Source organism: Knoellia flava TL1 (assembly GCF_000768675.1).
GTDB classification, from domain to species: domain Bacteria; phylum Actinomycetota; class Actinomycetes; order Actinomycetales; family Dermatophilaceae; genus Knoellia; species Knoellia flava.
Genome location: NZ_AVPI01000003.1, coordinates 1 through 46,423 on the forward strand (window position 1 = coordinate 1; position 46,423 = coordinate 46,423).

The window sequence follows — 46,423 nt, forward strand, 5'->3', positions numbered from 1 at the left end:
TACCCGCGGCCACACTTGGGCGTCAAACCCGGCCTTCCGACCGATTCGACCGCACTTGGATCTTCGCGGGGCGCCTACCGTAGCAGCCTCTCGGCCGCGTTCCAAACCCGCTTCTCAGCAGGTCCGTCACGGTGGGTCACTCCCAACTCTCGCACACCCGGGGGCATGCTCCGTCCGGCACTCTTGCGAGGACCGAAGTCGTTGGGGTCAGCACCAGGGACCGGCCTACGTCGTGCCGGCCGTGAGGCCTGCACCGTGGTGTCCGTTCCTCCCTCTCGGGCTGACGTCGAGAACAGTAGACGACGTTCTCGCGCATCTCCAAATCGGCCTCGGGCTGCGCCTCCAGACCTCGCCCGGAGCGCCGCGAACGGCACATCCGAGAGCCCGCGACCAGAAGCGCTCAGGGTCGCCGGCCGGCAGCCATCGACTTGCGCCCACGCCGCAGGATCGCCACGGAACCGTGGAGGAAGTGCTCCTCGGACAGCGTGAACTCGGGGTCGGTGACCTTCTCCCCGTTGACCGACGCTCCCCCGTCGCCGATGGCCCGGCGTGCCGCGTTGCGCGACTCGACGAGACCGACGGCCACGAGCGCGTCCGTCATCGACATCCCCGGGGACACCTCTCCCCCGGGCAGCTCCGCCGTCGCGTCCCCGAGAGTGCGCGCGTCGAGGGCCGCGAGGTCGCCCTTGCCGAAGAGCGCCTCGGACGCGGCCTGCACGGAGGCCGTGGCCTCGGCCCCGTGCACGAGGGTCGTGACGTCGGCGGCCAGGGTGCGCTGCGCGGCCCGCCGGAACGGCTCCTCGGCGACCTGCCGCTCGAGCTCGGCGACCTCGTCCTGCGTGCGGTCGGTGAAGATCCGCAGCAGCTTGACGACCGAGGCGTCCTCGACGTTGAGCCAGTACTGGTAGAAGGCGTAGGGGCTCGTCATGTCGGCCGAGAGCCAGACGGCGTTCCCCTCGCTCTTGCCGAACTTGTTGCCGGCGGCGTCGGTGACCAGCGGTGTCGTCAGCAGGTGCACCGACTCCGCCTCCACCTTGTGGATGAGGTCCGAGCCGGCCGTGAGGTTGCCCCACTGGTCCTGCCCACCGGTCTGGAGCGTGCACCCGTGCGTGCGGTAGAGCTCGAGGAAGTCGAGGCCCTGGAGGATCTGGTAGCTGAACTCCGTGTAGGAGATGCCCTCGTCGGAGTTGAGCCGCGCGGCGACCGCGTCCTTGCGGACCATCTGGTTGACGCGGAAGTGCTTGCCGATGTCGCGCAGGAAGTCGAGCGCCGACATCGGCGCCGTCCAGTCGAGGTTGTTGACCATCGTCGCGGCGTTGTCGCCCTCGAAGTCGAGGAAGGGCTGCACCTGCTGCTGGATGCGGGCGACCCACTCGGCCGTCTGCTCCTTGGTCTTGAGCACGCGCTCCGAGCTGGGCCGGGGGTCTCCGATGAGTCCCGTCGACCCGCCGACGAGGCAGATGACCCGGTGGCCGGCGCGCTGGAGGTGGCGCAGCACGATGAGCTGGACGAGGTTGCCGAAGTGGAGCGAGGGAGCCGTGGGGTCGAAGCCGCAGTAGGCGGTGATCGGGCCACTCGTGAGGGCCTCGCGCAGGGCCTGCTCGTCGGTCGTCTGCGCCACGAGGCCGCGCCACTGGAGTTCGGCAAGGATGTCGTTCACGGGCGAAAGCCTGCCACGGGGAACTCGGTGGACGGTGCAGCACGTCGCCCTGTGGGATATGGCGCATGCCTGCTCTCTTCGACGGCGAGACCCCGGTGACGGACGACCTCGTGCGCTCCCTCGTCGACGACCAGTGCCCCCGCTGGCGACACCTGCCGCTGCGTGCCATGACGACGTCGGGCACCGAGCACATCACCTACCGGCTCGGCGATGAGCTGCTCGTCCGGATCCCTCGCAACGCCGATGCCGAGACCGGGCTGCGCAAGGAGCTCGACTGGCTCCCGCGGCTGCACGGGCGCCTCCCCCTCGACATCCCCGTGGTCGAGCACGTCGGCGAGCCCCGCGAGGACAACCCGCACGCGTGGAGCGTCAACCGCTGGATCGAGGGCGAGGACGTGGCCGGACGGGTCCTCGCGGGCGACGTCCCCCTCGCCTGGGCGGACACGCTGGCCGAGACGATCGCGGCCCTGCGCGACGTCGACCTCGAGGCGCTCCCACCCGCGGAGTGGCCGGTCGGCTCTCGGGGCGGTCACCTCAGCGAGCGGGCTGAGGGTCTCGACGACTCCGACGACGCCGTCTCCGGACCTCTCGACTCCTCGCACATCCGCCACGTCGTCGACGACGCCCTCGCCGCCGGCGCCCCGGACGACCGGCGGGTCCTCCTGCACGCCGACCTCATCCCGGGCAACCTCGTCGCCCGGGGCAACCACCTCGTCGGGTTGCTCGACTTCGGGACTCTCACGACCGGCTACGCCGCCACCGACCTCACCCCGGCCTGGTGGGTGCTCGACACGACGGGACGCCAGCGCTTCCGCGACCTGCTCGACGTCGACGACGTCGCCTGGGCGTGGGGCCGCGCGTGCGCCGCCATCCAGGGCTGCTTCGCGCACTGGATCTACGCACCCCGGGGGCACGGTCTCGCCCCGCTCGGGGCCCGCGCCGTCGCCGAGGTCCTCGAGGACTGGGAGACTGCGGCGCATGGGTGAGCGGACGGCATACGAGGGATTCATCGCAGGGCTGCCGAAGGCAGAGCTGCACGTGCACCACGTGGGGTCCGCGCTCCCAGAGACCGTCGCGCGCCTGGCGCAGCGGCACCCGGACTCCGGTGTGCCACAGGACATCGAGGCGCTGCGCGACTTCTACACGTTCTCGGACTTCGACCACTTCATCGACGTCTACCTCGCCGTCGTCTCGCTGCTGCGCACGCCCGAGGACATCCACCTGCTCACCTACGAGGTCGCCGAAGGCCTTGCGGCACAGCGGGTTCGCTACGCCGAGCTGACGATGACACCCTTCACGAGCGTGCGCATGGGCATCCCGATCGAGGCCTACACCGAGGCGATCGAGGACGCGCGCCGCGCCGCCGAGCGCGACCACGGGATCGTCCTGCGCTGGATCTACGACATCCCCGGCGAGGCCGGCCTCGCCTCCGCCGACGCGACGCTCTCGTATGCCGTGGAGCACGGTCCCGAGACCCTGCTCGGCTTCGGCCTCGGCGGCCCGGAGGTGCCGCGGCCGCAGTTCCGCGAGCACTTCGAGCGCGCCCGCGCCGCCGGGCTCCGCCCGGTCCCCCACGCCGGTGAGTCGACCGACGCACAGTCGGTCTGGGACGCCCTCGACGCGCTCGGCGCCGAGCGCATCGGCCACGGCATCCGCTCCATCGACGACCCGCGGCTCGTCGAGCGCCTCGTCGCCGAGCGCATCCCGCTGGAGGTCTGCCCGACGTCCAACATCGCCACCCGGTGCGTCGAGGGCCTCGAGGACCACCCGCTGCGCGCGCTGCGCGACGCCGGCGTCGTCGTCACCGTCAACAGCGACGACCCGCCGATGTTCGGGACCACGCTCAACGACGAGTACGCCATCGCCGCCGACCTGCTCGACCTCGACGAGCCCGGCCTGGCCGAGCTCGCGGCGACCGCGGTCGACGTGAGCTTCGCCCCCGAGGACGTCAAGCGCCGCGTGAAGGACGAGATCAGCGCGTACGCCGGCGAGTGACCGCCGGGCGGTAGGCGCTCACGGTCGGCTCCCCGTCGATCCAGAAGCGGTAGGGGTATGCCGTCCCATCACCACCGGGACCGCTCACCCCCACCCGGGGACCCGTCCGCACCCGGGCCGGGTCGACGGACTCGGGTGGCGCGGCGAACGACACCGACCCACCGGCGCAGACGTCGATGCCGTCGTGGGCGCGGTCGATGCCGAGGGTCCGGGTGAGACGGGCCGGGCCGCGCGCCCAGTCGCGCTCACGCAGGCCCGGGCGCCGGGACGCCGCGAGCTCGTTCCCTGCGACGACCTCACCGGCCCGGAGCAGGACGGCCTGCGCCACGCCCTCGTCGCCGCAGACGGCGTTGGCGCACCAGTGCATGCCGTAGCTGAAGTAGACGTAGAGGTGGCCGGCCTCGCCGAACATCACCTCGGTGCGCGGCGTGCGCCCCCGGAAGGCGTGTGAGCCCGGGTCGGCGCCCTCGCCGGCATACGCCTCGACCTCGGTGAGCCGAACGGTGACGCCCTCGTGCGTGAGCAGGCAGCCGAGCAGCTCGGGCGCGACGACGAGCGCCGGCCGGGCGAAGAACGAGCGCGGCAGGCTCACCGCACCACGGGCAGCGAGGACGCCCACTCGCGCGCGGCGTCGCGCTGGGCCGAGGCCCGGGACAGCTGCTCCGCCACGCGGGCCGGTGCGGTGCCGCCCTTGGCGTCGCGCGAGGCGAGCGAGCCCTCGACCGAGAGGACGTCACGGACCGCCGGGGTGAGGTGCTCGGAGACCGCCGACAGGTCGTCGTCGGTGAGGTCCCACAGCTCGATGTCGCGCGACTCGCAGACGCGCACGCACTCCCCCGCGACCTCGTGGGCCACCCGGAACGCCACGCCCTCGCGCACGAGCCACTCGGCGATGTCGGTGGCGAGCGAGAAGCCCTGCGGGGCAAGGGACTCGAGCCGCTCGGTGTCGAAGACGAGCGTGTCGACCATGCCGCTGAACGCCGGGAGCAGGACCTCGAGGGTGTCGATGGAGTCGAAGACCGGCTCCTTGTCCTCCTGGAGGTCGCGGTTGTAGGCGAGCGGCAGACCCTTGAGCGTCGTGAGGAGTCCACCGAGGTTGCCCACGAGGCGACCCGCCTTGCCGCGGGCGAGCTCGGCGACGTCGGGGTTCTTCTTCTGCGGCATGATGCTCGACCCGGTCGAGTAGGAGTCGTCGAGCGTGACGAAGCCGAACTCCTTGGTCGCCCAGAGGATGACCTCCTCGGCGATGCGTGACAGGTCCACCGCGACCATCGCCGTGACGAACGCGAACTCGGCGACGACGTCGCGGGCGGCGGTGCCGTCGATCGAGTTCTCGACCGAGCCGTCGAAGCCGAGGTCGGCGGCGACCGCCTCGGGGTCGAGGCCGAGCGAGCTGCCGGCGAGGGCGCCGGAGCCGTAGGGGCTCAGCGCGGCCCGGGCGTCCCAGTCGCGCAGGCGCTCGACGTCGCGCAGCAACGGCCACGCGTGGGCGAGGAGGTGGTGGGCGAGGAGGACCGGCTGGGCGTGCTGGAGGTGGGTGCGGCCGGGCATGGCGACGGTGGGGTGCCGCTGGGCCTGCGCGACGAGCGCGTCGACGACGTCGAGGACGAGGCCGGCGAGGGTGCGGGCGTGCTCGCGGAGGTACATCCGGACGAGGGTCGCGACCTGGTCGTTGCGCGAGCGCCCGGCCCGGAGCCGTCCGCCGACGTCGGCGCCGGCCCGCTCGATGAGGCCGCGCTCGAGGGCGGTGTGGACGTCCTCGTCGTCGGGCGCGGGGACGAACGCACCGGACTCGACGTCGGCGGCGAGCCGGTCGAGGGCGTCGAGCATCGCTGCGAGGTCGGCGTCGTCGAGCAGCCCCGCAGCGTGGAGGACGCGGGCGTGCGCGCGCGAGCCGGCGACGTCGTGCAGCGCGAGCCGCCAGTCGAAGTGGGTCGAGCGCGACAGCTCCGCGAGGGCGTCGGCGGGTCCGCCGGTGAAGCGGCCTCCCCAGAGGCTGAGGCGGTCCGGACCGGTGTCGCTCACACGTTCTCCTTGCGGGTGTAGGCCAGCAGGCGGGCGGTGACCTTGCGGGAGGCCGCCGCGCCCGTCGTGATGACCATGATGGTGTCGTCGCCCGCGATCGTGCCGACCACCCCGGGGACGCTCGTGTGGTCGATGGCCGACGCGAGGAAGTTCGCCGCCCCGGGCGGGGTGCGCAGGACGACGAGGTTGCCCGAGGCCTCGGCGGTGACGAGGAGCTCGTGGCACCGCTGGGCCAGCCGGTTGGAGGTCTCGACCTCGTCGGGAGCGACGCGGACGGTGCGGTCACCGCCTTCTCCGGGGACGGCATACACGAGGTTCTTGCCGACGCGGACCTTCTCGGCTCCGACGTCGACGAGGTCGCGCGACAGGGTGGCCTGGGTGACGTCGATGCCGTCCTCGCCGAGGATGCCGAGCAGCTCGGTCTGCGATCGCACGGGGCGGCTCGAGAGGATCTCGACGATCCGCCGCTGCCGTCCGGTGCGGCTGGACGACACGGTCACCGTCGCTCCCCTCCGCTCTTCTCCAGGAGCCACGAGAGTACGGCCTTCTGTGCGTGGAGCCGGTTCTCGGACTCGTCCCAGACGACCGACTGGGGGCCGTCGATGACGGCGGCGTCGACCTCGAACCCGCGGTAGGCCGGCAGGCAGTGGAGGAAGACCGCGTCGGGCTTGGCCTGCGCCATGAGCTCGGCGCTCACGGCGTAGCGGGCGAACGGGCTCGCCGAGCCCTGGCGCGACTTCTTCTCCTTCTCGAAGCCCATCGAGACCCACGTGTCGGTGGCCACGACGTCGGCCCCCGTCACGGCCTCGACGGGGTCCTCGACGATCGTCACCGACCCGCCGGTCGTGGCCGCGATCTCCTGTGCGCGGGCCAGGAGCGGCGGCGACGGCTGGTAGCCCGCGGGCGTGCCGATGCGGACGTGCAGCCCGGCGGTGGCGCCGCCGAGGAGGTAGCTGTGGCTCATGTTGTTGGCGCCGTCGCCGACGTAGGCGAAGGTGAGCCCGGCCAGCGTGCCCTTGTGCTCCTTGATCGTGAGGAGGTCGGCGAGGACCTGGCACGGGTGGAACTCGTCGGTGAGGGCGTTGACGACGGGCACGCTCGAGTGGGCGGCCATCTCCTCGATCCGCTCCTGGCCGTAGGTCCGCCACACGATCACCTTGGCCTCGCGCGTGAGGACGCGGGCGACGTCGGCGATCGACTCGCGCACGCCGACCTGGGCGAGCTTGCCGTCGATGACGAGCGGGAACCCGCCGAGGTGCGCGATCGCCGCGGCGAAGGACACCTGGGTGCGCAGCGTCTGCTTGTCGAAGAGCACCGCGACGACCTCGGGCCCTTCGAGGCACCGGTCGCTGAACGGGCGTGCCTTGATCGACGCTGCACGCTCGAGGATCTCGGCCTGCTCGGCGGGGGTGACGTCGTCGTCGCGGAGGAAGTGCCTCGGGGTGGCGGTCATGGCGTGTGCTCCTTGGCGGCGGTGGCGCTGGTGGTGGCGGTGGCGATAAGAGCGGGCAGGGCCGCGACGAAGAGGTCGAGCTCGTCGCGGGTGACGACGAGCGGTGGCACGAGACGGATCGCGTCCGGCGCGACGGCGTTGACGAGGAAGCCCGCGTCGCGTGCGGCTGCGGCGACGCCCGCCGAGAGGTCGGAGCGCAGGACGATCGCGCGCAGCAGCCCCCGGCCGCGGACGCCGGCGACGTCCGGGTGGTCGAGGGCGGCGACCGCCGCGACGAGGTGCTCCCCCATCGCCTGGACGTGGTCGAGCAGCCCCTCGGCCTCGATCGTCGACAGGACGCTGAGCCCGGCTGCGGCGACGAGCGGGTTGCCGCTGAAGGTCGAGCCGTGCTGCCCGGCGGTGAGCAGCCCGGTGACCCCGGGTCCGAAGGTCACGAGCGCGCCGATCGGCAGACCGCCGCCGAGACCCTTGGCGAGGGTGATCGCGTCGGGCACGATCCCGCTCTCCTGGAAGCCGAACCAGTCGCCCGTGCGGCCGATGCCGGTCTGCACCTCGTCGATGACGAGCAGCGCACCCACCGCCGTGGTCACCTCGCGCGCGGCCCGCAGGTATGCCGGGTCCGCGACGACAGCTCCCGCCTCACCCTGGACGGGTTCGAGGACGACGGCGGCGGTCTCGGTCGTGACGGCCGCTCGCAGGGCCTCGATGTCGTTGTAGGGGACGTGCGTGACGTCGGGAATGAGCGGCGCGAAGGGCTCGCGGTAGGCGGCCTTGTGCGTGAGCGCCAGAGCGCCCGTGGTGCGTCCGTGGAAGGCGCCCTCGGCGGCGACGAGCCCCGTGCGGCCGGTGCGGCGGGAGAGCTTGATCGCGCCCTCGACCGCCTCGGCGCCGGAGTTCGCGAAGAAGACGCCCGAGCCCTCGGGCGCGCCGGCGATCCGCAGCACCTGCTCGGCGAGCTCGACCTGAACGCGCGAGGTGTAGAAGTTCGAGATGTGCGCCATCTCGGCGACCTGCTTCGACACCGCCGCGACGAGGGCAGGGTGGTTGTGGCCCAGGGCGTTGACGGCGATCCCGCCGACGAGGTCGAGGTAGCGCTTGCCGTCGGTGTCCCAGACCCAGGCTCCGTCGCCGCGCTCGAGGACGAGCTGCGGGCGGCCGAAGACGGGGATGAGCGAGTGCGAGTAGCGGTCGAGCAGCTCGTCCTGGCTGTTCGGCGGGACGTCGTGGGTTGCGCTCATGGTGCGTCCTCCTCGATGAGGGTGCCGATGCCCTCGGAGGTGAAGACCTCGAGGAGCAGCGAGTGGGGTTCGCGGCCGTCGATGACGTGCGCCTGCGGCACGCCGTCCTCGACCGCGCGGATGCAGGCCTCGAGCTTGGGGATCATCCCGGCGTCGACCTCGCCGAGCAGCTCGCGTGCACGGCTCAGGGGCAGGGTGGAGAGGAGCGAGGACCGGTCGGGCCACGCGGCATACACGCCTTCGACGTCGGTGAGGACGACGAGCTTGCGTGCGCCGAGGGCGGCGGCGAGCGCCGCGGCGGCGGTGTCGGCGTTGACGTTGAGCACCTGGCCCTCGTGGTCGAGGTCCGGAGCGACCGTCGACACCACAGGGATGCGGCCCGCGTCGAGCAGGTCGACGACCGCCTGCGTGTTGACCGACACGACGTCGCCGACGAGCCCGAGGTCCTCCTCGACGCCGTCGACGACGACCCCCTTGCGACGTGCGCCGAAGAGGGCCCCGTCCTCGCCGGAGAGCCCCACCGCGAGCGGGCCGTGCTGGTTGAGCAGGCCGACGAGCTCGCGCCCGACCTGGCCGGTGAGCACCATCCGCACGACGTCCATGACCTCGGGCGTCGTCACCCGCAGGCCCGCCTTGAACTCGCTCTCGAGCCCGAGCCGGTCGAGCATCGCCTTGATCTGCGGACCGCCGCCGTGGACGACGACCGGTCGCAGGCCGGCATACCGGAGGAAGGCGACGTCCTGCGCGAAGGCGAGCTTGAGGTCGTCGTCGACCATCGCGTTGCCGCCGTACTTGACGACGACGAGGGCGCCGCGGAAGCGCTCGAGCCACGGAAGCGCCTCGACGAGGGTGCTCGCCTTGAGCCGGGTCAGGTCGTCGGTCACGTCGGTCCTCACGTGCTGTAGGCGGAGTTCTCGTGGACGTAGTCGTGGGTGAGGTCGTTGGTCCACACGGTCGCGGTGGCGTCGCCGGCGTGGAGGTCGACCACGACCCTGACCTCGCGCGGGCCGAGGTCGACGAGGTCGCGGTCGTCGCCGACCCCCGCCGACCGGCACACCTGGACGCCGTTGATGGCGACGTCGAGCGTCGTGGGGTCGAAGGCCGCCTGCGTCGTGCCGACCGCGGCGAGCACCCGGCCCCAGTTGGGGTCTCCGCCGAAGACCGCGGCCTTGAAGAGGTTGCTTCGGGTCACCGAGCGGGCGACCTCGACGGCGTCCGCCTCGGTGGCGGCCGAGCGCACCTCGACCGCGATGTCGTGGCTCGCACCCTCGGCGTCGGCGACGAGCTGGCGGGCGAGCGAGGCGCAGACCTCGGTCACCGCGGCGGTGAGGGCGTCGGCGTCGACCGGCACCCCCGAAGCGCCGGAGGCCATGAGGACGACGGTGTCGTTGGTCGACATGCAGCCGTCGGAGTCGACCCGGTCGAAGGTCGTCGACGTGGCCGCCCGCAGCGCGGCGTCGAGCGTCGCCGCGTCCGTGACCGCGTCGGTCGTGACGACGCAGAGCATCGTCGCGAGCCCCGGCGCGAGCATCCCGGCGCCCTTGGCCATGCCGCCGACGGACCACCCGTCGCGCGTGACCGACGCCTGCTTGGGCACGGAGTCGGTCGTCATGATCGCGCGCGCCGCGGCCTCGCCGCCCTCACGCCCGAGCCCCTCCGCCGTGAGCCCGATGCCGGCCTCGATGCGGTCCATCGGGAGGTACTCGCCGATGAGCCCGGTCGAGCAGACGACGACGTCGAGGGCGCTGCACCCGAGGGTGTCGGCGACGAGCTCGGCAGTGCGGTGGGTGTCCTGGAAGCCACGGGCGCCGGTGCACGCGTTGGCGCCTCCCGAGTTGAGGAAGACCGCGTCGGCGCGCCCGTCCTGCACGGCCTGCCGCGACCACGTCACCGGCGCCGCCTCGACGCGGTTGGACGTGAAGACGGCGGCGACGTGGTGGTCGGGTCCGTCGTTGACGACGAGGGCGACGTCGGATGACCCGGACGCCTTGAGCCCGGCGGTCGCCCCCGATGCCCGGAAGCCCTGTGCCACAGTGACGCTCACGCGTCGGTCCGTCCGGTGAGGACCGTCGGGGTGACGATGAGCCCGGCCTTGCGCCACGCCTCGGACGCCGTCGCGATGTGCTGCTCCGGCACGAGCACCCAGTCGGTGTCGAAGGTCGACATCGCGAGCACGCTGATGCCCGCCGACACGAGCGGCGCGAGGATCTCGGCCATGACGCCGACGGCGTCGAACGCGAGTGGACCGGCGACCTCGACCCCGCGGAACGGGCCCTCGGTGAGGACGCCGTCGGGCACGAGCTCGGCGAGCCCGACGACCGACGTCTCCTGGGGCGTGCGGCTCAGGGACGCGAACGGCCCTTGGGTCCAGTCCCACGACACGTCGGCCCCGGCGTCGAGGCGGGCCACGGCGAGCGGCTCGGGATGGGTCATGAGGTGCAGTGGCATGGCGCTCACGGCGCCACCCCCGATCCGAGAAGGCCGGTCGCCTCGGGCAGGCCGGCGGACAGGTTGAGGCACTGGACGGCGGCGCCGGCCGTGCCCTTGGCGAGGTTGTCGACCGCCGCGACGGCGACGACGCGACCGGCACGCTCGTCGAGCGCGACCTGGACGGTGACGTGGTTGCTCCCGACGACCGCCGCCGTGGTCGGCCACGCGCCGGGCTCGAGGAGGTGGACGAAGGACTCCCCCTCGTATGCCGTCTGCCACGCCTCCCGGACCGCCTCCGGGGTCGTGCCGGGGGCCACGCGTGCCGTGCACGTGGCGAGGATGCCCCGCGGCATGGGTGCGAGCGTGGGGGTGAACGAGACGGTGACGGGGGCGCCCGCCGCGGACGTGAGGTTCTGCTCGATCTCGGGGGTGTGCCGGTGCACCCCGCCGACGCCGTAGGGCGACATCGAGCCCATGACTTCGGACCCGAGCAGGTGCGGCTTGAGCGCCTTGCCGGCGCCCGAGGTCCCCGAGGCGGCGACGACGACGACGTCGTCGGGCTCGACGACACCGGCGGCGAGACCGGGAGCGAGGGCGAGCGAGACGGCCGTCGGGTAGCACCCGGGCACGGCGACCCGGTCCGCTCCGGCGAGCGCCGCGCGGGCCTTGGAGCCGCCGGCGAGCGGGAGCTCCGGGAGACCGTAGGCCCACGAGCCGGCATACGGGGTGTCGTAGAAGGTGGTCCACGCCTCGGCGTCGCGGAGGCGGAAGTCCGCGGCGCAGTCGATGACCGTCGTGCCCTCCCCGAGCGCGGCGGCGACGGCCGCCGAGTGGCCGTGCGGCAGCGCGAGGACGACGGCGTCGTGGCCGCCGAGGACCTCGGGCGTCGTGTCGCCGAGGACGCGGTCGGCGAGCGCGAAGAGGTGGGGGTGGATCGTGCCGAGACGGGCGCCGGCGTTGCCACCGGCCGTGACGGCACCGACCTCGACCTCGGGGTGCTGCAGCAGCCACCGGAGGACCTCTCCCCCGGCGTACCCGCTCGCACCGGCGACCGCGACTCTCAGCATGTGCATAGTCTTGCATGACGTCACAACTGTATGCAATTTCGTTCAGCGCGTATCAGCCTCTCCTCTCCCCTCTCCTCCCCCGTGACGGCGCCGCACCGGGTGGCGCCGACGACCTGAGGGGGAACCACCATGGCTGGTGTCAACGACGCCATCGGCGCGGCCACGCGCCTGGGCGAGATCGGCTTCGTCGAGTTCACGACGAAGCTCGTGAGCGACGTCTTCGACACGCTCGTCGCCTCGAACCTGCGGCAGCAGCAGGCGTTCATCGAGCTGCTCCAGGCGACGAGCAAGTCGCTCACGGCCTACGTCAACGAGACCAAGGACGACATCGGTCCCGGCGAGATCATGCAGCTCCTCACGGCGGTCGCGCCGCGCAACAAGGACACGGTAGCGACGAGCAACAGCCCGACGGCGATCATCGAGGGGGGCAAGCTGAGCCCGACCGAGGTGGAGACCGTCAACAAGGCGGTGGCGATCACGGACCCGTCGACCGGTGCCGTCGTGTCCGACCCCAAGCCGGCCAAGGCGACGCTCGACAAGGACGCGGTCGACGCCATCACCGCGGCGGTGGCTCAACGGATCGCCGCGAACAAGTACACGCTGCTCAAGGAGATGGTCAAGCTCGGCATGCTCCGCCTCGTCGTCACCGACGGCACCATCGAGAGTGGGCTCAACTTCCACTCCTACGGCTCGGACTTCCTGCGCAACAACTCCAGCCGCTACTCGAGCCAGCAGTTCCAGCTCAAGGCGAACGCGCAGACCGGCAGCATCCTGTCGGCGTGGGTCAAGGCGTCGGCGAGCACCGCCTACACGTCGGTCAACGTCAGCACGAGCAACACCGCGAGCGGCTCGAGCTCGGGCGTCGACGTCACCATCACCGGCGGCGTGAAGATCAACTTCAAGACCGACTACCTGCCGCTCGACACCCCCTGACGCCCGATCCCGAACGGAGCCAGAGCCATGCCTGACAGCGATGTCTCGGACGTCGGCTTCGCGGAGTTCGTGGCGGTCCTCCTCGTGGAGACCCTCGACTCGATCGTGGCCTCCCACGCGAGCCAGGAGGACCGCCTGCGGGCCCTCGACGCGGCCGCCGACGTCACGCCCGAGGAGGTCGCCGCGACGTCGATCACCGCGGGCATGGTCGACCTCACGCTCGTCGAGCTGTTCCCCGACGGCAAGGGCGGCACCACCGTCGTCGTCGGAGGCCCCGTCCCGTCGCCGGAGACGCTCGCCGAGCTGGGTGCCAAGGTCCCGGACCGCGACGGCGGCCTCACGAGCGGCGACGTCGGGGCCGTCCGCAACGCCGTCGCCCTCTTCCTCGCCCGCCGTCACCTCGAGTCGGTGCAGGAGGTGCGCCGCAAGGGCGTGCCCCGCGTCGTCGTCGACGGGGGCACGCTGCGGGCCAAGCTCGCCTTCAGCACGACCCGCAGCAAGGCCACCCCACCGACGCCGGCCCGCGCCGCGTCCCCCGGCCTCTCTCCCTCGCTGACGCGCTCCGTCCTCGGCGGCCTGCCCGCCAGCCGCATCGGGGACCTCATAGGGCCACGCGCCACGGTGCTCCGGCCCGAGGTGCTCGACGGCATCCGGGACCTGCGGCTGCGTGTCCGACCGCCCGTCACCTCACCCGAACCCGGTGAGCCGGCGGAGAAGGCCGACGTCTTCGGCGAGATCGAGATCCGCTTCCGGACGGAGGCCTGAGGTGGGGCCGGCCGAGCTCGCCGCCCTCGTCGCCCGCGAGGCCGACGCAGGGGTCGCGGGCGCCCTGCGGGCGGTTGACGCAGCCGGTATCCTCACCGTCGAACGCGTCGTCGGCCGGATCGGCTCGCGTCCCGCCTCGGCGACGGTCGCCTGGGAGGACGTCGTCTGGCAGGCCGAGGTCGTCATGCTCCCGAGCGGCACCGTGCGCGACGAAGGCTCGCTGCCCGGGGAACCCGCCGGGAGGGACGCCGCGGACGTCGTCGCCTCGCTGTCGGTGCGGGCGCTGCGCGGCGTCGGGGCGCGCTGGGCGGACCTCCTCGCCGAGCGTGGCGTGCGCACCGTCGGGGACCTCACGGCCACCACACCCGCGACGGTCTCGTCGTGGTCGCGGCTGCGTGACGGAGGGTATGCCGTGCAGCTCGTCGCGCGCGCCCGCACCTGCGCGGGCCCGTGGCCCTCGGTGGACCCTCACGACACGCGGACGCTGCTGGAGGTGTCCGAGTCCGACCCCGGGGACGTCACCGGCTGGCCGCCGGGCAGCCGCGCCGACGCCCCCCTGCTCTGGGGGACGTGCCTGCGGCTACGAGCCGCCCTCGACGACGAGGTGCTCGCGCGCCTGCGCGTCAACGGCAGCTGAGGGCCTCAGCCCAGCGGGTCGTCCGGCCCCCACGGGACGAGGCCGAGCGTGCGGTCGCGCTCGCCCAGCCCGGCCTCGGCGCGGGCGAGGAGCGAGGCGACCGTGTCGACGCCGGCCCGCACCATCCGGCCGCTCCATGCGTCGAGGTCGCCGCGTGCCATGGCGAGCACGAGGTCGCTCACCTCGTCGGGCGAGGTCCACTCCGTGCGCCCCTCGTGCATCCGCATCGAGAGCGTCATGTCGGTGCGCACGACCCCGGGCGCGAGGTCGAAGACGAGCGCGGTGCGTTGCGGCCCGAGCCCGAGCTGCGCGGTGATCCGCGACAACGCCGCCTTGCTGAGGTTGTATGCCGTCGCGCTGTCGGCGTTGCGGTAGGCCGCGCCCGACGTGAGGTTGACGATGCGGCCGGTGCCCGGGGTGAGGTGGGGCAGGACCGTGCGCGTCACCAGGTAGGGGCCGCGCACGTTGGTCTCGACCGTGCTCCACCACTCGTCGGGGTCGCTCTCACCCAGCGGCACCTCGGCGTCGATGACGCCGGCGTTGTTGACGAGCAGGTCCACCCGGCCGTGGCGGGCCACGACGTCACCGACCCAGGCCTCGACCGCGGCCCGGTCGGTGACCTCGGCCGTGGAGCGCGAGCCGCGCTCCACGGCATACCCGTCGTTCTCGAGTGCCGTCGCGAGGTGCGCGCCGATGCCCCGGGAGGCACCGGTGACGACCGCGACGGGGGCGATCACCGCTGGACCGCTCCCGTGCGGGTGGCCGCGGCAGCGACCGCCGAGTCGCGCAGGCCCGACACCTCGTCGGTCGTGAGGGTGCGGTCCGGGGCGCGGAAGGTGAGGCGGTAGGCGAGGGACTTGCGGCCCGCCTCGAGCTGGTCACCGTGGTAGACGTCGAAGAGGCCCAGCGACTCGAGCGTCGGGCCGGCGCCGGCGCGCAGCGCCCCTTCGACCGCGACGGCCTCGACCGCCTCGTCGACGACGAGGGCCACGTCGCTCTGCGCCATGGGGAACGTTGTCAGCGTCCGCGCCTGGACCGTCGCCTCGGCCGCCCGGGTGAGGACGTCGAGGTCGAGCTCGCCCGCCACGGTGCGGGCCGGGAGCCCGAGCGCGGCGACGACCTTGGGGTGCAGCTCACCGACGTGACCGACGACGGTGCCGTCGGCAAGCTCGACGCGGGCGCAGCGTCCGGGGTGGAACGGCGCGACGGTGTCGCGGGCCGTGCGCACCGCGACGCCGAGGGCCTCACCGAGGACCCGGGCGAGGTCGATGACGTCGGTGACGTCGGCGGCACGGCCGGCTCCCCACCAGCCGGCGCGGTCGCGGTCACCGGCGAGGAGCAGGCCGATGTGACGCGGCTGGCTGGGGACGGCGGCACGGATCGCGTCGAGCACCTCGTCGGACGGCCGGACGCCGACCTCCTCCGTCGGCGCCGGGCGCCGCTCGCCGTCGGAGTCGACGACGAGGCCGATCTCGAAGAGCGCGACATCACGGGTGCCGCGGGCAACGTTGCGCCGCAGTGCGTCGACCATCGTGGCGAGCAGGCGGGTGCGCATGAGCGGCTGCTCGTCCGAGAGCGGGTTGGCGAGCCGCACGGAGCGAGCCACCTCTGCGTCGACGTCGAGGCCCAGGGCGGCGTAGCGGTCGGCACCGACGAAGGGCGCGCTCCACACCTCCGAGAGGCCCTGACCGGCGAGGACGTCCGCGACCGTCCGCCGGACGCGCTGGCCGTGCGTGAGGCCCGACCCTCCCGGCGGGGTGGGCAGGACGGACGGGATCTCGTCGTAGCCATGGATGCGCGCGACCTCCTCGACGAGGTCGGGCGCGGTCGTGAGGTCGGGTCGCCACGTCGGCGGGAGGACGGAGAGGACGTCCGCCTCGCGGGTCACGGCGCAGCCGATCTCCTCGAGGATCCGCACGACGTCCGCCTCGGGGTAGTCGACCCCGGCGATGACCGACGGGAAGCCGACGGGCATCGACACCGCAGCAGGCGCGGCGGGCGTGCCCACGTCGGTGACGTCCTCGTCCGCGACACCACCACCGTGCTCGACGAGGAGGTCGACGGCGAGCTGGGCGGCCGCTGCCGCGAGCGCCGTGTCGACGCCGCGCTCGAAGCGACGGGAGGCCTCCGACGGGAGCTTGTGGCGGCGGGCGGAGCGAGCGATGCTCACCGGCTCGAAGTGCGCGGCCTCGATGAGGACGTCGCGAGTCTCCGCGCCGACCTCGGTGGCGGCGCCGCCCATGACCCCGGCGATGGCCACGGGCCGCTCGCCACCGCGGTCGGTGATGAGCAGGTCCCCGGTGTCGAGGGCCCGGTCGGCGTCGTCGAGGGTCGTGAGCCGCTCGCCGGCGCGGGCGCGGCGGACGACGATGGGCGCCTCGAGGGTGGCGAGGTCGAACGCGTGGAGCGGCTGGCCGAGGCCGAGCATGACGTAGTTCGTCACGTCGACGGGCAGCGAGATCGGGCGCATGCCCGCCTCGGTGAGCCGGGTCGCCATCCAGGGCGGCGTCGGGGCCGCGACGTCGATGCCGCGCACGACGCGGGCGACGTAGCGGTCGCACCCGTCGAGGCCGCGGATCGGGGCGTCGTCGCGCAGCTCCACGGGGAAGCCGCCCTCGGTCGGCTGGGGCGCCCTGGCGTCGAGGTCGACCACCGGGTCGGTGAAGTTCGCCCCGGTGGCGTGTCCGTACTCGCGGGCCACACCACGGACCGAGAAGCAGTAGCCCCGGTCCGGCGTGACGTTAACCTCGACGGTCTCGCGATCGAGCCCGAGGAGCGGGATGGCGTCGGTGCCCGGCGTGAGGCGGGCGAGGAGGTCCGGCTCGCCGGCGAACCGGCGGTCGAGGACGAGGATGCCGTCGTGGTCGTCGCCGATGCCGAGCTCGCGCTCGGAGCAGATCATGCCGGCGGACACGTGGCCGTAGGTCTTGCGCGCGCTCACCTCGAGCGGCCCCTGCGGAGTGGTGAGGACACCGCCCGGGAGGATGACGACGACGAGGTCGCCGGGCTCGAAGTTGTGGGCACCGCAGACGATGCCCTGCGGCTCGCCGGTGCCGTTGGCGTCGCCGACGTCGACGGAGCACCAGTTGATCGTCTTGCCGTTCTTCTGCGGCTCCGGCTCGCGCGAGAGCACCCGGCCCACGACGAGCGGGCCGGTGACACCACCGGTGTGCAGGCCCTCTTCCTCGAGGCCGACGCTCACGAGGTCGGCGGCGATGTCGACGCCCGTGGCGTCCTGCGGGACCGCGACGTACTCACGCATCCACTCGACGGGTACGCGCATGTCAGATCTCCCTTCCGACGGAGAACGTGGCACCGGCGTGGGGTGCCCGGGTCGACTGGCCCAGCATCAGATCTCCCAACCGAACTGCGCGTCGAAGCGGACGTCGCCCTCGATCATGTCCCGCATGTCGCTCACGCCGGTGCGGAACATGAGCGCGCGGTCGATGCCCATGCCGAACGCGAAGCCGGTGTAGCGGTCGGGGTCGACACCGCAGGCGGTGAGCACGTTGCGGTTGACCATCCCGCAGCCACCCCACTCGATCCACCCGGTGCCCTTGCAGGTGCGGCAGTCGGGGTCCTCGCCACGGCAGACGAAGCAGCGCAGGTCCATCTCGGCGCTGGGCTCGGTGAAGGGGAAGTAGGACGGGCGGAGCCGGGTCGTGATGCCGTCGCCGAAGAGCTCGCTCGCGAGCCGGTCGAGGGTGCCCTTGAGGTGGGCCATGGTGATGCCCTCGTCGACGGCGAGCCCCTCGACCTGATGGAAGGCCGGCATGTGGGTCGCGTCGAGCTCGTCGGTCCGGAACACCCGGCCGATCGCGGCGACGTAGACGGGCACACCACGGTCGAGCAGCGTGCGTGCCTGCACCGGTGACGTGTGCGTGCGCAGGACGAGCCCGGCCTCGGGCGGGTCGACGTAGAACGTGTCCTGCATCTGGCGCGCCGGGTGGTCGGCGTCGAAGTTGAGCGCGTCGAAGTTGAACCACTCCGCCTCGATCTCCGGCCCCTCGGCGATCTCCCAGCCCATGCCGACGAAGAGGTCGGCGATCCGCTCGGACATGAGCTCGATGGGGTGGCGGCGACCGAGCGGTCGGCGGCCCGTCGGCAGCGTGACGTCGACGGCCTCCTCGGTGAGGATGCGCTCGTCGCGCTCGGCCTCGAGCTCGAGCTGGCGCGCGGCGAACGCCTGGTTGACGCGTCCGCGCGCCTGGCCGACGCGCTTGCCGGCCTCGGCCTTGGCGCTGGGCGGGAGCGCACCGATCTCGCGGTTGGCGAGGGCGAGCGCGGACTTGTCCCCCTGGTGGGTCGCCCGGAGCGCCTTGAGCTCGTCGAGCGACGTGGCGCCGGCGACCGCGTCGAGCGCGCTCGCCACGGCGGCGTCGACGGCCTCGGGGTCGAGCACGGCGACCTCCACCGGGTCGTAGTTCGTGTTGGGTCCTGACATGGGTTCCACTCTCGTCACGGGCGCGACGAGATCGCGCCGGAGGGTCTGGGACGGCTGGGGTCGCGGCCCTCGGGCAGTGGTGGACGCCGTGCGCCCGGGTTGCCGGGGCTCAGGCAGGCGTCACCGCACCCGAGGGCACGGTAAATCGGCGCACGGCACGGGGGGTGCGGGAGCCTGCGGTGGGCGACATGGGCCCAGCCTATCGCGCGGGCGCCGAGCGTCGCCGCCGGGTTTGGGCGGCCCCGGCCCCGAGCACCGCGACGACGAGACCGACCGCGGCGGGCGCGACGAAGCCGCCCGCCCCGCCGAAGCGGTCGATGGCCACCCCGGCGAACGGGGCACCGAGCGCGCCACCGAGGGTGAGTGCGGACCCGTGCCACCCCATCGCCTCTCCGCGGGCCGATGCCGGCACCATCCGGCTCGCCTGGTCGACGCTCGCGGTGATGGTGGGCGCGCAGAGCAGGCCGGCCACGAACCCGAGGCCGCCGAGGGCGAGGGCGCCGGCCGCGAGCGCCATCGGGAAGGTGACGAGGGCGAGTGCCCCGAGCAGCCAGAAGGTGGAGATCGACCGGCTGAGGCCGCCGTAGACGAGGGCACCGACGAGCGAGCCCAGTCCCCAGAGGGCGAGGACGAGGCCGATCGCCGTCGGCTGGTCGAGCTCGCGCATGCGGGCCACGATCCCGAGGTCGGTCCCGGACAGCACGAAGGTCGCGCACGAGGCGGCGAGGCACACGGCGACGAAGGGCAGCCCGAACCAGTCCGCGCGCCTGGGCCGCACCGCCTCCTCGGCGTCGTCGGCCTCGCTCCGCAGCACCGGGTTGACGACCCACAGGATGGCGCCGCCCACCACGCCGAGCATCTGGATGACGAAGAGCACCCAGCGGGTGTCCCAGTGAGCGGCCGCCCAGATCGAGACCGCCGGGCCGACGATGAACGAGATCTCGACGGCGACCGAGTCGAGCGAGATCGCGGTCCGGCGCTCCGTCGGCGGGACGGCGGCGATGACGGCCTGCCGGATGATCGAGAACGTCGGGATGACGAAGAGTCCGGCGAGCCCGGCGAGGACGAGCAGCGGCAGGTAGCCCACCCACGGCGCGACCGACCAGCAGACGAGGGCGACCAGCGTGGACGGCAGGACGACCCGGCGCAGCCCGATGCGGTCGAGGAGCCGCCCGCGCCACGGGCCGCTCACCGCGATGGCCACGGTGGCGACGGCGGCGAGGAGGCCCGCCGCGGCATACGTCTCCCCGAGGGTCGTCACGACGTGCACGGTGAGCAGGACGCCGGCCGAGAAGACCGGGATCCGCACGAACGCCCCGAGGACGAGGGCCGACCGCAGGCCGGGGCTGGCGAGCGCGGCGCGGTAGGGCGCCACCGACACGACCGACACGATGCTCCTCCCGGCCGCGCACCCCTGGCACGGCCCGAGGGACAGGGTAGGTCGTCCCCCGCCTCTCCCGCGGACGCGTCCCGGCGGCGCGCTCGACACGCCTCGGCGCCGGGTGCGAGCGACTAGACCATCTCCCCCGGGAAGAACGCGCGGACGACCGCACCGCCACCGGGTGCATCGTCGATCTCGGCCCACCCGCCGTGGGCCTCGACGACACCGCGCACGATGTAGAGGCCGAGCCCCGTGCCACCACCGCTGGGCCCGTGCCAGAAGCGGCTGAAGACGGCGCGCCGCTGCTCCGACGGGATGCCGGTGCCGTCGTCGCTCACACTGAGCATGACGCCCGGGCCGGTCGGCCCCTCCCACGGTGCTGCCTCGAGCGTGACGCACGCGGCCTTGTGTCGCACGGCGTTCTCGAGGAGGTTGGAGAGGACCTGGTCGAGCCGGTCGGGGTCGGCATAGATCTCCTCGGCCCCCGCGGCGACGGTGACCGTGAAGTCCTGGGCGTCCTGCCCCGCGTTGACGTGCCGCTCGACGTGGCGGGTGAGGATGTCGCGCGTCGTGAGCGGCACCTCGTGGATGCGCAGCCTGCCGGCGTCGATCCGCGAGACGTCGAGCAGGTCGGTGATGAGCCGGGTGAGGCGGTCGGCGTCGGCGTCGATCGCCTCGAGCATCGTCAGCCGCTGCTCCTCGGTGAACTGCGACCAGCGGCGGCGCAGCGTCGAGGTGAAGCCCTTGACGCCGGTGAGCGGCGAGCGCAGCTCGTGGGCGATCGTCGAGATGAGCGCCGCGTGGTCGAGCTCGGCCCGGCGACGGCCCTCGGCATCGCGCAGCGAGACGAGGACGGCGCTCAGCGGTCCGGCGCGACCGCTGCGCAGGTAGCGGGCGGTGACGAGCAGCTCGAGACCGCTCGGCAGCTGGAGGAGCTTCTCGCGGTGGCCGGTGCGGGTGCGCAGGCCGTTCCACGGGTCGGTCATCGCCCACCAGGACTCGCCGTTGCGGGTCTCGAGGGGCAGCGCCTCACGGATGTCGAGCCCGACGAAGGCGTCCGCCGGCTGGCGCAGCATCTGCGCGGCCCGAGGGTTGACCGACGTGACGATGCCGTCGGCGCCGGCGGCGACGAGCCCGTCGGGCAGCATCGCGGCAGCCGCCGCGGCGACGGGATCGGGCACGGTGAGGACGTCATCGACCGGTGGCGTCTTCGGGTCCATGACCACATCCCACCACGTCAGCCGCGGTGAGTCGCCCCGGACGACGCAGCGAGGCACACCGTGGCGGCCATCGCGAGGTTGAGCGACTCGACCCGCTCGGAGATCGGGACCCGGACGACGTCGGTGCAGCGGTCGCGGATCTCGGCCGGCAGCCCCCACGCCTCGTTGCCCATGACCCACGCGTGCGGGGTCCTCGTGTCTACGTCGGGGAGCAGCGTCTCCCCCGTGCCGTCCGCCGCGAGGGTGCGTATGCCGGCGGCGGCCAGCGCGTCGAGCGTCGCCGCGACGTCGAGGCCGGCGACGACCGGCAGGTGGAAGATCGAGCCGACCGTCGAGCGGACGACCTTGGGCGCGAGGACGTCGACCGAGCCGTCGGTGACGAGCACCGCGTCGGCGCCGAACGCGTCGGCGCCACGGATGACGGTGCCCGCGTTGCCGGGGTCGCGCACGTTGCTGAGCAGCACGAGCAGGCGCGGCGCGGACGCGAGGACGGCGGCGAGGGTGACGGGCGCGGAGGCGACGACGGCGAGCAGCCCCTGCGGGGACTCGGTGTCGGACATCGCCGCGAGGACGGCGTCGTCGGTCTCGTGCACCCGGATGCCCACCTGCCGGGCCGCGTCGACGAGGTCGGCGTGGCGCTCGAGGGCCGCGGTGGTGACGTAGAGGTCGTCGACCCGTTCAACGGCATACCGGATCGCCTCGCGCACGCCCTGCGGACCGTCGACGACGAAGCGACCCGTCCGCTCACGCACCGAGCGCCGGGAGAGCGATCGCACTGACCTGACCCGATCGGATCGGACGTTCGTCAGCACGGCTCTCCCGGCGCTCGTGATGTGCGAGGGGTCTCGCAGGCTCAGGCGGAGGCCTTCTCGGCGACCGGCTGCGCGGGGACGTTGGCCTTGGCGACCTCGACGAGGGCGGCGAAGGCGGCCTCGTCGTTGACCGCGAGCTCGGCGAGCATGCGGCGGTCGACCTCGATCTCGGCGGCCTTGAGGCCCTGGATGAGGCGGTTGTAGGTCATGCCGTTGGCGCGGGCCGCAGCGTTGATGCGCTGGATCCACAGGCGACGGAAGTCACCCTTGCGGGCGCGACGGTCGCGGTAGGCGTAGCCGAGGGAGTGGGTGACCTGCTCCTTGGCCTTGCGGTAGAGACGGGACCGCTGACCGCGGTAGCCGCTCGCGCGCTCGAGGACGACCCGGCGCTTCTTCTGGGCGTTGACCGCCCGCTTCACGCGTGCCACGTGAGTACTCCTTGTTCAGTCTTGGACGTTCGGGGGTTCGGCTCAGATGCCGAGAAGCTTCTTGACCTTCTTGACGTCGGCCTTGGAAACGAGGACGTCCTTGGAGAGGGCGCGGGCCTTCTGCGGGGTCTTCTCGTGGAACTTGTGGACGTGACCGGCCTGCTCGCGCATGACCTTGCCGGAACCGGTGACGCGGAAGCGCTTCTTGGTGCCGCTGTGGGTCTTGTTCTTCGGCATGGCTGCCGATCTCCTTCGCTGTCGGTGCTGCTGTGGTGCTGCTCTGGGGAAAACGTGGGGGTGCCGCCTACTCGGCGGCGACCGTCTCCTCGGCCGGGGCCGCAGCCTCGGTGGACGCGTCGGCCGGTGCCTCGGCGGAAGCGGCGGCGCTGTCCTTCTTGCGGCGCTGCTCGGCGCGGGCCTCGGACTTCTTCTTCGTCGGCGCGAGGACCATGATCATGTTGCGGCCGTCCTGCTTGGGCGCGGACTCGACCGTGCCCAGCTCGACGACGTCCTCGGCCAGCTTCTGGAGGAGGCGGTAGCCGAGCTCCGGGCGCGACTGCTCGCGACCGCGGAACATGATCGTCACCTTGACCTTGTCGCCGCCACCCAGGAACCGGACGACGTGCCCCTTCTTGGTGGCGTAGTCGTGCGGGTCGATCTTCGGGCGGAGCTTGATCTCTTTGATGACCGTGTTGACCTGGTTCTTGCGTGCTTCCCGGGCCTTCATGGCGGCTTCGTACTTGTACTTGCCGAAGTCCATGAGCTTGGCGACGGGCGGCTTGGCCATGGGGGCCACCTCGACCAGGTCGAGGTCAGCCTCGGCCGCGAGGCGCAGGGCATCCTCGACGCGGACGATGCCGACCTGCTCCCCGTTGGGGCCGACCAACCGCACCTCCGGAACCCGGATGCGGTCGTTGATGCGAGGCTCGCTGATGTCATGCTCCTTGTGTCTGGGAACGACGGTCTCGTGCTGGCCCGGACATGAGAAGAGGCTCCTCGCGCCGCGCACGAGAAGCCCTCACCCGTCCACCGGTGCCCACGGCATACACGTATGCCGTGACCGTGGTGGAGAAGAACCCGGCGACCCTGGGGTCGTCGCGGGTGGAAGCGAGCTTCACTTGCGCACCGTGTCCCGGGGGACACAGCCGGTCAGCGCACAAGGTTAGCAGCCGGCCGCCGACGGGCGAAATCGCCGTATGCCGGCTGCTCACCCGTGCGGACCGCGCACCTCGGTGGCCCGGGTGGAGGATCGCGGGGGTCATGGTCCCGGGGATCCTCCACCCGGACCGCGTGATGCCGTCAGCGGATGCGGAAGGCGAGGCCGTCGATGCGGGCGCGGAGCTCGCCGTCGGTGGCGAGCCGCTCCCCCACCCGGGTCGCGACGGCCTGGACCTCGTCGCCCGCGAGGCCCTCGCGCAGCTCGAGGACGACGCCGAGGACACCCTGACCGGCCGGAGCCCCCTCCTCGACGTGGTGCGAGACGACGTCGGGCTCCTCGGCGACCGCCCGCGCGACGCCGGTGGCCACGAACTCGTCGAGGTGCGGCGGCAACCAGGCGCGCTCCTGCGCGAGCGCCCAGACCATGGAGGGGCGCAGGACCCGGGTCACCGGACCCGCGACGTCGACGACGACGACGTCGCAGCGCTCGCTCACCGCCGCCTGCCCGGCCCGGGCTGCGGTCACGGGGACGGGACGGGCCGCAGGGTCCCAGGCGGCGAGGGCGTCGAGGCTGCTGAAGACCGGCAGGGCGCGCTCGCCGTCGGGGGCGACGAGGGTCACCGCGGCCATGTCGGTCTGCTTGTCGACGGTGAGCCCGCCCTCGACCGCCGTCTCGACGGGCTCGGCGACGATCGGGACGAGGAGCCGCGCGGTGGCGAGCTCGGCCATGAGGCCGGCGGGGTCACCGTCGGCCAGCGCGCCGGTGAGTCCGGGCTGCGCGGACCCGTCGTCGCCCTCGAACCCGGTGAAGACGAGGTCGCGCGTCACGGGCGGCCCGCGACGTCGAGTGCCTCGGGCAGCGTGAACGCACCGCGGTAGAGCGCAGAGCCGGTGATGGCACCCTCGACGCCCTCGGGAACCATCGTGCGGAGGACGGCGATGTCGTCGAGCGTCGACACACCGCCCGACGCGATGACCGGGCGGTCGGTGCGGGCGCAGACGTCGCGGAGCAGCTCGACGTTGGGTCCGGCGAGCATGCCGTCCTTGTTGACGTCGGTCACGACGTAGCGGGCGCAGCCCTCGCGGTCGAGGCGCTCGAGGGTCTCCCAGAGGTCGCCGCCCTCCTGGGTCCAGCCGCGGGCGGCGAGAGTCGTGCCGCGCACGTCGAGCCCGACGGCGATGCGGTCACCGTGCTCGGCGATCGCCGAGGCCGTCCACTCCGGGTCCTCGAGCGCGGCGGTGCCGAGGTTGACACGGCGGCAGCCGGTGGCGAGGGCGCGCTCGAGCGTCTCGGCGTCGCGGATGCCACCGCTCATCTCGACCTGGATGTCGAGCGTCCCCACGATCGCCTCGAGCAGCTCGGCGTTGTCGCCGCGACCGAAGGCCGCGTCGAGGTCGACGAGGTGGAGCCACTCGGCGCCCTGCTCCTGCCAGCGCATCGCGGCCTCGAGCGGCTCGCCGAACTCGCCGCCGCTGCCGGCGACCCCCTGGACGAGCTGGACGGCGCGCCCCCCGGCGACGTCGACGGCGGGCAGGAGCTGGAGGCGGGGGGAGGTCATGGCACCTTCACGTTCTCGGGGGTGGGGCTTGCGGGTGTTGCTGGTGGTCGACACGGTCAGAGCGAGCGGACCCAGTTCTCGAGGAGCTGCAGCCCGGCCTCGCCCGACTTCTCGGGGTGGAACTGGGTGGCCGAGAGCGGGCCGTTCTCGACCGCGGCGACGAAACGCTCACCGTGGGTCGCGGTCGTCACCTTCGGGGCGACCGCCGCGAAGTGCCCGCTGGGCTCGGCGAGCGTCCAGGACCGGACGGCATACGAGTGGACGAAGTAGAAGCGCTCGGCCTCGACGCCGGCGAAGAGGGTCGAGCCGCTCGAGACCTCGACCTCGGTCCAGCCCATGTGCGGGACGACGGGTGCCTGCAGCCGCTCGACCGTCCCGGGCCACTCGGCGAGACCGTCCTCGGTCGTGCCACTCGGCTCGGTCGACGACTCGAAGAGCGCCTGCATGCCGACGCAGATGCCGAGGACCGGGCGACCGCCGGAAAGCCGGACGTCGACGATGCGGGGCGCGTCGGCCGCGCGCATGCCGCGGACGCACGCGTGGAAGTTGCCGACGCCGGGCAGCAGCAGGCCGTGCGCGTCGAGGGCGCGCTGGCGGTCGGCGGTGAGCTCGACCGTGGCGCCGACCCGCTCGAGGGCGCGGACGGCGCTGTGCACGTTGCCGCTGCCGTGGTCGAGGACGATGACCCTGCGCCCGCTCACAGGTCCTGCTCCGCTCGGTGGGCCGACTCCTCGGCGACGAGCGCGTCGAAGGCAGCGATGGATCGTGGGCTGGGGTCGACGCGCAGGTGGCTCTCGTCGGCGCCGTCACGCAGCAGCTCCTCGCCGGGCAGGCCGAGGAGGCGCATGAGCCCGACGAGGACGTCGAGCGGCTCGCCCCCGGGGTCGGCGAAGTGCTCGGTTACCTCCGCCGGCGTCGTCCGCGAGCGGGCGCCGGCGACGTCGACGACCAGGGCGGCCGGGAGTGCCGGCAGGTCGGGGGTGCGACGCACGCCACGACCGGGCTCCCACACGAGCCAGCGCTGCTCCAGACGCCACCCGCGCGCCTGCACGGTGACGACCGCGCAGCCGTCGATGACGAAGAGCCCGATGGCCGGGCGGTGCCGCGTCGGCACGTGACGGGCGGCGAGGATCTCGAGGCCGACGTCGTAGGGCGCGACGGCACGCGCTCGGTCCTCCGCGAGGCACACGCCGGTCCAGCCCTGGAGCGGGCACACCCGCACGGCCGCGAGGCCGCGCCTCACCCACCGCGCGGACGCGGCGGCGCTGCCGCGCACGAGGACGAGCCCGTGCCCGGTCAGCGGGGTCTGGTCGTCGCCCATCGGCTCAGAGCGCACCCTTGGCGCTGGGGATGCCGACGACGCGGGGGTCGCGCTCGACCGCCGCACGCAGCGCCCGCGCGACCGCCTTGAACTGGGCCTCGACGACGTGGTGGGGGTCGCGGCCGCCGAGGACGCGCACGTGCAGGGCGATGCCGGCGTGGTGGGCGAAGGACTCGAGGACGTGACGGGTGAGCGAGCCGATGTAGTTGCCGCCAATCACGGCATACTCCTGGCCCGCGGGCTCGCCGGTGTGGACGACGTAGGGGCGCCCGGCGACGTCGACGACCGCGTGGACGAGCGCCTCGTCGAGCGGCACCGTGGCGTCGCCGAAGCGCGAGATGCCGCTCTTGTCGCCGAGGGCCTCCCGCAGCGCGTCGCCGAGGACGATCGCGACGTCCTCGACCGTGTGGTGCGCGTCGACGTCGACGTCACCGGTCGCCTTGACCCGCAGGTCGATGAGCGAGTGCTTGGCGAAGGACAGGAGCATGTGGTCGTAGAAGCGGACCCCGGTGCTCACCTCGCCGACGCCGGTGCCGTCGAGGTCGAGGGTGAGCTCGACGCTGGACTCGGAGGTGGAACGCGTCACCGTCGCGGTGCGGTTGCTGGTCACGGCTGTCCTTCCAGGTGGTCGGGCCCGAGGCCGGCGACGGCGTCGAGGAACGCGGTCGTCTCCTCCGGGGTCCCGGCGGTCACTCGAAGATAGTGGTCGATCCCCACGTCCCGAACGAGAACCCCCCGGTCGAGCAGCGCCTGCCACGTCGTGGCGCTGTCGCGCAGGCCCCCGAAGAGGACGAAGTTCGCGTCGCTGGGGACCGGGTCGAGCCCGAGTCCGGGCAGCGACTCGACGATCCGGTCGCGCTGCTCCTTGATGGCGTCGACCGTGCCGAGCATCGTGTCGGCGTGGCGCAGCGCCGCGCGGGCGATCGCCTGCGCGGGTGAGGACAGGTGGTAGGGCATCCGGACGAGGCGGAGGGCGTCGACGAGCTCGGGGTCGGCGGCGAGGTAGCCGAGCCGCCCGCCGGCGAAGGCGAACGCCTTGCTCATCGTGCGCGTGACGACGAGCCGCGGCCGTCCCTCGAGCAGCGTGAGCGCGCTCGGGGTCCCGGCCCGGGCGAACTCGGCGTAGGCCTCGTCGACGACGACGACGGCACGCGGTGCGGCGTCGTGGACGGCGGTGACGACGTCGAGCGTGAGGGCGGTGCCCGTCGGGTTGTTGGGCGAGCAGAGGAAGACGACGTGCGGGTCGTGCCGCTCGACCTGCTCGACGGCGGACTCGACGGAGAGGTCGAACGGCGCCCCACCACGCCGGTCCGAGGCGCCGACGCCGCGCATCCCGTCGACCCACGTCGTGCCGGTGGTCGCCGTGATGATCGGGTGCATCGAGTAGGCCGGCGTGAAGCCGAGCGCGGTGCGCCCCTGCCCGCCGAACGCCTGGAGCAGGTGCAGGAGGACCTCGTTGGACCCGTTGCCGGCCCAGACCTGCTCGGCGCGCACGGTCGTGCCGCTGCGCGAGAGGTAGTCGGCGAGGTCGGTCCGCAGGTCGGTGAACTCCCGGTCCGGGTAGCGGTTGAGCCCCGGAGCGACCGCCGCGACGGCGGCGACGATCTCGTCGACGACCTCCGGTGGCACGGCATACGAGCTCTCGTTCGTGTTGAGGGCCACGGGCACGTCGAGCTGGGGGGCGCCGTATGCCGTCCTGCCCCGGAGGTCCTCCCGGAGCAGCTCCTCGATGGCGCTCATCGAAGCTCGGGGAGGCGGGCGATGACGGCGTCACCGTGCGCGGGGAGGTCCTCGGCTCGCGCCAGGGTGACGACGTGGGCGCCGACGTCGCGCAGCGCCGCCTCGGAGTACTCGACGACGTGGATGCCGCGGAGGAACGACTGCACCGACAGGCCGCTCGAGTGGGTCGCGCAGCCGCCGGTGGGCAGCACGTGGTTGGAGCCGGCGCAGTAGTCGCCCAGGCTCACCGGCGACCACGTGCCGACGAAGACGGCGCCCGCGTTGCGCACGCGCGCTGCGACGGTCGGGGCGTCGACGGTGTGGATCTCGAGGTGCTCGGCGGCATAGGCGTTGACCACGTCGAGTCCGACCTCGACGTCGTCGACGAGGACGACCGCGGACTGGCGCCCGGTGAGCGACTCGGCGACGCGCTCGGCGTGCTTGGTCTCCCCCGCCCGGCGGACGACGGCTGCCTGCACGGCGTCGGCGAGGTCGGGGCTGTCGGTGACGAGGACGGCGGCGGCGAGCGGGTCGTGCTCGGCCTGGCTGATGAGGTCGGCCGCGACGTGCTCGGGGTCGGCGGACGCGTCCGCGAGGATCGCGATCTCGGTGGGCCCGGCCTCGGAGTCGATGCCGATGAGCCCCTTGAGCAGGCGCTTGGCGGCGGCGACCCAGATGTTGCCCGGGCCGGTGACGAGGTTGACCGGCTCGAGCGGCTCGTCGCCGTCGAGGCCGTGCGCGAACGCGGCGACGGCCTGGGCGCCGCCCATCGCCCAGACCTCGTCGACGCCGAGGAGCGCGCAGGCGGCGAGGATCGTCGGGTGCGGCCAGCCGCCGTGGTCCTTCTGCGGCGGGCTGGCGACCGCGAGCGAGCCCACCTCGGCGAGCAGGGCCGGGACGACGTTCATGACGACGCTGCTCGGGTAGACGGCGCGGCCACCGGGGACGTAGAGACCGACGCGGTCGACGGGCACCCACCGCTCGGTGACGGTGCCGCCGGGCACGACGGTCGTCGTCGTCTCGGTCCGGCGCTGGTCGGCGTGGACGATGCGGGCGCGGCGGATGGACTCCTCGAGCGCGGCCCGGACCTCGGGGTCCAGTCCCTGGAGGGCGGCGGCGACGACGTCGGCGGGCACGCGCAGCGACGAGGGCCGGACGCCGTCGAAGCGCTCGGCGGCGTCGAGGACGGCCTCGGCACCGCGAGCGGCGACGTCGTCGCAGATCGGGCGGACCGTGGCGACGGCGGCCTCGACGTCGAGCTCGGCACGAGGGAGGGTGGCGCGGAGCTCACGGACTCCGGGCGCGCGGCCTCGCAGGTCGAGAACGGGGATCATGGTCGCCAGTCTATTTCGTGGCAGGGAGTGCCCCGGCGCCCGTCCGCCTCCCGAGCCCGGTCCCGCCGGGACCCGCTAGGCCTCGTAGAAGACCTTCTCGGCCGCGTGCCGGGCACGGCGCGCGACGCGTCGGTAGCGGTTGGCGAGCTCCTGGCCCGACTTCGGGGGCAGCCCCATGATCCGGGCCATGCCGTCGGCGTCCTTGAGGTCCGACGGCACCGAGTCCACGGCTCGGCCACGCGAGAGCATGCCGGCGTTGCGCATCTGCGACGCGAGGCGCCATGCCTCGGCGAGCGCGACCGCGTCCTCGGCGTCGACGAACCCGGCTGACCGGGCCGCCTCGAGCGCCCCCATCGTCGACGTCGTGCGCAGCGACTCGTGCTCGTGGGCGTGCTCGAGCTGGATGAGCTGGACCGTCCACTCGACGTCGCTGAGGCCGCCGTGCCCGAGCTTGAAGTGGGTCTTGCGGTCGGCGCCGCGCGGCAGCCGCTCCGACTCCATCCGGGCCTTGAGGGTGCGGATCTCGCGCACCTGCTTTGCGTCGAGCCCGCCCTCGGGCCAGCGCAGCGGGTCGATGAGCTCGACGAACGCGGCGCCGAGGTCGGCGTCGCCGGCGACGGGCGCGGCGCGCAGCAGGGCCTGCGCCTCCCAGACGAGAGACCAGCGCTCGTAGTAGGCGCGGTAGGACTCGAGCGAGCGGGTGAGCGGCCCGTTCTTGCCCTCGGGCCGCAGGCCGGCGTCGACCTCGAGCCGCGGGTCGGGCGCGGCAACACCGAGAAGCCTGATGAGCTCCTTGACGACCTCGAGCGCCTGCTCCTGGGCCGCCCGCGTCTCCGCTCCCTCGACGGGGTCGTGGACGAAGAGCACGTCGGCGTCGCTGCCGAAGGACGACTCCCCTCCCCCCAGCCGGCCCATGCCGACGACGAGGTGGCGGCTCAGCGGCGGCTGCCCGGTCTGCTCCTCGACGCCTCTGAGGACGACCTCAAGGGTCACGTCGACGAGGGCGCCGTTGAGGTCGGCGAGCGCGCGGCCCAGCTCGTCGAGCCCGACCTGGCCGAGCAGCGAGGCCACGGCGAGGCGGAAGAGCTCGGAGCGGCGAACGGCCCGGGCCGCGAGGACCGCCGGCTGCGGCTCGTCCTTGCGCTTCGCCGCCGCGCGCATCCGGCCCTGCACCTCGTCGCGGGTCCGGGGACGCAGGCCGCCGGAGTCGCCGAGGAACTGCACCGACTCGGGCCCCTGCTCGAGCAGCTCGGCGGCGTAGCGGCTGCGGCCGAGAGTGTGGGCCAGCCGCTCGGCGGCGCTGCCCTCGTCGCGGAGCAGCCGGAGGAACCACGGTGTCGTGCCGAGCTCGTCGCTGATCCGGCGGAACGCGAGCAGGCCCGCGTCGGGGTCGGCCTCGTCGGCGAACCAGCCGAGCATGACCGGCAGGAGCTGGCGCTGGATCGCGGCGCGGCGGCTCACCCCGTCGGTGAGCGCCTCGAGATGGCGCAGGGCGCCCTTGGGGTCGCGGAAGCCGAGGGCCGCGAGCCGCTCACGGGCCGCCTCGGGCGTGAGCCGGACCTCGTCGGGCCCGAGCCGGGCGACGGCGGAGAGCAGCGGGCGGTAGAAGATCCGCTGGTGCAGCCGGCGCACCTCGCGCGCGGCCGTGCGCCACTGCGTGACGACCGCCTCCTCGGGGTCGCGCTGGTGCCCGAGAGCGCGCCCGAGGCAGCGCAGGTCGGACGCGGACGTCGGCATGAGGTGGGTGCGGCGCAGCCGGTGCAGCTGGATCCGGTGCTCGAGCGTCCGCAGGAGCCGGTATGCCGTGGCGAGCGTCTGAGCGTCCTCTCGCCCCACGTAGCCACCCTGGGACAGGGCCGCGAGCGCGGTGAGGGTGGTCCCCGAGCGCAGGGAGCGGTCGGCCCGGCCGTGGACGAGCTGGAGCAGCTGGACGCTGAACTCGATGTCGCGCAGACCGCCCGGGCCGAGCTTGAGCTGGCGGTCGGCCTCACCGGAGGGCACGTTGTCCTCGACCCGGCGTCGCATCGCCTGCACGTCCTCGACGAAGTTCTCGCGGCTGGCCGCCTGCCAGACGAACGGCGCGACGGCCTCGACGTAGGCACGCCCGAGCGCACGGTCGCCGGCCACCGGGCGGGCCTTGAGCAGGGCCTGGAACTCCCAGGTCTTGGCCCACCGCTCGTAGTAGGAGACGTGCGACTCGAGGGTGCGCACGAGCGGGCCGTTCTTGCCCTCGGGCCGCAGCGCGGGGTCGACCTGCCACAGCGATCCGGCCGTCGTCGCGCTCGAGCAGATCCGGATGAGCCGGGTCGCGAGGTCGGTGCCGACCGCCAGCGCTGCGTCCTCGTCGGCTCCGTCGGCCGGCTCGGCGACGAAGATGACGTCGACGTCGCTGATGTAGTTGAGCTCGCGCCCGCCGGTCTTGCCCATCCCGATGACGGCGAAGCGGCAGCGGTCCGCGGCGTCGCCGACCTGGGCACGGGCGACGACGAGCGCGGCCTCGAGCGCCGCCTCGGCGAGGTCGGCGAGCGACGACGCGACCTCGGACAGGCGGGCCTGGGGGTCGGGGCGGGAGACGTCGAGCGCAGCGATCCCGAGGAGCTGCCTGCGGTACTCGAGCCGCAGGGCGTCCTCGGGGGTGACGGCGGCGGGCTCGCGGACGGCAGTGGTGAGCAGCTCGATCCGCTCCTCGACCTCGAGCGGGAAGGCGTCGGCGACGGCGGTCCAGTGCTCGGGCCTCGCGACGAGGTGGTCGCCCAGGGCGGTGGAGGACCCCAGCACCGCGAGCAGCCGGTCGCGGGCCCGGCCCGGCTCGCGCAGGGCCTCGACGAGGTCGTCCCGGAACGCGTCGTTCGCGGGTGTCGCCACCGCGTCGAGCAGCCGCACGAGGGCCAGCAGCGCCTGGTCGGGGTCGGCCACCCGCGACAGCGACACGGCGAGACCGTCGGACTCGACGCGCTCCCGGTCCTTGATGAGCGGCGCCAGCGAGCGGTCCCGGAGCAGCGTGTCCGCGCGACGGGGGTCGGAGAAGCCGAGCCGGGTGAGGTCGCCCGGGAGGGACGGCATACGGGCGGTCATGACGCGCGCCTCACAGGCGCGGGAGGTACCGATCGAGCTCGAACGCGGTCACCTGGCCGCGGTAGTCGGCCCACTCGGCACGCTTGTTGCGCAGGAAGAAGTCGAAGGTGTGCTCGCCGAGCGTCTCGGCGACGAGCTCGCTCTCCTCCATGACCTCGATGGCCTCGCTGAGCGACGCGGGCAGCGGCTTGATGCCCATCGCCTTGCGCTCGGAGTCGGTGAGGCCCCAGACGTCGTCCTCGGTCTCGGGTGCGAGCTCGTAGCCCTCCTCGATGCCCTTGAGTCCGGCGGCGAGGAGGACGGCGAAGGCGAGGTAGGGGTTGCACGCGGAGTCGACCGAGCGCACCTCGACGCGGCTGCTCTGGCCCTTGTTGGGCTTGTACATCGGGACGCGCACCATGGCGGAGCGGTTGTTGTGGCCCCACGTGAGGTGGGCCGGCGCCTCTCCCCCGCCCCAGAGACGCTTGTAGCTGTTGACCCACTGGTTGGTGACGGCGGTGATCTCGGCGCCGTGGTGGAGCAGGCCGGCGATGAACTGGCGCCCGGTCTTCGAGAGCTGGTAGGGCGCGCCCGCCTCGTAGAAGGCGTTGCTGTCGCCGTCGAAGAGCGACATGTGCGTGTGCATGCCCGAGCCCGGGTGGTCGGCGAGCGGCTTGGGCATGAAGGACGCGTAGATGCCCTGCTCGAGCGCGACCTCCTTGATGACCGTCCGGAAGGTCATGATGTTGTCGGCCGTCGAGAGCGCGTCGGCGTAGCGCAGGTCGATCTCGTTCTGGCCGGGGGCGCCCTCGTGGTGGCTGAACTCGACGCTGATGCCCATCGACTCGAGCATCGTGATCGCGGCCCGGCGGAAGTCCTGGGCGGTGCCGTGCGGCACGTGGTCGAAGTAGCCGGCCTGGTCGATCGGCGTCGGGGTCTCGCCCGGCCGCCAGCCCTTCTCGAAGAGGAAGAACTCGATCTCGGGGTGGGTGTAGAAGGTGAACCCCTGGTCGGCGGCGCGGGCGAGGGTGCGCTGCAGGACGTGGCGTGGGTCGGCCATGCTCGGCGACCCGTCGGGGAGCGTGATGTCGCAGAACATCCGGGCGGTGCCGGGGCTCTCACCACGCCACGGGAGGACCTGGAACGTCGAGGGGTCGGGCTTGGCGAGCATGTCGGCCTCGTAGACCCGCGCGAAGCCCTCGATGACCGAGCCGTCGAAGCCGATGCCCTCGGCGAACGCCCCCTCGAGCTCGGCCGGCGCGACGGCGACGGACTTGAGCGCACCGAGCACGTCGGTGAACCAGAGGCGGACGAAGCGGATGTCCCGCTCCTCGATGGTGCGGAGCACGAACTCCTGCTGACGGTCCATGCTCGGCATCCTATGGGTCGGGACGGCAAGGGCCCCGGAGCATCTCGCTCCGGGGCCCTTGTCTCGCACTGTGGGTCAGCTCAGGGAGGCTGCACCCACCGTTGTCCGGTCAGGTCACTTGAAGGAGACCTGCACCTGCAGCTGGTTGCCGTCGGCGCTGGACTTGTTGACCTTCATCACGGTGCCGGAGCCCGCGACCTTGACCGAGCTCCACGGGTTCTTCGCGTCCCAGTAGCGGTTCGGGTCCGAGTCGTCGAAGGTCGGGATGCCGGCCGAGGACTTCACGGTCGAGGGGACGCCGTTGCGGTGGAAGGTGACCTCGTCGGTGCGCTCGAGGCCGAAAGTGGCGTCGAACGGCTGGCGACGGTTCCCGAGCAGGTAGCCACCGGGGAAGGTGACCGGCGCCGGGCGGGCGTCGACCGGCAGGGCCTGGCCGCCACCCGGGTGGGCGGAGGTGTTGTTGTCGCCGTACTCACCGTCGACGTACCAGACGAGCATGCCGTTCTGGTAGGGGAAGCGCTCCACCCAGTCGGGCTTCGTGTTCGAGAACCCGAAGTTGTACGGGCCCGTCCTGAGCGTCGAGTCGTAGCCGGTGTAGGTGCGGTTCTCCGCGAGGTAGTAGTGACTGACGACCTCGGAGGTCGAGCCACCCATGCGGGTGAAGCCGCTGGCGGTCCAGCCGTTGTCGCCGGACTCGACGTCGTCGGACAGGAGCGTCGCACCATCGGCGGTGACGGTGATGTCGTCGAGGAACGCGCCCTCGTAGTGCAGACCACCGTCGGTCGCGTAACGGAAGCGGAACTGGACGTTCTTGCCGGCGTAGGCGCTGAGGTCGAACGACTTCTGCGTCCAGTCGGACAGGCCCTCGTTGCCTTCAGGACCGTCGATCGGCGTGCCGACCTGGTTCCACGTCGAGCCACCGTCGGTGCTGACCTCGCCGTAGAGGTAGTCGTAGTCGACCTCGATGTTGTACTGCATCCAGGCCGCGACGGAGGCGGACGTCTTGCCGGTGAGGTCGATCGAGCGGGTCAGGGTGTTCTGGAGGCCGTCGGCCGCACCGCTCCACCACTCGGTCGCGCCGGAGCGCGGCTTGTTGTAGTCCTCGGTGACCGTCTTGCCGGGCAGCGGGACCGCGATGGCCTGGTAGTCGGACCGGCTCGCGGGCTTGTCGGCCGGGCCGAGGTTGACGGTCATGTCCTGGCCGTAGGGGACGACCTTGTAGTCGAGCCAGCCGAGCTGCAGCTTCTCGAGCGGGCCCATGTAGCCCGGCTTCGAGCCGATGTCGACGGTGCCGTCGTTGAGCCAGGAGCCGCCGGACATGAGGGTCCAGAAGCCGGTGCCGTTGTCGCCACCCTGGGTGTCGTAGTAGTCCGGCAGACCGAGGTCGTGGCCGAACTCGTGGGTGAAGACGCCGAGGCCGCCGTTCTCGGGCTCGGTGGTGTAGTCACCGATCCAGATGCCGGACGTGCCGAGCTGGACACCGCCGGCCTTGTTCTGCTCCGGGCCGGTCTTGCCGATGTTGGTGGAGTAGGCGTACCAGCGGTGGCTCCAGATGGCGTCCTCGCCCTGGGCACCGCCACCGGCCTCCTCGCCCTCACCGGCGTGGATCGCCTGGAAGTGGTCGATGTAGCCGTCCGGCTCGTTGAAGTTGCCGTCGCCGTCGAAGTCGTAGCGGTCGACGCGGTCGAACTGCTGGAGGTAGGTCTTGATCTGCGCGTCGGTCTTGCCGGCGGCCTTCTCGGCGTTGTACCAGGCGGTCGCCGAGTCCTGGATGAACGGCCAGGCGCCCGCGGCGTCGCTGATCTTGTTGCTGCCGTAGCGGGCCTCGTTGAAGGGCACCTTCACCCAGTCGGAGACGTCACCCTTGGCGAGGAACTTGCCGTTGGACTGCTTGAGGTAGAAGTCCTTGAACGACTCGCCGTCACCGAACATGAGGTCCTGGTAGTGCTGGCGGTCGAAGTCCTCGGTCCACTCGGTCGAGTTGTTGTCGGTCGCGCCACCGTCCCAGTTGCGGTCCGGCTCTGGGATCTGGTTGCGGACCGGGCCCGCGGTGCCACCGGTGGTCGCGTTGGTCTGCGTGCCGAACTCGGCGAGGATCGTGAAGATGTCCTCCTCGCGCTCGACCGGGTAGGACACGTAGCGGTCCTGCGCGGCCTTCGAGCCCTTCGCGGCCTTCTTGTTGCCGGCGAGCTTGATGACGCGCTGGCCACCGCGGGTCTCGGTCGTCGCCTCGCCCTTGACGAGCTTGTCGACGGCCTCCTTGCGCAGGGCGCGCGCGGCGTCGCCGAGCGGGTTGGGCAGGTCGTCCTGCTTGTGGGCCTTCGACGGGCCGTCGGCAGGTGGGGCGGATTCTGTCGCCTGGGCGCCCATGGGCGCGAGGCTCACTACCAACGCCGCGCCAGCAAGGGCGGCGAGGGCACGACTGTGTCGTGTGGTCACTGTTCCTCCGGGTGTGATCGCCAGCCAGGGGTCAGGCGTGGCCTTTGCAGAGAAACATGTGCAATCCAATTGCACAATGGTTTGTGGGGTTGTTTTTACCTGCCTTTTACCTTCCACGCACGAGCGGTGTCGGCCACCGCACACCTCCGGACCGGCATCCGGGGCACTCTGACAGGATCGCCCCATGAGCGATCAGCCGACCCCAGCCGCGGAGACGACGAACCCCTACGGCACGGGCGCCCAGGCGGCCCCGCAGAAGCGCATCCGCGTCCCCCACCTCCAGAAGATGAAGGAGACCGGGGAGAAGTGGGCGATGCTCACGGCCTACGACATGTATGCCGCCGAGATCTTCGACGAGGCCGGCATCCCGGTCCTCCTCGTCGGCGACTCCGCCGGCAACAACGTCTACGGCTTCGAGACGACCGTGCCCGTCACCGTCGACCACCTCGTCCCGCTCTGCCGCGCCGTGACGTCGGCCGCGCGGCACGCCATGGTCGTCGCCGACCTGCCCTTCGGCTCCTACCAGGCGAGCCCGCAGCAGGCGCTCGCCACCGCGACCCGCTTCATGAAGGAGGGCATGGCCCACGCGGTGAAGCTCGAGGGCGGCAAGCCGATGGTCCCCGAGGTCGAGCTGCTCGTCCGCGCGGGCATCCCGGTCATGGGCCACATCGGCTTCACCCCACAGAGCGAGCACGTCCTCGGCGGCTACCGCGTCCAGGGCCGCGGTGACGGCGCCGACCGGCTCCTCGAGGACGCGCTCGCCCTCGAGGAGGCCGGCTGCTTCTCGGTCGTCATGGAGATGGTCCCTGCGCCCGTCGCCGCCAAGGTCACCGAGGCGCTGCGCATCCCGACGATCGGCATCGGCGCGGGCCCGCACTGCGACGCCCAGGTCCTCGTCTGGCAGGACATGGCCGGACTCCGTGGCGGCCGCGCCCCGCGCTTCGTCAAGAAGTACCTCGACATGCGCACCGACCTCGGCAACGCCGCCCGCAGCTATGCCGCGGAGGTCGCCTCAGGCGCCTTCCCGGCCTCGGAGCACTCCTTCGAGCAGTAGGCCGTTTCGCTCTCTCGCAACTGATTGCCCGTTCCAGCGAGGTGCACGTCGCGCGCCGGAACGGGCAATCAGATGCGGTGGGTATGCCGGGTGCGCACCCGGCATACCGCCTTTCGTGCTCGTCGCTGCGCCGGAGCGTCAGTCCTCGAGGTCGTCCTCACCCTCCCAGGCGCGGTCCTCGGCGTCCCACTTCTCGGTGTTCTGCTGGGCGGAGGCGATGGCGTTGCTCGCCTCGGCCTCGGTCTCGTAGGGACCCATGACGTCGTCGTTGCGACTGCGGTTCTCGTCGGTCTCGACCTGCTTGGTCTGGATGTTGTACCAGTACGCCATGTCGTCCTCCTCGGTGTCGCGGTCGGCGCTCTGCCTAGACTCCACCGTATGCCGCTGACGTACGGAAGTGTCGCTCCGGGAGAGGTCTCCGCGCGGCGGCCCGTCCCCGCCTCGATCGAGCGCCCCGAGTACGTCGACAAGGCGACGCCGGACAAGAACCTCTCCCCGGAGGTCAAGGACGACGAGACGATCGAGCTCATGAGGGTCGCGGGCCGGCTGGCCGCGCAGGCGATGGAGGCCGCTGCCGCGGTCATCGCCCCCGGCGTGACGACCGACGAGATCGACCGCGTCGGCCACGAGTTCCTCCTCGACCACGGCGCCTACCCCTCGACGCTGGGCTACCGCGGCTTCCCGAAGTCGCTGTGCACGTCGGTCAACGAGGTCGTCTGCCACGGCATCCCGGACTCGCGCCCGCTCGAGGACGGCGACATCGTCAACATCGACATCACCGCCTACATCGGCGGGGTCCACGGGGACACCGACGCGACCTACCTCTGCGGCGACGTCGACGAGGAGTCGCGGCTGCTCGTCGAGCGGACCCGCGAGGCGATGATGCGCGGCATCAAGGCCGCCGTGCCGGGCCGCCAGGTCAACGTCATCGGTCGGGTCATCGAGAGCTATGCCAAGCGGTTCGGCTACGGCGTCGTGCGCGACTTCACCGGCCACGGCATCGGGCGCTCGTTCCACTCCGGTCTCATCATCCCGCACTACGACGCGGCGCCGTCCTACGACACCGTCATCGAACCGGGCATGACCTTCACCATCGAGCCGATGCTCAACCTCGGCACGGAGGCGTGGGACATGTGGGACGACGAGTGGACCGTCGTCACCCGCGACCGCCGCCGCTCGGCCCAGTTCGAGCACACGATCCTCATCACCGACCACGGCAACGAGATCCTCACCCTCCCATGACCGCCCCACCTCGGACGAAGGAGTCCCCATGAGCACAAAGACCGGTCTGCCGCTGGGCATCGACGTGGGCGGGAGCGGCATCAAGGGCGCCCCGGTCGACCTGTCCAAGGGCGCGTTCGCGGCCAAGCGCAAGCGCATCGACACCCCCGAGCGGTCCACCCCGGAGGCCGTCGCCGACGTCATCGACCAGATCGTCGACCACTTCGACGACGTCCGGGGCGACTCCCCCATCGGGATCACCGTCCCGGGCGTCGTCACCCACGGCGTCGTCCGGTCCGCGGCCAACATCGACAAGTCGTGGCTCGACTTCGACGCCGAGCCGATGCTCGAGAAGAAGCTCGGACACGACATCGTCCTCGTCAACGACGCGGACGCGGCCGGCGTCGCCGAGCTCCACTACGGCGCCGCCAAGGGCCAGAAGGGCCTCGTCATCCTCACGACCCTCGGCACCGGGATCGGGACCGCGCTCATCCACAACGGGACGCTCATCCCGAACTCCGAGCTCGGCCACCTCGAGCTCGACGGGTTCGACGCCGAGAAGCGCGCCGCCTCGTCGATCAAGGACGTCGAGGGGCTCAGCTACCCCGAGTGGGCCAAGCGGCTCCAGCGCTACTACAGCCACCTCGAGAACCTGCTCTGGCCGGACCTCATCGTCGTCGGCGGCGGCGTCTCGAAGGACCACGAGGAGTTCCTGCCGTTGCTCGACCTGCGCACGAAGATCGTGCCCGCGGTGCTCGAGAACAAGGCCGGAATCATCGGCGCCGCCCACCTCGCGCAGGAGTACCACGACTCGCACTGACGGGTGGATCGGTCCTGACCGTCGCGGTTCGCGAACCGTGACGTGGCTCCCGAGCCTGTCCGAACCGGCTCGCGAGCAGCTCCGTGGTTCGCGAACCGTCCTGCGGCAGGTCAGCGCTGGCGCGCCAGGACCATCGCCTTCTTGGGGACGTTCTTGTCGACGGCGTACTTCGCCTTCTTGCCGGGCGTGAGCTGCTCGGCGTAGCCCATCTTGGTCAGGCGCATGAGGACCACCGGACACGCCTTGCAACGAGGCTTGTCCTTGCAGCACTTCTTCTTCGCGGCGACCTTGGGCACCCGGCGAGAGTAGGTGAGCCTTACCTAACTCGCCAAACCTGGTCCACGACCCGGGCGCGCCTCCGGGTCGACAGGAGAGAACACGCCGTCGGCCGCCGGGCCCGAGCGGCGCGTCGTATCCTCTCGACCGGGGTGCGGGCTCAGGCCGGGGAGAGCTCGACCGCGCCCCGGGCGGCGAGGTCGCGGACCTCGGTGTCGGTCCCGCCGAGCGAGTCCGCCTGCTTGAGGTAGAGCTCACGCCCCTCGCCGCTCAGCAGCGCGTCGTGGATCGGCACCGCCACCGGCGGGTTGAGCCTCCGCAGGAACCCGGCCATGTCACGGCTCGCCTGCCAGGGGGCGTTGAGGGGGAACGCGACGACGTCGACCTCCCCCGGGTCGCCGTCGAGGCTGTCGCCGGGGTGGTAGAGGCTCGCCTCGCCGAGCGCACGCAGGACGACGCCGACGTTGGGGATCCGCGGAATGTCGTCGTGGATGAGCGCGTGGGTCTCGCCGACGGGCAGGACCGACACCGACCCGACCTTCGTCGGCTCGGTGCGGACCTCGGCGTCGAGGCCCAGGCCCGAGAGCACCTCGACACTGCCGGGGTCGGCGAGCAGGCGAGCCCTCGGGTTGTGCGTCATGAGGATCGGCAGCCGGCGCTGGTCGAGGTGGTCCGCGTGCTGGTGGGTGACGACGACGGCGGAGAGGTCGCGCAGCCCCTCGAAACCCGGCGTCCACCCACCCGGGTCGATGAGGATCCGCTCCCCGGCGATCTCGACGAGGAGGCACGCGTGCCCGAGGTGCGTGAGTCTCATGCCTTCACCGTATGCCGGTGGCGCGGCGGGAGTGGGGCGGACGAGTCAGTCATAAGCCGGGTTCTGTCACGTGGCCGGTTGCCCGGGTCACGCTGACGGTCATCCATCTCGGACCACTGTTGCCAGGGGCCTCCAGCGCTCTACCCGTGTGCTCGGGCGGGCCGCCCTCGAACGCACACTGTCTGAGCTTGCTCCGGGTGGGGTTTACCTAGCCGGCTCCGTCACCGGAGTCGCTGGTGGTCTCTTACACCACCGTTTCACCCTTGCCGCCCGGCCGGAGCCGGGAGGCGGTCTGTTCTCTGTGGCACTGTCCCGCGGGTCGCCCCGGGTGGCTGTTGGCCACCACCCTGCCCTGTGGAGCCCGGACTTTCCTCGATGCGGTTGCCCGCGTCGCGACCGTCGGACTGACTCGTCCGCACGCACAGCATAGGGGCGGGCGGACGGCATACCGAAAAGACGGCGTATGCCGTCCCTCAAGCGACGACGAACCTCACCTGACCCGTCGCGACGTCGGCCGACTCGAGCCGCACGTCGACGGTCGCTCCGAGCTCGGCCTCGCCGGTGGCCCGGGCGACGACGGGGACGTCGAGGAGCTGGACCTCGAGGCCCTTCTCGTCGCGGTCGACGACGACGGCCGAGAAGCTCTCGCCGACCCTCGGGTGGAGGACGGCGGCCTCGACGGCGTCCGCGCACATGCGCTCGGCCGCGCCCGCTCGCCGGTCGGACTCCTTCATCGTCGCGGGCAGCGTGGGCAGTGCCTCGCGCACCCACGCCGGCACCTCGGCCCCACTGCTGATGGCCTCGCAGATGACGAGACCGAAGCGGTCGACGAGGCGGCGCAGCGGTGCCGTGACGTGCGCGTAGGCGTCGGCGACCGCGGCCTGCTCGACCTGCTCGGGGACGTCGCCGTCGAAGGGCGTGTAGCCGGCACCGCGGAAGAGCGAGGTGGCGTCGTAGATGAGGGCCAGGTGCTTCGGGTTGGTCCGGTCGAGGCTGCGGAGGAAGTCGCCGTAGGACTGCTCGGCGGGCCACGGCGCCCCGAGGGCCTTGGCCTGCCGACGGAAGCGGGCGACGGCGTTGTGCTCGGCCTCGGGCATCGTGCGCAGGATGCCGACGCGTGCGTGCAGCATCATGTCGGCGGCCGCCATGCCGGTGAGGAGCGAGATCTGGGCGTTCCACTCCTCGACGGTGCGCGGGGGCCGGAAGTCGAGCGTGAAGTCGCCGTCCTCGCCGAGGTGGACCTCCTGCTCCGGCATCGGCAGGCTCGCGCCGCCGCGCAGCTGCTCCTGGCGGATTCGCTTCTCCCCGACCTCGCCCAGCAGCACCCACCGCTCGTCGTCGATGCCGGCGTCGACCTGCTCCTGCACCCCGACATAGTCGAACCGCTCGACGGAGCGCACCATCGCGCGGTAGACCTCTGCGCTCGTGCCCTCACCCTCTGCGTCGAGCCGCATGTCCCAGACGAAGGCTGGGCGGACCTCGCCCGGGAGGAGGCTCGCCGCGCCCTCGCTCATGACGGTCGGATGGAGCGGGAGCCGCTTGTCGGGGCAGTAGACGGTCTGCCCCCGGCGACGCGCCTCGGCGTCGATCGCACCACCGGGCGCCACGAAGGCCGGGACGTCGGCGATGGCGTATCGGACGCGGTAGCCGTCACCGTCGCGCTCGAGGTGCATCGCCTGGTCGAGGTCCATCGAGCTCGCCGGGTCCATCGTGAAGAACGGCACCGCCGTCTCGTCGCGCTCGGGCAGGTCGACCGGCGCGGCGGCGACCCTCTCGGCCTCGGCCGTCACCTCCGGCGGGAACTCCTCATCCAGCTCGAGCTCCGCACGGATCGCCGCGAAGCGCGCGAGCAGCGCCTCGCGCACGCTCGCGGAGGTGGTGGCGTCGGTCGGCGGGAGGCTGATCTGGCGCTTGCGCATGCCCGTCAACCTACCCAAGCGCCACCCGCATAGGGTGTCCGCGTGCTCATCCTCCTGCCACCGTCGGAGTCCAAGTCGAACCGGCGCCGGGGCAGGCCGGCCGACCCGTCGACCTGGTCGTTCCCAGAGCTCGCCGAGACCCGAGCCCGCGTCGCCGGACACCTGCGCGACGTGAGCGGCTCCCCCACTGCCACAGCCGATCTCGGCGTCTCACCCGGTCTGGCCGACGAGGTCGCCCGCAACCTCGTCCTCGACTCCGCCCCCGCGACACCCGCCGCCGAGGTCTACACCGGCGTGCTCTACGACGCGCTCGACCTTGCCTCGATGGACCCCGCGGCGCGCCGCCGGGCCAACGCGTGGCTCGTCGTCGTCTCGGCCCTCCACGGCGCCGTGCGACCCAAGGACCGGATCACGGCATACCGGCTGTCGATGGACGTCAACCTGCCCGGTCTCGGACCGGTGGCCTCCGCCTGGCGACCGGTCCTCGACGACGTGCTCGCGCCCGCCGCCGGACGCGAGGTCGTCGTCGACTGCCGAAGCTCGACGTATGCCGTCGCCTGGACTCCCACGGGCGAGGTCGCCGAGCGCTGGGTGCAGGTCCGCGTGCCGGGCGCGAGCCACATGGCGAAGCACACGCGTGGCCTCGTCGCCCGGCACCTCTGCGTGACCGGTCAGCGGGCGCGCACGCCCCAGAGGCTGGCGGAGGTCGTCGGCGAGGCGTTCGACGTCGCACTCGCCCCGCCGGCCCGACGCGGCCGCCCCTGGGTGCTCGACGTCACCGCTCGCTAGGTCGTCCCGCCGGAGGCGACCGGGGTCCAGCGCCGGCCGGGACCACGCCGGAGCAGCCAGGCCCCGCAGCGGGCGAAGGCATCGAGCTCGTTGACGAGCAGGCGCACCACCGCCTGCGCCTCGGCGTCCTCGGAGTGCCGCTCCGACGACGGCACAGCGAACCGCAGGTGGACCTGCGGCCGGGGGCGGGCGGAGGCGGGGTCGGCGACGTCGAGCAGCCGGTCCTCGACGACGTGCGTCTTGGCGAGGATCGCCTCCGCGGCGGGCAGGACGTCCTGCGGCGGCACCCCGGGCCGCACGTCGACGATGTCGACCGTGACGCGGTAGGACGGCATCAGCCCGGGAGCGCTCCGGCCAGTGCCGCCTCGACGTCCTCGACGAGGTCGAGCACCGACTCGAGTCCCACCGAGATGCGGATCGTGCCGTCGGTGATGCCGACCGCCGCCCGAGCCTCCTCGGTGAGCCGCCGGTGGGTCGTCGTCGCCGGGTGGGTGACGAGCGACTTGGCGTCGCCGAGGTTGTTGGAGATGTCGACGAGCTGGAGGGCGTTCATGACCCGGAAGGCGACGTCCTTGCCGCCCTCGACCTCGAAGGTGACGACGGTGCCTCCCCCGGTCATCTGGCGCTTGGCGAGCTCGTGCTGCGGGTGGCTCTCGAGGAACGGGTGGACGACCCGGACGACACCGTGGCGACCCTCGAGGTGGCGAGCGAGTGTGAGCGCGTTGTCGGCCATCTGCCGCACGCGCAGCGCCATGGTCTCGAGGCCCTTGACGAGCACCCACGCGTTGAAGGGTGACATCGCCGGGCCGGTGTGGCGCATGAGGTTCTTCACCGGGCCGTCGACGAACTCCGACGGGCCGAGGACCGCGCCGCCGAGGACGCGTCCCTGTCCGTCGATGTGCTTGGTGGCGGAGTAGACGACGACGTCGGCGCCGTGCTCGAGCGGCCGCGAGAAGACGGGTGTGCCGAAGACGTTGTCGACGACGACCTTGGCCCCGGCTGCGTGGGCGAGACGAGAGACCGCCTCGATGTCGACGAGCTCCTGCATCGGGTTGCTCGGCGTCTCGAAGAAGACGGCTGCCGTCGGCTCGGAGAGCGCCGCCTCCCACTGAGCCAAGTCGGGACCGTCGACGAAGACCGCCTCGACGCCGAACCTCGGGAGGATCTCGTCGATGATGACGAAGCACGAGCCGAAGAGGGCACGCGATGCCACGATCCGGTCGCCCTGACCGCACAGCGCGGCCAGCGCCACCCACACGGCCGACATCCCCGAGGACGTCGCGAAGCACGCCTCTGCCCCCTCGAGCCGGCGCAGCCGCTCCTCGAACATCGAGACCGTGGGGTTGCCGTAGCGGCTGTAGATGAACTTGTCGATCTCGTCCTTGAAGGCTGCCTCGGCCTGTTCGGCGGACTCGTAGACGAACCCCGAGGTGAGGAACATCGCCTCGCTCGTCTCGTCGAAACCGCTGCGGGACAGCCCTCCCCGCACCGCGAGGGTCTCGGGACGGAAGGAGCGCCCGGCCTCGTCGCTCACCTCAGCCCTGCTTCCACGGGAGGCCGGCGACCTTCCACCCGGACACCGTCCGGTGTCCTTCGGCGTCGTGCGGTCCCTCGAACCCCTCGAGGACGTTGTATGCCGGCCCCAGACCCGCGGCCGTCGCCGCCTCCGCGGCCGCGATCGACCGGACGCCGGAGCGGCACACGAAGTAGATCCGGACGCCCTCGCCCACACCGGCCGCGCGGAGGTCGTCGACGAACGCCTCGTTGACGCTGCCGTCGGGGTAGCGCTGCCACTCGACGAGGACCGGGAGGCTCCCGTCCGCGAGCAGCGGCACCCCGACGTAGGACCACTCGGCCCGGGTGCGCACGTCGACGAGGACGGCGTCCTCGGAGGCGGTCACCGCGGCATACGCCTCGGTGGGGGTGACGTCACCGGCATAGGTCATGCGCGTCAGCCTAGGCTCGCGCGGTCCCACGGACGCGGGTCGTTCAGAGACCGGACTCCGGGGTGCGCACCAGGATCCGGCGGCACTCCTCGCAGCGCAGCACCTCGTCCTCGGGAGCCTCCTTGATGGTCCGCAGCTCGACGGGGTTGAGCTCGAGCTGGCACCCGCCGCAGCGACGCTGGCGCAGGGCCGCGGCGCCGGTGCCGCTCGTGGCGCGGATCTTCTCGTAGAGCGCGACGAGGTCGTCGCCGACCTCGGCGACGACGGTGTCGCGCGGAGCGGCGACGGTGCTCTCCTCTGCCCCGAGCTCGGCGAGGCGCTCGTCGCGCGCCGCCTCGAGGGTCGTCAGCCGCTCGGTGAGCTCGGCGCGGCCGCGCTCGAGCTCGGCCACGTCGGACTCGATGGCCTCGGCCCGCTCCATGACCTCGAGCTCGACCTCCTCGAGCTCGCCCTGGCGGCGGGCGAGGGACTCGAGCTCGTGCTGGAGCGCCGTAAGGTCCTTGGCGGTGCCGACGCCGGAGTCCAACCGCTGCTGGTCACGCGTCGCACGGTCGCGGACCTGCTGCACGTCGGCCTCGGCCTTGCGGATCTCGCGCTGGACGTCACCGAGCTCGGTGCGCGACCGGACGAGCTGGTCGTCGAGCAGGCGCGCCTTGCCCTCGAGGTCGGCGATCTCGGCCAGCTGCGGGATGGTGCGGCGCGCGTGGTCGATCTGGGACAGGCGCGTGTCGAGGGCCTGGAGGTCGAGCAGCCTGGACTGGCGGGTCGGATCGGCCTTCACGCGTTACCTCCGAGGTTCTCCGCCCCGACCGTGAAGGTCCACGGGTCGGTGCGCACTGTGCTGATGTCGATGTCCAGCCTAAGGGCAGCCCCGAGCGCGTCCCGCAGCGTCGTCAGCCAGACGGCCTCGCTCGACCAGTGGCCGGCGTCGACGAGGTAGGGCGCTCCCCCGCGCGCCTCCTCGCGAGCCTCGAGCGCCGGGTGGTGGCGCAGGTCGGCGGTGACGTAGACGTCGGCGCCGCTCGCGCGGACCGCGTCGAGCTGGTCGTCGCCGGCGCCTCCGAGGACCGCCACCGTCTCGACCGGCGCGTCGGCCGGGCCCGCGACCCGCAGCCCGCCGGCGGCGGGTGGGAGGACGGCATA

At 72.4% G+C, this 46,423-nt stretch carries 47 protein-coding genes and 1 other RNA gene; 9 read left to right on the forward strand and 39 right to left on the reverse strand.

What is annotated here, in order from left to right; genetic code table 11:
* Positions 1 to 400: 400 nt before the first annotated feature.
* Entirely contained in the window at positions 401 to 1,660 is a 1,260-nt protein-coding gene (tyrS, locus tag N798_RS02430; RefSeq protein ID WP_035946000.1) for a tyrosine--tRNA ligase, read from the reverse strand.
* A 65-nt stretch (positions 1,661 to 1,725) separates the two neighbouring features.
* On the opposite strand from tyrS, the gene N798_RS02435 reads away from it, so the two are divergent.
* Positions 1,726 to 2,646: an aminoglycoside phosphotransferase family protein gene (locus tag N798_RS02435; RefSeq protein ID WP_035946003.1), complete on the forward strand. Its 921-nt coding sequence runs from the start codon at positions 1,726 to 1,728 to the stop codon at positions 2,644 to 2,646.
* Complete coding sequence (locus N798_RS02440; protein WP_035946007.1) at positions 2,639 to 3,655, forward strand: adenosine deaminase; 1,017 nt, start codon at positions 2,639 to 2,641, stop codon at positions 3,653 to 3,655. Before N798_RS02435 ends, N798_RS02440 begins: the two co-directional genes overlap by 8 nt.
* Here the strand turns inward: N798_RS02440 and N798_RS02445 are convergent.
* Genes N798_RS02445 through argC form a run of 9 tightly spaced genes read right to left on the reverse strand, consistent with a single transcriptional unit; the run spans position 3,633 to position 11,868 of the window.
* Positions 3,633 to 4,247, reverse strand: coding sequence for a DNA-3-methyladenine glycosylase (locus N798_RS02445; protein ID WP_198030696.1), 615 nt, complete (start codon positions 4,245 to 4,247; stop codon positions 3,633 to 3,635). The two genes, N798_RS02440 and N798_RS02445, sit on opposite strands and share 23 nt — an antisense overlap.
* Positions 4,244 to 5,680, reverse strand: a complete 1,437-nt coding sequence (gene argH / locus N798_RS02450) for an argininosuccinate lyase (RefSeq protein ID WP_035946010.1) — start codon at positions 5,678 to 5,680, stop codon at positions 4,244 to 4,246. Before argH ends, N798_RS02445 begins: the two co-directional genes overlap by 4 nt.
* Positions 5,677 to 6,180, reverse strand: coding sequence for an arginine repressor (locus N798_RS02455; RefSeq protein WP_035946011.1), 504 nt, complete (start codon positions 6,178 to 6,180; stop codon positions 5,677 to 5,679). Before N798_RS02455 ends, argH begins: the two co-directional genes overlap by 4 nt.
* Positions 6,177 to 7,133: an ornithine carbamoyltransferase gene (argF, locus tag N798_RS02460; RefSeq protein WP_035946013.1), complete on the reverse strand. Its 957-nt coding sequence runs from the start codon at positions 7,131 to 7,133 to the stop codon at positions 6,177 to 6,179. The genes N798_RS02455 and argF overlap by 4 nt, the downstream gene beginning before the upstream one ends.
* Positions 7,130 to 8,371, reverse strand: coding sequence for an acetylornithine transaminase (locus tag N798_RS02465; protein ID WP_035946014.1), 1,242 nt, complete (start codon positions 8,369 to 8,371; stop codon positions 7,130 to 7,132). Before N798_RS02465 ends, argF begins: the two co-directional genes overlap by 4 nt.
* Positions 8,368 to 9,255, reverse strand: a complete 888-nt coding sequence (argB, locus tag N798_RS02470) for an acetylglutamate kinase (RefSeq protein ID WP_035946071.1) — start codon at positions 9,253 to 9,255, stop codon at positions 8,368 to 8,370. Before argB ends, N798_RS02465 begins: the two co-directional genes overlap by 4 nt.
* Positions 9,256 to 9,263: 8 nt before the next feature.
* Positions 9,264 to 10,415 carry a bifunctional glutamate N-acetyltransferase/amino-acid acetyltransferase ArgJ gene (gene argJ / locus N798_RS02475; protein ID WP_035946015.1) on the reverse strand — a complete coding sequence of 384 codons (1,152 nt, stop codon included), beginning with the start codon at positions 10,413 to 10,415 and terminating at the stop codon, positions 9,264 to 9,266.
* Positions 10,412 to 10,819 (reverse strand): ACT domain-containing protein, encoded by a 408-nt coding sequence (locus tag N798_RS02480; protein WP_035946073.1) that lies wholly within the window; start codon positions 10,817 to 10,819, stop codon positions 10,412 to 10,414. Before N798_RS02480 ends, argJ begins: the two co-directional genes overlap by 4 nt.
* A gap of 5 nt (positions 10,820 to 10,824) precedes the next feature.
* The gene (gene argC, locus N798_RS02485; protein ID WP_035946074.1) at positions 10,825 to 11,868 is read right to left on the reverse strand and encodes an N-acetyl-gamma-glutamyl-phosphate reductase; all 1,044 of its coding nucleotides are present in this window, start codon (positions 11,866 to 11,868) and stop codon (positions 10,825 to 10,827) included.
* Between the two features lie 129 nt (positions 11,869 to 11,997).
* Here argC and N798_RS02490 point away from each other — a divergent pair, with 129 nt between their 5' ends.
* From N798_RS02490 to N798_RS02500, 3 genes are read left to right on the forward strand one after another with little or no spacing between them, the layout of a single operon-like run.
* Positions 11,998 to 12,801 carry a hypothetical protein gene (locus N798_RS02490; protein WP_035946017.1) on the forward strand — a complete coding sequence of 268 codons (804 nt, stop codon included), beginning with the start codon at positions 11,998 to 12,000 and terminating at the stop codon, positions 12,799 to 12,801.
* A 27-nt stretch (positions 12,802 to 12,828) separates the two neighbouring features.
* Positions 12,829 to 13,566: a hypothetical protein gene (locus N798_RS02495; protein ID WP_035946021.1), complete on the forward strand. Its 738-nt coding sequence runs from the start codon at positions 12,829 to 12,831 to the stop codon at positions 13,564 to 13,566.
* A gap of 1 nt (position 13,567) precedes the next feature.
* Positions 13,568 to 14,203 (forward strand): hypothetical protein, encoded by a 636-nt coding sequence (locus tag N798_RS02500; RefSeq protein ID WP_035946022.1) that lies wholly within the window; start codon positions 13,568 to 13,570, stop codon positions 14,201 to 14,203.
* Positions 14,204 to 14,208: 5 nt separating this feature from the next.
* Here N798_RS02500 and N798_RS02505 read toward each other — a convergent pair whose 3' ends face one another.
* The 19 genes from N798_RS02505 to N798_RS02595 all read right to left on the reverse strand — a co-directional run bounded on the left by N798_RS02505 (position 14,209) and on the right by N798_RS02595 (position 36,372).
* Complete coding sequence (locus N798_RS02505; RefSeq protein ID WP_035946024.1) at positions 14,209 to 14,940, reverse strand: SDR family oxidoreductase; 732 nt, start codon at positions 14,938 to 14,940, stop codon at positions 14,209 to 14,211.
* Positions 14,937 to 17,486: a phenylalanine--tRNA ligase subunit beta gene (gene pheT / locus N798_RS02510; RefSeq protein ID WP_035946026.1), complete on the reverse strand. Its 2,550-nt coding sequence runs from the start codon at positions 17,484 to 17,486 to the stop codon at positions 14,937 to 14,939. Before pheT ends, N798_RS02505 begins: the two co-directional genes overlap by 4 nt.
* A gap of 66 nt (positions 17,487 to 17,552) precedes the next feature.
* Positions 17,553 to 18,647, reverse strand: coding sequence for a phenylalanine--tRNA ligase subunit alpha (gene pheS / locus N798_RS02515; protein ID WP_035946028.1), 1,095 nt, complete (start codon positions 18,645 to 18,647; stop codon positions 17,553 to 17,555).
* A 199-nt stretch (positions 18,648 to 18,846) separates the two neighbouring features.
* Entirely contained in the window at positions 18,847 to 20,037 is a 1,191-nt protein-coding gene (locus tag N798_RS02520) for an MFS transporter (RefSeq protein WP_084100016.1), read from the reverse strand.
* 122 nt (positions 20,038 to 20,159) lie between these two features.
* A complete protein-coding gene (locus N798_RS02525; RefSeq protein WP_035946078.1) occupies positions 20,160 to 21,248 on the reverse strand; it encodes a PAS domain-containing sensor histidine kinase in 1,089 nt (362 codons plus the stop codon).
* 17 nt (positions 21,249 to 21,265) lie between these two features.
* Positions 21,266 to 22,060, reverse strand: a complete 795-nt coding sequence (locus N798_RS02530) for a TrmH family RNA methyltransferase (RefSeq protein WP_035946029.1) — start codon at positions 22,058 to 22,060, stop codon at positions 21,266 to 21,268.
* Positions 22,061 to 22,101: 41 nt separating this feature from the next.
* Entirely contained in the window at positions 22,102 to 22,488 is a 387-nt protein-coding gene (gene rplT / locus N798_RS02535; RefSeq protein WP_035946030.1) for a 50S ribosomal protein L20, read from the reverse strand.
* Between the two features lie 42 nt (positions 22,489 to 22,530).
* Entirely contained in the window at positions 22,531 to 22,725 is a 195-nt protein-coding gene (rpmI, locus tag N798_RS02540; protein WP_009775194.1) for a 50S ribosomal protein L35, read from the reverse strand.
* 67 nt (positions 22,726 to 22,792) lie between these two features.
* Positions 22,793 to 23,422, reverse strand: coding sequence for a translation initiation factor IF-3 (infC, locus tag N798_RS02545; protein ID WP_052116841.1), 630 nt, complete (start codon positions 23,420 to 23,422; stop codon positions 22,793 to 22,795).
* Between the two features lie 365 nt (positions 23,423 to 23,787).
* The gene (locus N798_RS02550; protein ID WP_035946032.1) at positions 23,788 to 24,474 is read right to left on the reverse strand and encodes an SseB family protein; all 687 of its coding nucleotides are present in this window, start codon (positions 24,472 to 24,474) and stop codon (positions 23,788 to 23,790) included.
* Positions 24,471 to 25,205, reverse strand: coding sequence for a bifunctional 1-(5-phosphoribosyl)-5-((5-phosphoribosylamino)methylideneamino)imidazole-4-carboxamide isomerase/phosphoribosylanthranilate isomerase PriA (gene priA, locus N798_RS02555; protein WP_035946035.1), 735 nt, complete (start codon positions 25,203 to 25,205; stop codon positions 24,471 to 24,473). The genes N798_RS02550 and priA overlap by 4 nt, the downstream gene beginning before the upstream one ends.
* Positions 25,206 to 25,261: 56 nt before the next feature.
* Positions 25,262 to 25,906 (reverse strand): imidazole glycerol phosphate synthase subunit HisH, encoded by a 645-nt coding sequence (gene hisH / locus N798_RS02560; protein ID WP_035946037.1) that lies wholly within the window; start codon positions 25,904 to 25,906, stop codon positions 25,262 to 25,264.
* On the reverse strand, positions 25,903 to 26,526 hold the full coding sequence (locus N798_RS02565) for a hypothetical protein (RefSeq protein WP_035946039.1): 624 nt from the start codon (positions 26,524 to 26,526) through the stop codon (positions 25,903 to 25,905). The genes hisH and N798_RS02565 overlap by 4 nt, the downstream gene beginning before the upstream one ends.
* A 4-nt stretch (positions 26,527 to 26,530) precedes the next feature.
* Entirely contained in the window at positions 26,531 to 27,136 is a 606-nt protein-coding gene (gene hisB, locus N798_RS02570) for an imidazoleglycerol-phosphate dehydratase HisB (RefSeq protein WP_035946040.1), read from the reverse strand.
* Positions 27,133 to 28,266, reverse strand: a complete 1,134-nt coding sequence (locus N798_RS02575; protein ID WP_035946041.1) for a histidinol-phosphate transaminase — start codon at positions 28,264 to 28,266, stop codon at positions 27,133 to 27,135. Before N798_RS02575 ends, hisB begins: the two co-directional genes overlap by 4 nt.
* Positions 28,263 to 29,579, reverse strand: coding sequence for a histidinol dehydrogenase (hisD, locus tag N798_RS02580; RefSeq protein WP_035946042.1), 1,317 nt, complete (start codon positions 29,577 to 29,579; stop codon positions 28,263 to 28,265). The genes N798_RS02575 and hisD overlap by 4 nt, the downstream gene beginning before the upstream one ends.
* A gap of 75 nt (positions 29,580 to 29,654) precedes the next feature.
* Positions 29,655 to 32,654, reverse strand: a complete 3,000-nt coding sequence (locus tag N798_RS02585; protein ID WP_035946043.1) for a bifunctional [glutamine synthetase] adenylyltransferase/[glutamine synthetase]-adenylyl-L-tyrosine phosphorylase — start codon at positions 32,652 to 32,654, stop codon at positions 29,655 to 29,657.
* A gap of 10 nt (positions 32,655 to 32,664) precedes the next feature.
* Entirely contained in the window at positions 32,665 to 34,002 is a 1,338-nt protein-coding gene (locus N798_RS02590; RefSeq protein WP_035946046.1) for a glutamine synthetase family protein, read from the reverse strand.
* Positions 34,003 to 34,116: 114 nt separating this feature from the next.
* On the reverse strand, positions 34,117 to 36,372 hold the full coding sequence (locus tag N798_RS02595; RefSeq protein WP_052116839.1) for an immune inhibitor A domain-containing protein: 2,256 nt from the start codon (positions 36,370 to 36,372) through the stop codon (positions 34,117 to 34,119).
* A 253-nt stretch (positions 36,373 to 36,625) separates the two neighbouring features.
* Between N798_RS02595 and panB the strand changes: the two genes are divergently transcribed.
* Complete coding sequence (gene panB / locus N798_RS02600) at positions 36,626 to 37,495, forward strand: 3-methyl-2-oxobutanoate hydroxymethyltransferase (RefSeq protein WP_035946050.1); 870 nt, start codon at positions 36,626 to 36,628, stop codon at positions 37,493 to 37,495.
* A gap of 138 nt (positions 37,496 to 37,633) precedes the next feature.
* Here the strand turns inward: panB and N798_RS02605 are convergent, their stop codons facing one another.
* The gene (locus N798_RS02605; protein ID WP_035946081.1) at positions 37,634 to 37,825 is read right to left on the reverse strand and encodes a hypothetical protein; all 192 of its coding nucleotides are present in this window, start codon (positions 37,823 to 37,825) and stop codon (positions 37,634 to 37,636) included.
* Positions 37,826 to 37,873: 48 nt separating this feature from the next.
* Between N798_RS02605 and map the strand changes: the two genes are divergently transcribed.
* Both map and ppgK read left to right on the forward strand, forming a co-directional pair.
* Complete coding sequence (map, locus tag N798_RS02610; RefSeq protein ID WP_035946052.1) at positions 37,874 to 38,737, forward strand: type I methionyl aminopeptidase; 864 nt, start codon at positions 37,874 to 37,876, stop codon at positions 38,735 to 38,737.
* Positions 38,738 to 38,765: 28 nt separating this feature from the next.
* Positions 38,766 to 39,536, forward strand: coding sequence for a polyphosphate--glucose phosphotransferase (gene ppgK, locus N798_RS02615; protein WP_035946054.1), 771 nt, complete (start codon positions 38,766 to 38,768; stop codon positions 39,534 to 39,536).
* Between the two features lie 110 nt (positions 39,537 to 39,646).
* Here ppgK and N798_RS02620 read toward each other — a convergent pair whose 3' ends face one another.
* The 4 genes from N798_RS02620 to N798_RS02630 all read right to left on the reverse strand — a co-directional run bounded on the left by N798_RS02620 (position 39,647) and on the right by N798_RS02630 (position 42,545).
* Entirely contained in the window at positions 39,647 to 39,832 is a 186-nt protein-coding gene (locus tag N798_RS02620; protein ID WP_035946055.1) for a hypothetical protein, read from the reverse strand.
* Positions 39,833 to 39,972: 140 nt separating this feature from the next.
* Entirely contained in the window at positions 39,973 to 40,626 is a 654-nt protein-coding gene (locus N798_RS02625) for an MBL fold metallo-hydrolase (protein WP_035946057.1), read from the reverse strand.
* A gap of 37 nt (positions 40,627 to 40,663) precedes the next feature.
* An RNA gene (rnpB, locus tag N798_RS17165) (RNase P RNA component class A) lies at positions 40,664 to 41,038 on the reverse strand.
* 61 nt (positions 41,039 to 41,099) lie between these two features.
* Positions 41,100 to 42,545: an RNB domain-containing ribonuclease gene (locus tag N798_RS02630; protein ID WP_035946058.1), complete on the reverse strand. Its 1,446-nt coding sequence runs from the start codon at positions 42,543 to 42,545 to the stop codon at positions 41,100 to 41,102.
* Between the two features lie 42 nt (positions 42,546 to 42,587).
* Between N798_RS02630 and N798_RS02635 the strand changes: the two genes are divergently transcribed.
* Complete coding sequence (locus N798_RS02635) at positions 42,588 to 43,334, forward strand: YaaA family protein (protein ID WP_035946059.1); 747 nt, start codon at positions 42,588 to 42,590, stop codon at positions 43,332 to 43,334.
* Here N798_RS02635 and N798_RS02640 read toward each other — a convergent pair.
* From N798_RS02640 to N798_RS02660, 5 genes are all read right to left on the reverse strand, one after another.
* Entirely contained in the window at positions 43,331 to 43,669 is a 339-nt protein-coding gene (locus N798_RS02640) for a hypothetical protein (protein ID WP_035946060.1), read from the reverse strand. The two genes, N798_RS02635 and N798_RS02640, sit on opposite strands and share 4 nt — an antisense overlap.
* Positions 43,669 to 44,868 carry an O-succinylhomoserine sulfhydrylase gene (locus N798_RS02645; RefSeq protein WP_035946062.1) on the reverse strand — a complete coding sequence of 400 codons (1,200 nt, stop codon included), beginning with the start codon at positions 44,866 to 44,868 and terminating at the stop codon, positions 43,669 to 43,671. The genes N798_RS02640 and N798_RS02645 overlap by 1 nt, the downstream gene beginning before the upstream one ends.
* Position 44,869: 1 nt before the next feature.
* A complete protein-coding gene (locus N798_RS02650) occupies positions 44,870 to 45,280 on the reverse strand; it encodes a rhodanese-like domain-containing protein (RefSeq protein ID WP_035946064.1) in 411 nt (136 codons plus the stop codon).
* A gap of 43 nt (positions 45,281 to 45,323) precedes the next feature.
* Positions 45,324 to 46,061: a zinc ribbon domain-containing protein gene (locus tag N798_RS02655; protein ID WP_035946066.1), complete on the reverse strand. Its 738-nt coding sequence runs from the start codon at positions 46,059 to 46,061 to the stop codon at positions 45,324 to 45,326.
* Positions 46,058 to 46,423: Nif3-like dinuclear metal center hexameric protein (locus tag N798_RS02660; protein ID WP_035946069.1), on the reverse strand; the 366-nt coding region annotated here is incomplete at its 5' end. The genes N798_RS02660 and N798_RS02655, both read right to left, overlap by 4 nt.

Coding starts and splice junctions, on each gene's coding strand:
- N798_RS02435 (WP_035946003.1), top strand. CDS start 1,726: ATGCCTGCTCTCTTCGACGGCGAGACCCCGGTGACGGACGACCTCGTG.
- N798_RS02440 (WP_035946007.1), top strand. CDS start 2,639: ATGGGTGAGCGGACGGCATACGAGGGATTCATCGCAGGGCTGCCGAAG.
- argF (WP_035946013.1), bottom strand. CDS start 7,133: ATGACCGCCACCCCGAGGCACTTCCTCCGCGACGACGACGTCACCCCC.
- N798_RS02465 (WP_035946014.1), bottom strand. CDS start 8,371: ATGAGCGCAACCCACGACGTCCCGCCGAACAGCCAGGACGAGCTGCTC.
- N798_RS02480 (WP_035946073.1), bottom strand. CDS start 10,819: ATGCCACTGCACCTCATGACCCATCCCGAGCCGCTCGCCGTGGCCCGC.
- argC (WP_035946074.1), bottom strand. CDS start 11,868: ATGCTGAGAGTCGCGGTCGCCGGTGCGAGCGGGTACGCCGGGGGAGAG.
- N798_RS02490 (WP_035946017.1), top strand. CDS start 11,998: ATGGCTGGTGTCAACGACGCCATCGGCGCGGCCACGCGCCTGGGCGAG.
- N798_RS02495 (WP_035946021.1), top strand. CDS start 12,829: ATGCCTGACAGCGATGTCTCGGACGTCGGCTTCGCGGAGTTCGTGGCG.
- pheT (WP_035946026.1), bottom strand. CDS start 17,486: ATGCGCGTACCCGTCGAGTGGATGCGTGAGTACGTCGCGGTCCCGCAG.
- pheS (WP_035946028.1), bottom strand. CDS start 18,647: ATGTCAGGACCCAACACGAACTACGACCCGGTGGAGGTCGCCGTGCTC.
- N798_RS02525 (WP_035946078.1), bottom strand. CDS start 21,248: ATGGACCCGAAGACGCCACCGGTCGATGACGTCCTCACCGTGCCCGAT.
- rpmI (WP_009775194.1), bottom strand. CDS start 22,725: ATGCCGAAGAACAAGACCCACAGCGGCACCAAGAAGCGCTTCCGCGTC.
- priA (WP_035946035.1), bottom strand. CDS start 25,205: ATGACCTCCCCCCGCCTCCAGCTCCTGCCCGCCGTCGACGTCGCCGGG.
- N798_RS02565 (WP_035946039.1), bottom strand. CDS start 26,526: ATGGGCGACGACCAGACCCCGCTGACCGGGCACGGGCTCGTCCTCGTG.
- N798_RS02575 (WP_035946041.1), bottom strand. CDS start 28,266: ATGAGCGCCATCGAGGAGCTGCTCCGGGAGGACCTCCGGGGCAGGACG.
- hisD (WP_035946042.1), bottom strand. CDS start 29,579: ATGATCCCCGTTCTCGACCTGCGAGGCCGCGCGCCCGGAGTCCGTGAG.
- N798_RS02585 (WP_035946043.1), bottom strand. CDS start 32,654: ATGACCGCCCGTATGCCGTCCCTCCCGGGCGACCTCACCCGGCTCGGC.
- N798_RS02590 (WP_035946046.1), bottom strand. CDS start 34,002: ATGGACCGTCAGCAGGAGTTCGTGCTCCGCACCATCGAGGAGCGGGAC.
- N798_RS02595 (WP_052116839.1), bottom strand. CDS start 36,372: ATGGGCGCCCAGGCGACAGAATCCGCCCCACCTGCCGACGGCCCGTCG.
- panB (WP_035946050.1), top strand. CDS start 36,626: ATGAGCGATCAGCCGACCCCAGCCGCGGAGACGACGAACCCCTACGGC.
- N798_RS02605 (WP_035946081.1), bottom strand. CDS start 37,825: ATGGCGTACTGGTACAACATCCAGACCAAGCAGGTCGAGACCGACGAG.
- map (WP_035946052.1), top strand. CDS start 37,874: ATGCCGCTGACGTACGGAAGTGTCGCTCCGGGAGAGGTCTCCGCGCGG.
- ppgK (WP_035946054.1), top strand. CDS start 38,766: ATGAGCACAAAGACCGGTCTGCCGCTGGGCATCGACGTGGGCGGGAGC.
- N798_RS02625 (WP_035946057.1), bottom strand. CDS start 40,626: ATGAGACTCACGCACCTCGGGCACGCGTGCCTCCTCGTCGAGATCGCC.
- N798_RS02630 (WP_035946058.1), bottom strand. CDS start 42,545: ATGCGCAAGCGCCAGATCAGCCTCCCGCCGACCGACGCCACCACCTCC.
- N798_RS02640 (WP_035946060.1), bottom strand. CDS start 43,669: ATGCCGTCCTACCGCGTCACGGTCGACATCGTCGACGTGCGGCCCGGG.
- N798_RS02650 (WP_035946064.1), bottom strand. CDS start 45,280: ATGACCTATGCCGGTGACGTCACCCCCACCGAGGCGTATGCCGCGGTG.